Genomic DNA, 57,671 nt, shown 5'->3' with positions numbered 1-57,671 from the left:
ATCCATTTACATACATATCACATTCAGTACCATTGCTAAATAATATATTGAAGAAAGCTTTACTTTCATAAGGAACTATTTCAGCTTCTATACCAATTTTTTTCAACTCTTGTTGAGCTACTAAAGCATAGTTTTTATGTCCAAATCTGCCTGTGTTATAACCTATTTTTAATTTATCAATTTTAACACCACTCTTAGCTAATAGGTCTTTAGCTTTATTTGTATCTTGCTTATATTCTTCAACACCTTCTTCAGTGTAGAAGTCTGCTTCTGGAACTAATATAGATTTAGCAGGTACAGAACCCTCTTTTCCATATGCTGATTCTATCATTTCATTTCTATTCAAAGCATATGATAATGCTTGTCTTACTTCTTTATTAGCCATATTTGCTATATTTTGGTTAAATACAATATAATTTAATCTTTCTTCACTGTAAGTGTAAGTCTGTAAGTTTGAATTTGATTTTGCTTTTTCATATCCTTCAGCAGATGTCTTCATAAGTGAAATTTCACCATTATTTAAAGCTGCTTCTTGAGATGCTTCATTAGGTATTATTTTTAATGCTATAGAGTCTGCTTTAGGTTCTCCACCGAAATAATCTGCATTTTTTTCAAATACTATGCTTTCACCTTTTTTCCATTCTTTAAACTTGAATGCCCCAGAACCAACTGGATTATTGTTTTTTTCTGACTTAGCTATATTTGATTCTCCTTCAAAGATGTGTTTAGGTATTGGAGCTATTTTAGATATACCATACAAGAAAGATTCACTTGCAGTTGGTAAGGTAATCTTAACAGTTAAATCATCAACTTTCTCTACTTTAACTGGTTTTTCGCCTATCAATAAGTATTGTCTTGATGGTGAATTTTGTTTTTCATCTAAAACTGTATTAAATGTGAATAAGACATCTTCAGCAGTTATTGGTTTCCCATCATGCCATTTTAAATCAGATTTTAATTTTATAGTTAATTCTTTACTATCTTTAAAATCTACTTTTTCTGCTAGATAATTTACTAAATTTCCTTTTTCATAAGTATAAAGAGGAGCATAAACTATATTTGACGCAAGAGAATCTTCTTTAACATTTGCAAAAGCTCCATTGATTATGTCAGGGTCACTTGCCATAGGGATTACAACAGTTCCACCAGATTTACTTTCTCCTCCTCCACTAGACTTGTCTTTATCATTAGAACTACAAGCTGTGAATGTAAACATTAATGCCGAAACTAAGATTAATGATGCCAATTTTTTAAATTTCATATTCTTATAAAACCTCCATAAAATAATATTTGACGCATATTTTTCATTTTATAATAAGAATCATTATTAAATCAACACATATAGAAATTAACTATCATACTGTTTTAATTGATAGAAAAAAAGAATAAAATGTAATAAAATGTTGTAATTTAAAATTTTATAAAATACAATCAAAAAGTGTATGTTATTTTAAGCAATTTCACTGAGAGGAGAAAATAATGAATAAAACACTAATTGAGGTTAGAGACTTAAAGGTCTATTTTCATACAGATAAAGGCATTGTAAAGAGTGTAAATGGAGTAAGTTTTAATATAAATGAAGGTGAAACTATTGGAATAGTTGGAGAATCAGGATGTGGTAAATCTGTAACAGCTATGTCTTTGATGAAGCTACTTCCAACATCAAAAATAGAAGGTGGAGAAATAATATTTCAAGGTAAAGACATTTTAAAGATGAATGAAAATGAACTTATGGGAATAAGAGGCAATGAGATATCGATGATTTTTCAAGAGCCAATGACATCTTTAAATCCAGCATTTACTGTGGGGAATCAAATTATTGAAGGAATTATGTTGCATCAAGATTTATCAAAAGAAGAGGCTAAAAAAAAGGTAATAGATATGATAAAGCTAGTAGAAATACCAAGAGCTGAAGAAATATATAATTCATATCCACACGAGTTATCTGGTGGTATGAGACAGAGAATAATGATAGCTATGGCTTTATCCTGTAATCCAAAATTACTTATAGCTGATGAACCAACAACAGCTTTAGATGTTACTATTCAAGCTCAAGTTCTGGATATAATGAAAAATATAAAAGAAAAATTAAACACATCTATAATGATGATTACCCATGATTTGGGGGTAGTTGCAGAAATGTGTGATAAAGTAATAGTAATGTATGCGGGCAAAGTTATAGAAGTAGCAGATGTTGTTGAATTATTTAAAAATCCAAAACACCCTTACACTATTGGACTTTTAAAGTCAAAGCCTATTCTTGGAGAAAACAAAGAAAAAAGGTTGTATTCAATTCCAGGACAAGTACCAAACCCAATTGGAATATCAGATTCATGTTACTTTAGTGATAGATGTGAAAAAGTATGTGATAAATGTAGGACTCAGATACCTCCTTTAATAGAATTGAATAGTGGCCATAGTATTGCATGTTGGTTATATAAACAGGAGGAGATATAAATGAAAAAAGAAGAAAGTTTATTAAAAGTAGAAGGGCTTAAAAGGTATTTTGAAGTTAAATCTGGATTGTTTAATAAGGAAGTCAAATATGTAAAGGCAGTTGATGGAGTCTCTTTTGATTTGAAAAAGGGAGAAACTTTGGCTATAGTTGGAGAATCAGGATGTGGAAAATCAACTGCTGGAAGAACAATTCTTAGATTAATTGAAAAAACTGAAGGAAAAGTTGAATTTAATGGTATAGATATATATAAGTTAGAGAAGGAAGAACTTAGAAGATTAAGACCAAAAATGCAAATGATATTTCAAGACCCATATAGCTCATTAAACCCAAGATTAAATGTAGAGCAAATAATATCTGAGGCAGTTATAGAACATAATTTAGTACCAAAAAATGAAATAAAAGATAATATATTAAATGTTGTAGAGAATTGTGGCCTTTCTAAGTATCATTTAAACAGGAAACCAGGCGAGTTTTCTGGAGGTCAAAGACAGAGAATCGGTATAGCAAGGGCATTAGCATTAAATCCAGAATTTATAGTTTGTGATGAACCTGTTTCTGCATTAGATGTTTCTATTCAATCTCAAATTATAAATTTACTTATGGATTTACAAGATAAATATAAACTTTCATATTTGTTTATATCTCATGATTTAAGTGTAGTAAATCATATTGCACATAGAGTATGTGTCATGTATCTAGGTTCTATAATAGAGATTGCAACGAAAGAAGAACTTTACTTGCATTCTCAACATCCATACACAAAAGCACTTATGAGTGCAGTACCAATACAAGACCCTACAATTAAGAAAAATAGAATTATATTAAAAGGGGATATACCATCTCCAACAAACCCACCAAGTGGATGTAAGTTTCATACAAGATGCCCTTATTGTAAAGAAGTATGTAAAATAGAAGTTCCAGTTTTAAAAGAAATATCAAAGAATCATTTTGTCGCATGTCATCTAGTATAGATATTTTCAAAATTAAATCTGAGATATATAATAAGAATAATAGGATAAATTGAAAATTTTTTGATGCTAAAATTATATGCTATTAATATTAAGTTAGTTGATATATAAGTTTAATCTATAATGTAATTATTGAAAAGAGGGGTAGACGTGTCAATTTTAGTAACATTGTTAGGGTTATTGGTTTGCACAACAATTTCAACTGTACTTAGTAAAAAGTGGAACAGTATTCCTCTTGCAATATATCAAATTGTATTAGGAGTTATATTGTCTATTTTGCCATTTAAATTTTCATTTTCATTTAACCCAGAAATATTTGTAATATGTATAATAGCTCCATTATTATTTAGTGAAGGTCAAAATGTATCGAGAAAAGAGCTGTTAGAACTTAGAAAGCCTATTTTACTTCTTGCATTTGGTCTAGTTTTGACAACAGTATTTGCAGGTGGAATCTTTATACATTTTCTTATTCCTGAGATGCCTCTGTCAGTTTCATTTGCTCTAGCAGCAGTAATATCTCCAACTGATTTAGTTGCAGTAAAATCAATCACACAAGGATTAGATTTCCCTAAAAATATGATGAGTATACTTGAAGGTGAATCTCTATTAAATGATGCTGCTGGAGTAGTAGCATTTAAAGTTGCAGTGCTTGCAACAGTTACAGGAGCATTTTCAATAAAAGAAGCAGGGATTCAATTTATAATTACTGCTTTTGGAGGAATAATATTAGGATGCCTTTTAGGATATATAATTATAAAAATAAGACTTAGTTTACATAAGTGGAATCTGGAAGAAATTCCAATGGTAATAGTTATACAAATAATGACTCCACTTTTTGTGTATTTTGTGGCAGAAGAAGTAGGGGTATCTGGAATTCTAGCTGTTGTAATGGCAGGGATAGCCCATGGAATTGAAAAAGAGCATTTACAAAATACAACTACTAAACTAAGAATAATATCAGACAATACATGGTATGTTTTAGAGTATGTATTGAATGGATTTGTATTTACATTGCTTGGTTTTTTATTACCAAGCATATATATAGGTCTTAGCACTAAAAATGAAAATATGGCATTGAAATTGACTTTTATTGCTGTTTTAATTGTACTTATTTTATTTGTAATAAGATTTATATGTGTATATTTATGGCATGATTCTTTTATAAAAACTAAAAAGAATCCATTAAATAATTTCTTTATAGGATTTTTAGGTTTTAAGAATGAAGAAGTTGTAAAAGACAGTATTTCTAGATGTAAATACTCATTAATAGTTGCTACTTGTGGTGTTCATGGTACCTTTACACTAGCAACTGCATTATCCATACCATTTTATTTAGCTAATAAAGATATATTTCCGATGAGAGATACTGTTTTATTTATATCATCAGAAGTTATTCTTATAAGTTTAATATTGGCTACAATTTTATTGCCAAGATTATTAAAAAATAATATACAAGAATCAGAACATTTACTATCTGATAAAGAGGCATATCAATTAATTTTGAAAGAAGCTATTTTAAAACTTAGTAATGAAAAGGCACAAGAAGTACAACCAGTTATACATGATTTAAATGAACAGTTGGTAGACTCTGAAAAGGGAATATTAAATACTCCAGATAACAAACTTATAAGTATTATGATTGCACAAGCAGACCATCAAGGTTTGTTGGCTGTTCAAAAACTATTAGAAGTTGGAAAAATTTCTGATAGAGCTTTTAAATTGTATAGGTTTTATATTACAAAATCAAGAAAATCTATTCAGAAGTCTATATTTAAGATTGCAAGGCTAAAAATAAGTATGTGGATTATAGATAGAAAAGTAAAACTAGAAATAAAAGAAAAAATTACAAAAATAATATCCAAAAATAAAGAAATAATTAAAGAATTTCACCATGCATATGCACTTTCTACTAAAACTGCTATATCTTTTATAAATGGAAATACTGATGAAAACAACAGACATGAGTCCATAATAGTAATCAGATTTTATAATCGTTACTTGAATTGGCTGACTAGAAAGATTCAAAATGATGATAAGTTTGAAGCAAAAGTAGAATACTACAGGTTAATGGCAATCCAAAGTGAAAGAGATAGTGTTCAACAATTAGTTGAAACTAAACAAATATCAAGAGAAGTCGCTAAGGAGTTATTGGAGAATATTCTTTATGATGAGATGATGATGATAGAATCATAAAAACAATGCGATATAGTGTGTGTTCTTTGATATTAAAATTAATGTTAAAAAATAGGAAATAGTTTTCAATAATTTGCTTGACAGATATATTTATTTATAATAGAATAAAACCATAAATTGAATACAATATTTATTAGCATTAACAAATTGGATTGTTACTGGAAAGCAGGCAATACCTAAGTTAAGATATACAGGTGAATTGTATCTTAATTTAGGTGTTTTTTTATGAATAAGTGAATTTGTATTTTGGGAGATATATTGATTATGATTATTCAACAAATTTATAATAATAATGTTGTATTGGTTCTAGATGAAAATATAAAAAAAGAATTGATATTAACAGGATGTGGGATTGGATTTCAGAAAAAGAAAGGTCAAGAAGTAGACAAAAGTAAAATTGAAAGAACCTTTGTTATACAGGATGAAAGTTTTGTAGATAAAATTGGAAAACTGGCAAGCCAGGTTGATGAAAAATTTTTTGAGATTAGCACAGATATAATTGCTTATGCAGAGGGAATCTTGAATACTGAACTTTATGAATATATTTATGTAGCACTTACTGACCATATTGCATTTGCGATTAAAAGGTATAATGAAAATATAACTATAAAGAATGATTTACTACATGAAATAAAAAGAATACATAAAAAAGAATATGAGATTGGTAAATGGGCTGTAGATTATATAAATAAAGAATTTAATGTACAATTTCCACTTGATGAAGCTGGTTTTATAGCCATGCATATAGTAAATTCAAATTATAAAGGAAGTTCAAAGGAATCTCTATTAATTACTAAAATAGTAAAAGACATACTCAATATTATAAGATACTACTATAGAGTTGAATTTAGAGAAGATGATATAAATTATGATAGGCTTCTTACTCATCTGAAGTTCTTTGCAAATCGCTTGGTAAAAAGAGAAGAAATAAATGATGCAAATAATGAAATTATAGATATAATAAAAGTAAAGTATGAAAAAGATTATAACTGCGCATATAAAATAAAAACTCATGTAGAGAAGAATTACGATTACTATGTAAGTCAAGATGAATTACTGTATTTAACATTACATATCAAAAGAGTTATATCTGTATTAAACTCATAATAAAAGGGAACTCGATACAAAATATATAGGTTAAATATATTATTTAAAAGTTAATACAAAATAATAATTTTAAAACATTAAGATTGTTACTGATGATGCAGGCAAGACTTAGGTTTATAAAAAAATTATAATAGTTTATTTTTAATTCTGAAATTAGGTTAATATAGATTTATTTATATTAGCATAAGTTGGATTTTGGAATTAGGTGTACTAATGTAATTTTTTATAAACTTAAGTCTTTTTTATTTAAAAAATATAAAATAATAAGGAGAGAAGAGTATATGAAAAAAATATTTGGTATTTTACAGAAAGTAGGGAAATCTTTAATGCTACCAGTTGCATTACTTCCAGCAGCAGGTATATTACTTGGTATAAGCAATGCTTTAGCAGGAGATGCATTATTAGCTCATTTTCCAGCTTTAGCTAATCCTACATTTCAACTTATAATAAGTATAATGGAAAGTTCAGGTCAAATTATATTTAATAACTTACCACTTATATTTGCAGTTGGTGTGGCTGTAGGTTTGACTGAAGGAGAAGGTGTTGCAGCATTGGCAGCCATAGTAGGTTTTTTAATCCTCAATACATCTATGGGGGTTATGGCAGGTGTTACAGAAGGTATGATAGATAATTCTATGTATGCAAGTATTGTTGGAATACCAACGATTCAAACAGGTGTATTTGGTGGTATCATAATAGGGATAGTGGCTGCTTATCTTTATAAGAAGTTCTATAAAATTGAGTTACCTCAATATTTAGGTTTTTTTGCAGGTAAAAGATTTGTTCCAATTGTTACTTCATTGGCAGCCATAGCAATAGGAATCATATTGTCTTTTGTTTGGCCTCCAATACAAGAGGGATTGCTTAGTTTCTCAAAAAATGTCATAGAGACAAATCAAATACTAGCAGCGTTTATGGAAGGTTCTTTAGAAAGACTATTAATACCTTTTGGTTTACATCACGTTTTTCATAATCCATTTTGGTATCAATTTGGAGAATACATAAATAAAGCTGGTGAACTTGTAATGGGTGACCAAAAGATATTCTTTGCCCAACTTAAAGATGGAGTAACCTTCACATCAGGTACTTTTATGACAGGAGCATTTCCTTTTATGATGTTTGGTCTTCCAGCAGCAGCGCTTGCTATGGTACATGAAGCAAAGCCTGAAAAGAAAAAATTTGTAGCAGGTATAATGGCATCAGCAGCATTGACTTCTTTTTTAACAGGAATAACTGAACCAATAGAGTTTGCATTTTTATTTGTAGCACCAGCATTATTTGCAATACACTGTTTATTTTCAGGTTTATCATATGCAGTGATGCAATTATTGGGAGTTAAAATTGGTTTTACATTTTCAGGAGGACTAATAGATTTCTTGTTATTTGGTGTACTTCCTAATAGAACTCCATGGTATTTAGCTATTTTAGTAGGTCTTGGGTTTGCAGTATTATACTATAGTGTATTTAGATTTATGATAAGAAAGTTCAATTTAAAGACACCAGGAAGAGAAGATGAGTCAGAAACCAATGTAGGTACTGTTGAAATGTCTAAAGATGAATTAGCATCAGAGATTTTAGTTGCCCTAGGGAATAAAGAAAATCTAAAGAGTCTAGATGCTTGTATAACAAGACTTAGATTAGTTGTAAATGATATAGATAAAGTAGATAAAGAAAAGCTAAAATCACTTGGAGCAGCAGGTGTTATGGTTATTGGAAATAATGTTCAAGCTATATTTGGACCTAAATCAGATGCAATAAAGTCTGATATAAAGGATATAATAGAAGGAAAAATAAAAGTTGAAGACAAGAATATTAAAGATACATATAAAAATAAAGTGGGAAAAAACAATACAGAAATCGTCAACATGGGAGATTCTTTATTAGAAGAAGAGGTTTATGCCCTTACAAATGGAGAGTTACTAGACATAGAAGATGTGCCAGACTCTGTATTTTCAAGCAGATTGATGGGCGATGGATTTGCAATTAAATCTGATGATGGATTAATATATTCACCAGTTGATGGAACTATTGGAGTTGTATTTCCAACTAAGCATGCGATAATAATAAAATCTAAGAAAAGTGGAGTAGAAATACTTATACATTTAGGAATAGAAACTGTAAACTTAGAAGGTAATGGATTTGAAGTATTTGTGAATGTAGGAGATGAAGTCAAAGCAGGGGATAAGTTAGTGAAAATGGACTTAGAGTATATTGAGAAAAACGGTCTATCAGTAATAAGCCCTGTAGTATTTACTAATTTAGAGCAAAATCAGAAATTAAGCATTAAAAAAGGAAGAATCATAGCAAAAGAGAAGAATCGTGTAAGCATAGTAAGAGATAATGTTGAAAAGATTGGATAGATATATAATATTTTAATTTATTTTAAAATATTAGCAACCATGAGATATTAGTAAGATGAATAGACTAATATCTCATGTGTTTATTAAGACAACATTTATAACAAATAATTTACTCATCTAAAAGAGTAATATCTAAAGGACTTTTATTGTTTATATAATTTTTAGGAGATACCCCATAGTACTTTTTAAATGCTCTTACAAAACTAGAATAATCGTTGAATCCACATTTACTACAAACTTCGCTCATAAGATTACCATTAATTATTAATGATTTTGCCAAAATTAATCTTTTCTGGACTATATAGTTGTGTATGGATGTCCCAGTATAAGACTTAAACTTTCTCATAAGATAATATTTACTTATAAAAAATTCAGATGATATGCTATCTATGGAAAGCTTATTATCTATATTTGAATTTATATAGTTTAATATTTTTTTTATAGTTTCATCATAAAAAACATCTTCTGTTGATTCTGTATTTTCACTTTTTAAGAAAATTCTATTTAAGAATATCATAAGTTGTATAAACAATGTGTTTCTCAATAGTTCATTTCCAAATTCATTGTTAGATTCAGAAATATTTATTTGTTCAATAAAAGTCTTAATGGATTGAATATCATGTATATTTAAACGTAATCTATTACATTTATTTTCTGTGGCTATTTTAAAACATTTTTCTAAGTCACTAGTAATATTACTATTTTTTTTCATAAATTCTGGACTAATCCATATTGCAATTCTCTCATAAAATACATCTGAATCTATAACTGGTTTATGGATTTCATTATTACTGATAAAAAGTATATCCCAAGGTTTTAGTTTATAGGGAATTCCTTCAACAAAATAAGTGACATTTCCATCTATAAATATAATTATCTTATTAAAATCATGATTATGGTATTCAAATTTTATATCTTTTTTGTCTCTAATATTAAATATTTTAAAATTATCATTTAAGTACCCAATTTTTTTATCCATAGCTTTTATATGAGACCTTTCTTGAGTTATATTATAAAAAATTATAGAGCATTTTTTGCAATATTTCAAGCATTTTTAACCATTCACATAGTAAAAAATTCTTAATATAATATTATATGTAGTGTAATTTTAGCAGAAAGAGTTTAAAGGGAGGAAAGCATTTATGAAATTAAATGATATTATACAAGGTTTGGATATAGTCAATGTCAAAGGTGAATTAAATATAGATATTAATAATGTACAATATGATTCAAGAAAGGTTACAGAAGGTACATTATTTGTATGCATAAAAGGATTTGTGTCAGATGGTCATAAGTATATAAAAGATGCTATAGAAAAGGGAGCAAAAGCCTTTATTGTTGAAGAAGATGTAGAAATAAAAGGATATACATTTATAAAGGTAAAAGATACAAGAAAAGATATGGCAAAGATAGCTGACAATTTTTACAATCATCCATCTCAGAAATTTAATGTTATAGGAGTTACAGGTACTAATGGAAAAACTAGTATAACTACTATATTAAATGAAATATTAACTTTAAATAAAAATAAAGTTGGTCTTATAGGAACTATAAAAATTTTTGATGGTGAAAAAGACATTGTTTCTAGTTCAACGACTCCAGAAAGTATAGATTTACAATATCATTTTAATAATATGTTAGATAATGGATGTGATTACTGTGCGATGGAAGTTTCATCACACTCATTGGCATTAAATAGAGTTGATGAGACAGACTTCAAGGTGGGCATATTTACAAATTTAACACCAGACCATTTAGACTTTCATAAAGACTTAGAGGACTATAGAAAAGCCAAAGAAAAGTTGTTTTTTAAGACTACTATGGCAAATATAATAAATATAGATGATGAAGGTGGAAAAAAGATATATGAAAATATAAAAGATTTAAATGTACCTTGTTACACTTATGGTGTTGATACTAAAGCTGATTTTATGGCTAGAGATATAAAATCAGATTCGGATGGAGTATCTTATAGGTTGATAACACCTTCTTATGAAGAAGTTATATTTATACCTGTTCCAGGGATGTTTACAGTATATAATACATTGGCAGTTATAGCTGCTTGCTATGTACTTGGCATACCTAAGCCAGTGTATAAAGAAGGTCTTAGACTTTCTAATGGAGTATCAGGAAGGTTTGAAACAGTTCCAAATGATAAGGGAATCAGTGTAATTGTAGATTATGCTCATACCCCTGATGCACTTGAAAATGTATTGAAAACAACTCAACAATTTGCAGAAGGAAAAATAATTTCTGTGTTTGGATGTGGTGGAGATAGAGATACTGAAAAGAGACCTTTAATGGGAGCTATTGGACAAAAGTATTCTGATTTATGTATTATAACTTCTGATAATCCAAGAACTGAAGAACCAGAAGCAATAATAAAAGATATACTTGAAGGAATTGATAAGAAAAAAGAAAATTATCATGTTGTTTCGGATAGAAAACAAGCTATAGCAGAGGCTATAAGTATGGCAAAGAAAAATGATGTTGTTATCATAACAGGTAAGGGACATGAGACTTATCAAATTATAGGTAAAGTTAAGCATCATTTTGATGATAAAGAAGTTGCAAATGAATGTTTAAGTAAAATGTAATATGAGAATCTAATAAAACAAGACATCTAAAAATGTAATATCAAAATCTACTTTGATATTACATTTTTATTTTGTATATGGAAATTATTGTAAAATAAGTAATACAATAATAGGAGTTCTAATATCTACATTAATTAATTTATTATTGTAATAAAGTTTATAATTTTGTATAATTACAGTAAATATGGAAAAATAAGTATCATTATAAAATGCTTACAGTAATTGACATAAAATAATAATTATATATAGAGATTCTAGAAAGGCAGGAAGCATAATGTTAAGTGATGCAAAAAATAATAGGCATGGTTTGTCCATAATTGCCGTAATAAGTATCTTAGTAATTACAATTTCCTGTTTGATTTATGGTTCAAGGTTGAATAAGACATTAGGTGAAGAAACGAATCAATATCTTTCAGAAATAGCAAATCAAAGCGTCAATGTGTTGAGAAAACAAATTAATGGAGATATAAAGTTATTACAATCAATTTCAATATTTGTTGAAGGAGAGGGGTCTTTTGAAGTAGATAATATCCTTTCTATACTTAAAAGAGAAGCTGTCAATAGCTCATTCAAAAGAATGGGGGTTATTTTACCAAATGGCACAGCATATACTACAGATGGGCATATAGAAGATTTCTCGAAAAGGGATTATTTCTTGAAATCAATGCAGGGAGAAGTGGCTATAACAGGCAAATTAAAAGATGTAATAAAAGATAATGAAAATGTTAATAGCGACATTAATGTATATTCTGTACCAATTTATAAAGGTAATGAGGTTAAAGGGGTCATATTTGCCACACATAACACCAAGTTGTATGAAAAGATTCTTTCTGTGCAAACCTTTAATGGAAGAGGTTATTCTTATATAGCTAAGAGTAATGGAGATATTGTTTTAAATCCAAGTAGTAAAAATGCCAACACTAATAAGGAAAATTTATTTACTTATATTGGTAAAAGTGATGCTTCATCAAAGTCTACTCTTAATAACATGAAGTCAAACATAAAAAATTTTAAGTCTGGTTCATTGAGTTATAACATGTCTGGAAGGGGATATTATTTAAGTTATGCACCAATAAGAATCAATGATTGGTATCTTTTTTCTGAAGTACCTAAAACTGCTGTATCTGAGAAGTCATATGCTATTATAAAGCTTACATTATCAGCATGTGTAGTTTTGATTATAATATTTACTGCATTAACAATTTACATATTGTTTATACAAAAAAAGAGTAAGGAAAAATTAGAAGATTTTGCTTTTAAGGACAACGTTACAGGTATCGGAAATTCAAATAAATTTAATCTTGAGGGTGGCAAATTTTTATCATCTCATGAGAAGAAGAACCTAGTTTTAATTTATTTTGATGTGGATAAGTTTAAGCTAGTAAATGATAGGTTTGGATATGAAGAAGGAGATAGAGTATTAAAAGAAATAGCAGAGATAATTAAGAGTATGTTTAAAGAACAATCCGTATTTTCAAGAATTTCAAATGATAATTTTGCCATAATATTTGAAAAGAAAAATAATAGAGAATCAGTTATTGAAATATGTGAACTTATACGTAAAAAAATGTCAATGATAAAAACTAGCATAGGAGTAGAGCTAAATTTGATTCCATCGATAGGAGTATACTTTGTTGAAGAGGGAGAAACAAATATTTCTACCTGTCTTGATAAAGCTATGATTGCAAAAACGACAGTAAAAAGAAAATATTTAAAAGTTTATGAAATTTATGCTGAAAACTTAAAAGAGACTCTCATAGAAGAACGTGATATTGAACAAGAAATGCATGATGCTTTAAAAAATGAACAATTTAAAGTTTATTTACAACCTAAAATTGAATTATCAACTGCTAAAATTGTAGGTGCTGAAGCTCTTGTACGTTGGCAGCATCCTAAAAAAGGATTAATAAGTCCAGGTGTGTTTATTCCTATTTTTGAGAAGAATGGTTTCATAACAGAATTAGATATGTTTGTATTTACTCAAGTTTGTAAAAATTTTAAACGTTGGGAAAATGAAAGTTTTCCTACATTTCCTATATCAATAAATTTATCAAGGGTGCATCTTGAGAACCCAGATTTTATATTTGAGCTTGAAAATATAACAAAAGAATATGGGATTGAACCAGATTTAATTGAAATTGAGCTGACAGAAAGTGCAATTTTTGATAATACAAAAATATTGTTTAAAATAATGCAGGATTTAAAGTCTGTTGGATTCAAAATTTCTATGGATGATTTCGGTTCAGGTTATTCTTCCTTGAATATGCTTAAAGATATGCCAATTGATGTATTAAAATTAGATAGGGAATTTTTTATAACAGTAGGAGATATGAAAAAAAGTCAAATTGTAGTTTCAAGTATTGTTCAAATGGCAAAGCAGCTTGATATAAAAGTTGTTTCAGAAGGAGTCGAGACATTGGAGCAAGCTGAATTTTTAAGAGTTATAGGTTGTGATATGGCTCAAGGCTTTTTATTTGCTAAACCAATGCCAATCGAAAAATATGAAAAACTAATCTTAGATAGATATATTGTAAAAGGAAAAGAAACAAATTAAATAAATTATAAAACATAACATAAAAATTTATAAAAAGTGAACCTTGTTTAATCAATGCTCACTTTTTTTATATAAAAATACACTATTACAAGAATCTAACTTGTTATAGGAATTAGATGATATTTTAAAAGAAATATATGAAATATTCTGATATAAACAGTTTGATAGTATGGTTTATGCAGTTAAGTATATTAAACATTATTTGAAAAATTGGGAGGATAAATTTGGAGAATATAATAATTAGAGAAATGGAAGCTGATGAAAGAAGGTTTGTGTGGGAACTTGGTAAATCAAGTTTTGGATTGGTTGAAGGCTTGGCATTCAAGAAACCAAAAGATGCTTTTCTTGCTATAGTGGATGGACATATTGTTGGGATGGCTTCTTATAGAATTTTTCATGCAAAAAATAGTCAAAAGATTGGTTACTTAGAAACAGCCTATGTAAAAAAAGGTTATGAGGGTAAAGGAATAGGAAGTAAGCTTTATAAAAAGGTAACTATGTTTTTAAAAGAGCAGGGTTGCAAAACAGTAACTGCCACTGTAAAAGATGATAATGTTGCATCATGGAAGCTTTTTGAAAATAATGGATATAATATTATGAGTTTTACACAGATGTTACAAAATTATGGGCTAATTGGGACTGTACAATTATGGATACACAGCACGCTTTTTATTGCCTCTGGGTTTCATCTATGGAGTACTTCAGCACAAAAAAGCAATTCATCAATTCGACAATTAGGAACTTACATAATTTTGAACTTATTGATATTGTTTCCTATTTTATTGTTTGATAATAATTTAATTGATTGTAGCGTCATGGTAGGTGCATTTTTTTCTTTGTTGATTATTTCCTTAATTAGTGGAATGTTTGCAACCTTAATTTTACCCGAGAAATGGATATTTACTGTTACACGAGGTGGATTGTTTATATCATTATTGGTGACAGTATTAGGTGGTATATGGCCAATGATAGGTAGATTTTATCCAAAAGACTACAAATCAACTGCTAGGTTTAGACGCAACATGGCTATTGAAGGATTATTTGAATGGTTAGGATTATTGTGTTTTGTTTTATGGATAGCAGTTGTAGGAAAATCAGAATTTAGTGAATACATAGTTTCACTTGGAAAGACTTTGTTGATTTTACATAGTATACCTTTTTATCCATTTGAATGCTTTGGTGGAAGGCGTATTTGGGATTATAGTAAAATACTTTCAGTAGCAACAGTAGTAATTTCTATAGGTGTATTAAATCTATTTTAGAAATATAATTTTATAACCAAGATTTGAGGCTAAAGTCTTATTAAAAAACAAAAAGTAACTTATAAATTTAATTGTTATATGTAATAGATTAGATTTTATCATACAAAAAAGAGAGTTTTTCATTGTGATTATTAGAAATCATTTGGAATAACTCTCTTTTTTGCAAAGAATCTATATAATTATTATAAGATAATAAAAAATTTCATTATTATAACTATAATATCCTAATCATAGTACTTACAATAGCCAAAGTCTACAAAGTTAATAATTTTAAACATTAAATCTAAATAATATAACATCTCCATCTTTAACTATGTATTCCTTACCTTCTAATTTAACTAATCCTTTTTCCTTAGCAGCAGCCATAGTACCATGCTCAACTAAATCATTAAAAGCTATTGTTTCAGCTCTTATAAATCCTCTTTCTATATCAGAATGTATTTTTCCTCCTGCTTGAGGTGCCTTACTTCCAACCTTTATAGTCCATGCTCTAACTTCTTTTGGACCAGCAGTTAAGAATGAAATTAAACCAAGTAAAGCATAAGAAGATTTTATAAGTTTGTCAAGTCCTGATTGTTCAAGACCTAATGTCTCTAAAAATTCTTTCTTTTCTTCAGGAGAATCAAGTTCAGAAATTTCTGCTTCTATTTGTGCACATACAACAACAACTTCAGCATCTTCTGTTTCGGCAAATGCTTTAACTTGTTGAACATACTTATTATTTTCCCCATTATCAGCCAAATCATCTTCTGATACATTTGAAGCGTATATTACAGGTTTAGATGTAAGTAAATCTAATGAATTTACGAATACCTGTTCATCTTCTGTAAATTGCATAGTTCTTACACACTTACTTTCCTCTAAAGTAGACATGATTGATTTTAGTAAATCAAGTTCAGAGCCTAAAGTCTTATCAGCTTTAGCAGCCTTTTGAGTTTTATGGATTCTTCTTTCAAGAATTTCTATATCAGAGAAAATTAATTCTAAGTTTATAGTCTCTATATCACGAAGTGGGTCTACAGAACCATCTACATGTATAACATTTTCATCTTCAAAGCATCTAACAACATGGACTATTGCATCAACTTCTCTTATATGTGATAAAAATTTATTTCCTAAACCTTCTCCCTTAGAAGCACCTCTAACTAAACCAGCTATATCACAAAATTCTATAGCAGTAGGGACTATTTTTTCAGAATTATATAATTCTTGTAGTTTGTTCAATCTTTCATCTGGAACAGATACAACTCCAACATTTGGGTCTATCGTACAAAAAGGGTAATTTGCAGATTCTGCACCTGCTTGAGTTATTGCGTTAAATAGTGTGCTTTTACCTACATTCGGTAAACCAACTATACCTAATTTCATATTAATCGTCCTCTCTCTTATTCTTTTTTATATTCTTTATATAACTTTAAACAATCAATCTATAGGATTGCAAAATTGTTTTAATTATAGACATACATATTGATTATACATCATATATATTAAGCTTGTAAACTAGACTTTAAAGCAGATTGATTTAAATAATATTTGAATTTAATTTAAATAAAAATATTGCTTTTAGAAAATAATAAAAAGGATATAATTAAATAGAAGGTTGTTATATGTTAGTATATATAATTAGAAAATAAATAAATTTCAATTTAAAAATTGATGTTTAAATAAAAATAGGAGGTACATATGGTTAATACTAAGAAAATAATAAATTTAGGTAATAATATTAATCTTACTTTGATAAAAACAGAGAAGTTTAAATCAAATCTTATAAGTTTGTATGTTCAAAGAATCCTTGATGAAAAAGAAACTACAAAAAATGCTCTAATTCCAGCAATAATAGCAAGTGGAAGTGAAAAATATCCTAGTGCAAGAGCAATATCTAATAAGCTAGATGATTTATATGGTTCATCTATGGGAGCTGATGCTGTAAAGCGTGGAGAGAGACAAGTATTGAGTTTCAAAATAATTAATATAAGTGAAAAATATTTAGATGAGAGTATATTTGAAGAAGTGGTGGAATTTTTTAATGAAGTGATAAATAACACTCTTGTTGTAGGTGGTGGATTTAAAGAAGAATATTTAAATATTGAAAAAGAAAATTTAAGAGAAAAAATACAATCAGTAATAAATGATAAAAAAGAGTATGCACAAGATAAATGTATTGAAGCTATGTGTAAAGGTGAAAGATACAGTATAAGTGAATTTGGTTATGAAGATGAAATAGATAGTATAACTTCAAAAGATTTATATGAACATTATAAAAATATACTTAAAACATCACCAATAGATATAGTTGTAGAAGGTGATTTTGATGAAGATAAGGTTGTAGATATAATAAGTAAGAATCTAAAATTTGAAAGAGAAGATATTATAGATATACCAAGAGCTGATTTTATAAAAAATGTAGATGAAGTAAAAATTGTAGATGAACAAATGGAAATAACTCAAGGTAAACTTGTTATGGGTTACAGAGCAAATGTTGATTATGCAGATACAGATAAATATTATGCTCTTGTTGTTGGAAGCAATGTATTAGGTGGCGGACCTCATTCTAAATTATTTGTGAATGTAAGAGAAAAAGAAAGCTTATGTTATTATGTATTTTCTTCGATAGAAAAGTATAAAAGTATTATGTTCATATCTTCTGGTATAGAAACTAAAGATTATGATAAAGCTGTGAAGTTGATAAAAGAACAAGTAGAAAGTATAAAAGCAGGAGATATATCTGATGAAGAATTAGAAAATAGCAAACTTGCTTTAGTTAACTCTATGAAATCTATAACAGATAATATAGGTGGGATGTCTGATTTTGCTTTTTCTCAGTCTATGTCAAAGACAAATTCTGAAGTAGAAGACATAATATCTAGTATAGAAAAAGTTACTAAAAAGGATATAGTCGAAGCTATAAAAGGTATAGAGCTTGATACTGTATACTTTTTAAGAAATTAATGGAGGAAATGTCTATGGAAAAAATAGTTAATGATATATTGAGAGAAGAAGTTTATTATGAAAAATTGCAAAATGGACTAGATGTATACTTTATGCCTAAAAGAGGCTTTACTAAAAAATATGCTATTTTGGCTACTAATTATGGTTCAAATGATTTGGAATTTATACCAATTGGAGAAGATAAAAAGATTAGAGTAAATGAAGGTATAGCACACTTTTTAGAGCATAAGATGTTTGAACAACCTGATGGAGGAGATGCATTTGATAAATTTTCTAAATTAGGAGTAAGTGCAAATGCATTTACTAATTTCACAATGACAGCATACTTATTTTCTGCTACTGAAAATTTTTATGAGAGTTTAGAACATTTAATTGACTATGTCCAAACACCTTATTTTACAGATGAAAATGTTGAAAAAGAAAAAGGTATAATAGCCCAAGAAATAAAAATGTACAATGATGACCCTGATTGGAATGTATACTTTAATTGCTTGAAGGCAATGTATGTAAATTATCCTGCTAGAATTGATATAGCAGGTACAGTAGATAGTATATATAAGATAACTAAAGAAGAACTGTATAAATGTTACAATACTTTCTATAATCCAGGAAATATGGCTTTATTCGTTGTTGGTGATTTGGATGTAGAAAAAGTTGTAGATGTAACTAAAAAAGCAAATAACTATGATGTAGATAAACTTTCTAAGAGTATAGAGAGATTTTATCCAGAAGAATCTAAAAGTGTAAAAGAAAAAGAAGTCATAGAAAAATTCCCTATATCTATGCCTATGTTTAATATAGGTTTTAAGGATAGTAATGTTGGTTTAAAAGGAAAAGAACTTCTACGTAAAGAGATTGTAACTGACATACTTGTAGGTATGTTATTTAAAAAAGGAAGTAAACTTTATGAAGATTTGTATATGCAAGGATTAATAAATGAAAATTTTGGAGCAGGCTTTTCATCTCAAGTAGATTATGCTTTTAGTATAATAGCTGGAGATTCTAAGGAACCTAAAAAAGTAAAAGATATAATTATTGAGTATATAGAAAACTCAAAAAAAGAAGGTTTATCTAAAGAAGAATTTGAAAGAACTAAAAAGAAGAAGATTGGTTCATTTATTAAGTACTTTGATTCAATAAATTTTATAGCAAACAGTTTTATATCTTATGTATTTAAGGATATAAATATATTAGATTATTTAGATGTTGTTAAAGACATTACTTTTGATGAAGTAGAAGAAAGATTAAAAGAACACTTTAAAGAAGAGTACTGTGTTATTTCTATTGTAGAACCTAAATAAAGATTTACTTATAATAAGAATAACAAGATAAATATTAAATTGTTAGTTTGAATACTTATCTTGTTTAAATAAGAAATAAATTTATAAAATATATTTATGTAAATTAAGTTGAAAAATTTAAGAATAGTATATAAAAATGTATAAGAGGTTGGTGCATAAATGTGCCAATCTCTTTGATTTTAAAGAATTTTATAGTAATCATATTGGTATAATATATGTAATATATTATGAGTATTTGTAGAATTAGTTTTAATATTTTTTGTAGAATTAACATTAATATGTTATCATAATTTAGTATAATTACAATTAATTGTAAAGATAAGTATATTGCTTTGGAAATATTTTTAATTAATACGAAGAGGTGGAGTTATGGATAGAGTGGCATTTACACTATTTGGAATAGACATAATGTGGTATGGAATACTTATGGCATGTGGAATGATTCTAGGAACTTTAATTGCAATAAAAGAGTCAAAAAGAGTAGGAATTAAAGAAGATGATGTATTAAATATAGCTATAATAGCAATTCCAGCAGGACTAATCTGTGCAAGAATCTATTATGTAGTATTTAATTGGAGTTATTATGCTCAAAATATATCTCAAGTCTTTAATTTTAGAGGTGGTGGACTTGCTATACATGGAGGTTTAATTGGTGGAATATTAGCTGGGTATATATACACTAAAGTTAAAAACATTAACTTCTTAAAAATGGCTGATACAGTTATACTTGGAATGCCTTTAGCACAAGCTATAGGGAGATGGGGAAATTTTATTAATGGAGAAGCACATGGAGGGGTTACTAATTTACCTTGGGGAATAATGGTAGATGGAGTAAAGGTACATCCAACTTTTCTATATGAATCTATATGGGATTTTGGTATATTTATAGTTTTATTGCTGTTTAGAAAAAATAAAAAGTATGAAGGTCAAGTTATAGTTACTTATATAACTTTATATTCAATAGGAAGGTTTTTTATAGAGGGATTAAGAACTGATAGCTTAATGTTAGGACCACTTAGAATGGCACAAGTTATAAGCCTAGTTGGAGTGATTGGTGGTATAATTGCACATATTTATTTATCAAATAAAAATAAAAAAAATATTAGTGAATAATAGTTTAAATAGTGAATTTAAGGGAGGTAACTATGGAATTTCATCATGTATCAGTTCTTTTAAATGAGTGTATAGAAAATTTAAAGATAAAGCCAGATGGAGTGTATGTAGATTGTACTATGGGAGGAGCAGGTCATTCTAGAGAGATAGTAAAAAAACTATCAGATAAGGGATTATTTATAGGCTTTGACCAAGATAAAAATGCTATAAACACAGCAAGAGAGAGATTGAGCGAATATAAAGATAGAGTAAAGTTTGTTCATAGCAACTTTGAAAATATAAAAGAGGAATTAGAAAAAATAGGAGTTTACAAGATTGATGGCGTGTTGGCAGATTTAGGAGTATCATCTCATCAACTTGATGAAGCAGACAGAGGTTTTTCTTATATGCAAGATGCACCACTTGATATGAGGATGGATGTTAGATGTGAGTTTTCTGCATATGATGTTGTAAATACTTATACAGAAGATGAACTTGCTAAGATAATAAAAGATTATGGAGAAGACAACTGGGCTAAACGTATAGCTAAATTTATAGTTGAAGAAAGAGCAAATAAATCAATAGAAACTACAGGTGAATTGGTAGACGTAATTAAAAAAGCTATTCCTAAAAAAGCTAGAATAGATGGACCTCATCCAGCTAAAAGAACTTTTCAGGCTATACGAATAGAAGTAAATAATGAACTTGGAGTAATTACGAAGATGATAAATGATGCTTCTTCTATAATGAATGAAGGTGGAAGAATATGTATAATAACATTTCATTCATTAGAAGATAGAATAGTAAAGAATGCATTTAAATATCTAGCATCAGATTGTATATGTCCACAACATTTACCTATATGTCAGTGTGACAAAGAATCTGAGGTAAAAATAATAACTAGAAAACCAATATTACCTAGTGATGAAGAAATAGAAGTAAACCCACGTTCAAGAAGTGCTAAGTTAAGAGTAGCAGAAAAAATATAACTTATACAATTTAGGATTAAAAAGTAAGTTTATGTAAAGAAGAGCTATTATAAGCAATTAAAAAGTATGATAAATTGTGTAGTATTAGAAGGTAATTGTGAAACAATTGATATTATAAGGCATATTTCTGTTATTGATATAAGTGATTAAGATTGAGATATAAAAATATGGAGATATATAATATAATGAAGAGATTATTAATAAAAAATAGATAAACTAGTTACATATTGTACTTATGGAAAAGATTATCTGAATATAGTATAAGTAATAAAAATAAATAAAAATTAGTAAATAACCTATAGATTCAATATAAGAGTATAAGTGAATTTATAGGTTATTTTGTTGTGTATAGAAAAAAGTACAATTAGATTGTGTATTAGTGTATTAATTTAGCGATGGAATTTTAGAGGAAGAGATATGATTAATAACAAATATAGTATAGAGGAAAATTTAAAATCTATATTATCGGGGTGATAATTTGAAAAAAAATTATAAAATACATAATCTAAATGAATATAAAAATAAGAAAAAGAATAATTATAAAAAGAGAAATAATAAAAAAATAGGGGCTAAATGTATTTTATTGATTGCAACCTTTACAGTAATAATATTGAATCTATGTGGTTATTCAAAAATCTCAGAAATGAAGTATGACATTTATTATTTACAAAAAGATTTAAGAAAAAAAGAGATAGTACTAGAAGAACTAAAGGCAAAAGAAACTGAAAAAACATCGATAAAAGAAATTGAGCTAAAGGCAAAAGAATTGCTCAATATGGACTATCCAAAAGATGGACAAATAAAGTATATAGATGTGGATAACTAGGGGGAATAGATTTGAGAAAAGTAAAGAGGATAAGTAAAAAAAGACTGGTACTCGTTCTTATTCTAGCATGTGCATTGTTTTTTTGCCTTGTTATTAGGACTGGATACCTACAACTTATGAAAGGTAACTGGTTAAGTACAAAAGCATTAGAACAACAAACAAGAGATATACCAATAGAACCTAAAAGAGGAACTATATATGATAGAAATATGAAAGAGTTAGCAGTAAGTGTAACTAAGTATACTGTCTGGTGCAAACCTGTAGAAGTAGAGGATAAAAAGGAAGCAGCACAAAAGGTAGCTGACATTTTAGATGAAGATTATAAAGACATTTACGCTTTAATAAGCAAAAAAAATATGGCTCTTGTAAAAGTCAAAAGATGGATAGATGATGATAAGGCAAGCCAAATAAGAGATGCTAAACTGGGTGGAATATGGGTAGCAGAAGATAATCAAAGATATTATCCATATGGAAACTTTGCACCATATGTACTAGGACATACTTCTTCAGATGCAACAGGTATATCTGGTATAGAGATGCAATATGATAAAAAATTAAAAGGAAAGCCTGGGAAATTGATAGTGAGTACTGATGCTTCAGGAAGAGAAATACCACAAGGAATGGAAAAGTATTATGAACCTGTTCAAGGGAATGGACTTGTTTTATCTATAGACGAGGTAATTCAACACTATACTGAAAAAGCAGTACAAAAAGCTTATGAGATAAATAATGCAAAAAAGGTTACTGCAATAGCTATGAATCCTAAAACTGGTGACATACTTGCTTTAGCATCAAAACCAGACTACGACCCTAATGATTCGAGAACACCAATATATCCATATTATCAAGAAGAACTTGAAAAATATAATGATAAAGAGAAAATAAAAGGTTATTATCAAATGTGGAGAAATCCAGCAGTAAGTGATACATATGAGCCAGGTTCTACATTTAAACTTATCACATCTTCTAGTGCACTTGAAGAAGGAGTGATTAAAGATGGTGAAAAATTCACATGTACAGGTAGTGTAACTGTTGGAGGAAGAAAGATTAAATGTTGGAGACACTATAGACCTCATGGAACACAGGAGTTTAAACAAGCAGTACAAAACTCTTGTAACCCTGTATTTGTTGAGTTAGGAAGTAGATTGGGTGTTGGAAAAATGTATGATTATATAGAATCTTTTGGTCTTATGGATAAGACTGGTATCGATTTACCAGGAGAAGCTAAAGGAATACTGTATAATGAGAAAAATGTAGGTCCAGTTGAATTGGCTACAATATCGTTTGGTCAATCTATATCAGTGACACCAATACAACTTATAACAGCTATATCATCAATAGCAAATGGTGGAGATTTAATGCAACCAAGAGTTGTAAAATCTTATACTGATAATAAAGGTAATATAACTGAAACAGTAAAGCCAAAAAAAGTAAGAAGTGTTATATCTAAAGAGACATCTAAGAAAATGTTAGAAATTGCAGAGTCAGTTGTAAGTGAAGGTGGAGGAAAGATAGCGTATATACCAGGATACAGACTTGGTGGAAAAACTGGTACAGCTCAAAAAGTTATAGATGGTAAGTATGCACAGGGAAAATATATATGTTCATTTGTTGGAATAGCACCTTGTGATGACCCACAAATTGTAGTTCTTGCTATTGTTGATGAGCCAACAGGAGTGAGTGCATTTGGTAGTACTACAGCAGGGCCAATAGTAAAAGAAATAATGAACGATTCATTAAAATATTTAGGAGTTAAACCTGTATATAAAGAAGAAGAGAAAGCTGAATATGAAAAGAAACAGGTTCAAGTGCCAGATGTAAGAAATCTAAAAATTGGTGATGCTGTGAAGGCTTTAGAAGATGCTAAGTTAAAACCAGATTTAGATACAGATATAGAGCTTCCAGAGAATACAAAGGTAAAAGATATATTCCCAAAACCTGGAGTAAAAGTTAATGAGGATTCAAGTATAACACTATATTTTGAGAAGTAAAAAGTAACAGATAATTAACATATACCCATAAACATCTTCAAAAAAACAGAAATATAGTATATAATTATAAAGTTAAGAGTTATCGTAGGCAATGTATATATAACGGTATACATTGCCTTTTGTTGCTAAGACAATATAACTAAAGGTTTTAAAGGAGGAGTTTGATAATGGAGTGCTTAACAATAAAAGAGTTAGTACTTGCAACTAATGGGAAGTTAATATATGGAGATTATAATGACTGTGTAAGTGATATAGTTATAGATAGCAGGGAAGCAAATGCCCAAAATGCATTTGTAGCCATAGTTGGAGAAAATTTAGATGGGCATACATTTATGAAGTCTGCATATGATAGTGGATGCAAAACTTTTATAAAAAGTGAAAGTAATGGAATAAAATTAGAAAGTTCGGATATAAATTTAATAGAGGTAAAAGATACATCTTTAGCTCTAGGAGATATCTCAAGATATTATAAAGAAAAATTTAATATTCCATTTATAGGTGTTACAGGTAGTGTAGGAAAAACTACGACTAGAGATATGATATATTCTGCTATATCCGCAAAACTAAACATATTAAAAAATGAAAAGAACTTAAATAATCATTTTGGAGTTCCATTGACTTTATTTAATCTAAATAAAGAACATGAGTGTGCTGTAATAGAGATGGGAATGTCTGGATTTAATGAAATAAAATATTTAGTAGATATAGTAAATCCCAAAATTGCAGTAATATCAAACATAGGATTATCACATGTAGAAAAACTAGGTTCACAAGAAGGTATTTTAAAAGCAAAGATGGAAATCACTTCTAATTTTGATGAAACAAATACTTTAATTGTAAATGGAGATGATAAGTTTTTATCTACATTAAGAGAAAAAGAACATGTGTATAAACTAAAAACATTTGGATTCAACAAAAACAATGATATTTATTGTGAAAGTTATACTATGGAAGAAGATAATCTTACATTTATATGCGTTATAGATGGAAAAAAAGAGGAAATATTTATACCAACAATAGGAGAACATAATATATATAATGCTATGTCTGCAATATTGGTTGGAATGTGTCTAAATATTTCTTTAGATTATATAAAAAAAGGTTTAAAAAATTTTAAAGGGACAAAAATGAGACTAGACATAATAAAGAATGAAAAATTAACAATAATTAATGATTCATATAATGCTAGTCCAGATTCTATGGATGCTGCTTTAAAGATACTTGGAAGATATAAAGGTAGAAGGGTAGCAATACTTGGAGATATATTAGAAATGGGTGAAATTTCAGAGTATGGTCATAGATTAGTAGGAAAATCATCTATGAATAATACTGATGTTATAATAACTATAGGTGAAAATTCAGTGTTTATTGGAGAAGAGGCAAAACAATTAGGATTTAATACAGCCAATATATATCACTTTGAGAATAGAGAAGAAGTACTTAACAAGTTAGATGAATTAGTAAAAACAGGAGACACTATTTTAGTAAAAGGCTCAAGAGGCATGAGATTAGAAAAAATAGTCGAATATCTAAATAAATAAGCTTAAACTAATGAGTTGATTGACAAGGGAGAGGAGTTTTACGATGTTAGGAATAACAGAGCTTACGTACACCGCATTGATTGCGTTTTTAATAGTAATTATAATAGGACCAATATTTATACCAATGCTTAGAAAATTTAAATTTGGTCAGACGGTTAGAGATGATGGACCTCAAACACATCTAGCAAAAAATGGAACACCTACTATGGGTGGAATTATAATGATAGTGGCAATTCTAATAACTGGACTTACAAGAGTAAAAGTTAGTCATGATATGGCAGTAGGTCTTATATGTATTGCAGGTTTTGGTTTTATTGGTTTTTTAGATGACTTTATAAAAATAAAGTTAAAAAGATCACTTGGATTAAAAGCATATCAAAAAATAATCCTTCAAGTTGCATTATCTTTTTATGTTGCTTTTTATCAGTATACATCATCATCAAGTGCTTCACAACTTATGATACCATTTACAGATTTTGTAATAAATGTTGGAATATTATATATACCAATAATGATGTTTATAATCGTAGCAATAGTAAATGCTGTGAATTTAACTGATGGATTAGATGGATTGGCATCAGGAGTAACTTTAATAGTTTCTGTATTTTTTATGCTATTTGCAAGTTCTATTGCTGGAAACACAGAAGTTGCAGTTTTAGCAGCAGCAACTGTTGGAGCATGTTTAGGCTTTTTAGGATTTAATTCATATCCAGCGAGGGTATTTATGGGAGATACGGGTTCAATGGCATTAGGTGGTGCAGTTGTAGCATTTTCAGTTCTAACTAATTCAGTGCTTATAATACCTATAATTGGAGGAATTTACTTTGCAGAAGCTCTATCAGTTTTGATTCAAGTTGGATATTTTAAAGCGACAAGAAAGAGATTCTTTAAGATGGCTCCAATACACCATCATTTTGAACAATGTGGTTGGCCAGAGACAAGGGTTGTATTCGTTTTTTGGATTATCACAGTTGTTTTAGCTTGGATAAGTATAATAGCAGTATTTTAGAGGTCTAGGGGGAATTAAAAATGAACTTAAAAGGAAAAAAAGTTTTATTAGTAGGACTTGCGAAAACTGGCATATCTACAATTAAACATTTAGATAAATTAGGTGCAAGTATAATAGTGAATGATATTAAAGATGAAAATAAATTGAAAAACATACTTGATGAATTGAAATCTATAAATGACATAGAATACATATTAGGGCATCATCCAGAGGATGTAGATAACATAGATATGGTAGTAGTATCTCCAGGAGTACCACTAGACCTTCCATTTATCTTGAAATTAAAAAATTCAGGCAAGTATATAATTGGTGAAGTAGAATTAGCTTTTAAATTATCAAATAATCCAACTTTTATAGGGATTACAGGTACAAATGGTAAGACAACTACAACTAGCCTGGTAGGAGAAATTTTTTCGAGAGCAAAAAGAGATACATATGTAGTTGGTAATATAGGAAATCCTGTAATAGATACTATAGAAACTTCAAATGAAGAGTCTGTGCTTGTAACTGAACTAAGCAGTTTTCAACTTGAGAGCATAGATGAATTTAGACCTAAAGTAAGTGCTATATTAAATATTACAGAAGACCATTTAAACAGACATCACACTATGGAAAAATATATAGAAGCAAAAGCAAATATATTTATGAATCAAACTGCTGAGGATTTTTGCATATTAAATTATGATGATGAGATAGTAAAAGGTCTGGCTGACAAATGTAATGCTAAAGTAATTTACTTTTCGAGAACTCAAAAAGTAAATGGAGGAGTATATTTAGAAAATAATGACATAATAATAGATATAGATGATAAAATCAAGTTTCTAAATAAAGATGATGTAAGTTTACCTGGAGGTCATAACTTAGAAAACTGTATGGCAGCTATAGCAATAGCGTATGTCTGTAATGTTGACTTAGAAGTCATAAAGGATGTATTGATGACATTTAAAGGAGTTGAACACAGACAGGAATTTGTAAGAAACTTAAACAATGTAATATATGTAAATGATTCAAAAGGAACTAATCCAGACTCTACTATAAAAGCTGTTCAGTCTTACAATAGACCTATAATACTTATAGCAGGAGGAATGGATAAAGGCAGTAATTTTGATGAACTTTTTGAAACTGCAAAGTCATATGTTAAATCAGTAGTCTTGTTAGGAGAAACTGCATCAAAGATAGAAAATTGTGCCAAAAATAAAGGATTTAATGACATACATATAGTAAAAGATATGGAAGAAGCAGTTAAGACTTCTCATGAGATTTCAAAAAGTGGAGATATAGTGCTTCTTTCACCAGCTTGTGCAAGTTGGGATATGTATGAAAGTTTTGAAGTAAGAGGAAAAGACTTCAAAGATAATGTAAACAATTTAAAATAATCTCTTACCTCTAAACTTACTTAAATGGAAGAATGGAGGTATATTAGTTGGATGCCTAAAGAAAATTTGAAAAAACAAATTGACATAAGGATGAAGACTGAATTTGATGGAGTAGTATTTTATACTACTATGCTTTTAGTATTTGTAGGAATAGTTATGGTGTTTAGTGCAAGTTTTATACAATCTTCATTTAAACACAATGATGCGTACTATTTTCTAAAAAAGAATGTAATATATGCTATACTTGGGTTTATAGTTATGATTATTACATCAAGGATAGATTATAGTTTTTGGAAGAAAAATGCTACAGCAATTGGAGCTATAGCAGTAGTATTATTATTGTTAGTTCTAACCCCTTTAGGGATAGAAGCAAACGGAGCAAAAAGATGGCTAGGAATAGGTGCTTTAACATTTCAGCCTGCAGAAATAGCTAAGTTTGCTACAATAATATTAACTGCAAAATTAATTGAGAAAAATTATGATAAGATAAAATCTTTGACAAAAGGTGTTGTACCACTTCTCGTAGTTCCAGGGATATTTTTTGCGTTGATAATACTTCAGCCAAATCTATCAACAGCAGGTACTGTAATTCTAGTTACATTTGTAATGATATTTGTTGCTGGGATGGATATGAAAATTGTATTTGCTATGATTGGAAGTGGGGCTGCTTTATTTGCTGCATTAGTAATTGCTGAACCTTATAGACTTAGCCGTGTTACATCGTTTTTAGATCCTTTCCAAGACCCTCTTGGTAAGGGGTATCAGGTAATACAAGGTTTATATGCACTTGGTTCAGGTGGATTGTTTGGTCTAGGCTTAGGAAAGAGTAAACAAAAGTATTTTTATATACCAGAGCCACAAAATGACTTTATATTTGCTATAATAGGAGAAGAGTTAGGATTGATTGGTTGTATAATAGTTATTATGCTATTTGTAGCCTTAGTCTACAGATGTGTAAGAATAGCTTTGAAGACTTCTAATGTATTTGCTTGTATGGTTGTCATAGGTATAGGGGCACAAATTGGAATACAAGCAGCTTTAAATATAGCAGTTGCAACATCATCAATGCCAGCTACAGGTGTAGCACTACCATTTATAAGTTATGGGGGAACCTCGCTCACCATCTTTATGGGAGCTATAGGTATAGTGTTAAACATCTCAAAGCATGTCAAAATTAATTAACAGGAGATGATGATTTGATGAAAGTTTTATTATCAGGCGGTGGAACTGGAGGGCATGTGTATCCAGCTATAGCTATTGCTAACAAAATAAGAGATGAGCATCCAGACGCTGAGATAATTTTTGTTGGGACGGAAAAAGGAATAGAATCAGAAATAGTTCCTAAGTATGGATTTGAATTAAAGACTGTAACAGTACAAGGATTTAAGCGAAAAATAGACTTCGATAATGTAAAAAGAGTTTTTAAGCTTTTTAAAGGTTTAGAACAATCAAGAAAGATTGTTAAGAAATTTAAACCAGATGTAGTTATAGGAACTGGTGGATATGTTAGTGGACCTGTTTTATTTAATGCATCTATGGGGAAAATACCAGCCATAATACATGAGCAAAATTCTTTTCCTGGTGTAACTAATAAGATTCTATCTAAAACAGTTACAAAGGTACTTACAAGTTTTGAAGATTCACATAAAAGATTTCCAGAGACAGCAGAAGATAAATTAGTTTTTACAGGAAATCCAGTTAGAAAAGAAATTTTATTATCAAGAAAAAATATTGCAAGAAAGAATCTTGCAATAAGTGAAGAAAAAAGAATGGTTCTTTGCTATGGTGGTAGTGGAGGCTCAAGAAAAATAAATGATGCAATGAGACTTGTGATAAAGAACATGGTGAATGAAGATATAGCTTTTATATTTGCAACAGGGAAAAGCTATTATGATGAGTTTATGGAAAGTATCAGTGATGTAAATCTTAAGCCATACCAAAAGGTTGTACCTTACTTAGAAGATATGGCAAATGCACTTGCAGCAAGCGATTTAGTTATAGGTAGTGCAGGAGCAATTTCATTAGCTGAAATAACTGCTCTTGGAAAGCCATCTATAATAATACCTAAAGCATATACTGCTGAAAATCATCAAGAGTATAATGCTAAAAGTATAGAAAAGCAAGGTGCAGGAATTGCAATTTTAGAAAAAAATCTAACTCCAGAGAGCTTAAATACAGCAGTATTTAAACTTTTAGGAGATAGAGAACTTTTAGTTGATATGGCAAATGCAAGCAAAACTATAGGGAAACCAGAAGCCATAGACCTTATATACGATGAGATAATAAAAGTATATAATTCAACACAAAAGTCCTCATCTAAAAAAACAAAAAAAGAAAAAGTTGCTGAAGAAGTAAAAGAAATAAAAAAAGAAGCAACTCCAAGTATAGAAGGTCAGGCTAAAGTGATAGGAATAAAGAAAAGGTAAATCAATATTTACCCCTAATTTATAATATATTAGATTTTCTAAATTATTATAAATTAGGGGTTTATTTGTATGCACACAAATTTAAAGGTATGAAATGTATATAGTATTTTGTATTTATTTTGATGAAGTATTGATTTATTTATATTTATTTATATTTTATTTAGATGTTTTGTAATAAAATGAAAAAATTTGACTTTAAATATTATAATTTTCTTGTAGGAAAAATAAGCTCTAAAGGTGTATTTATTAACCAAAGGGGTTGATTATATTTGAAAAAGAAAAGGAAGCTAAATACGAATAATGTCATGATAGTTTTAGTCTTTATACTTATGCTATCTTTTGGGATATGTATGATTGTAAAAAGTGATTTATTTGATGTAAAGAAAATAGATGTAATAGGAAATAAGAGAGTGACTAAATCAAATATAATGAAAGAACTAAATATAAATACACATGAAAACATCTTTGCATATAATTTTAAAGATATGAAAAATGAACTTATGAAAAATCCATATATAGAAAATGTAGAAATAAAAAGAAAATTTCCAAATAAAATAATTATAAGTTTAAAAGAAAAAGAAATATTTGCAGTATTAAAGAATGTAGACAATTATTGTTATATAGATAAGAAAGGTAACTTGTTAGAGGAACTTAGGGGTTCTAATGAAAGTAAAAAAGATTTAATAGTAGATGTTGATTATAGTGTTGATGATAAAACAATAAAATTTAAAAATTATAAAACTAAAGAGAACGTATTTAAAACTTTAAATTCTTTAAAAGAAGAAGGACTTTATAGAAAAATAAATTATGTAAACTTAAGAAAAGAAAGCAATGTAGATATGCTTACAAGAAGTAATATAAAAATCTTACTTTCTAATGATGATAACTTAGATTATAATATATCTAGGGTAAGTAAAATTCTGATTGACCTGCAAAATAAAAATACAAAAGGAGGGACTATAAATCTCAATTATGGAAAATTAGCTGTGTATAGTCCTGAAGGATAGACAATTGTAAGGAAGTGATATATTGAAAAGAAGATTTATAAATAAAAGCATAGTTATAGGAAGTATTGTATTGGGTGTTCTTGTTAGTTTACAACTTAAAATTATTAATATAGAAAATAGAGGTATGACAACTTTTAAAAGAGGAGAACAACTTACAGAAGAACTCAAATCTCTAAAAAAAGAAAAAGAGGATTTACAGTCAGAAATTAATAGTGTGAAGAAAGATATAGAGACTTATAGAGGTAAAAATGACGAAGGAGAGCAAGATATACTTAAGTCAGAAATAGAAAAATATGAGACCTTGGCTGGATATACAGATGTTGAAGGAAAAGGTATAAAAGTTGAGATAAATTCTGCAAAAGACTTAGGAAGTTCTGATAAAAACGATAGTATATTATATAATTATGATTTATTACTATCAATGATAAATAAATTAAATTCAGCACAAGCAAGTGCTATATCTATAAACGGACAGAGAATAGTTTCTAATACATACATGTATTTAAAAGAGGATAAGCTTTACATGAATGACACTGTCATAAAAGAACCAATTATAATAAAGGCAATTGGTGATTCTGATACATTAGCTTCTGCACTTAATATAAAATATGGTATTGTCTGGGAAATAGAAACGTATTATAATGCTAAGGTAAAAGTAAGTAAGGAAGAAAATGTAGAAATAGATGGCCATGGTGATATAAACAAAGTGGAGAGGAAATAATAGTATGAAAAAGAAAATGATTATATTAGGAGCGTTCATATTAGGCATTTTCATATCAACTTATATAAAGTCACTAGACCCAAATAAAGTGTATATAACATTGAGTCAGACTGAAAATATTGAAAGTGAGATAGAAAATACGAAGAAAGAAATAAAACATTTAAAAGAAGTACTTAAAAGTAACAAAAAAACTTTAAATGAATATAAGGAAGCAAAAGAGAATGGAAATGAATCTATCCAAACACTTATGAAAAAAGAGCTTGAGGAAGTTAAAGAATTAAGTGGTTATTCAACTGTTACAGGGCCAGGTATAACTGTCACTATGAAAGATAGTGATAGAGAGTTAAAAGATGGGCAGAATCCAAATGACTTGATTATACATGATATTGATATTTTAAGAGTTTTAAATGATTTAAAAAAAGCTGGTGCGAAAGCAATTTCTATAAATGGAGAAAGAGTACTATCAACTAGTAAGATAAAATGTTCAGGAGCCACTATTACAGTAAATGATACTACATATGGACAACCATTTATAATAAAAGCTATAGGAGATATAGATTTATTGAGTGCTGCTATAAATTCTCCAGAATCATATGCTAAATCTCTTAAAGAGATATATGGAATCAACATAAAAACACTGGAAAATAATGGTAATAAAGTGGATTTATTCGCAAAATAAAGCGAAAAATATAAAAAAATAAAGAAAAAATAAGAAAATTTAATAAAAAGGATTGTAATATACTTGCGTTTCAAAGTAAAATAAAGAGGTGAGGATTTATGATATGGGTTTTAGGAGGATTAGCATTTGGTGTAGTAGTAGGTTACTACATTCCATTTACATATTCTATGGATTATTCCATATATATGTCAGTAGCTATTCTTGCAATAATGGATTCTATTTTTGGAGCGATAAAATCCAGTTTTGAAGATAACTATGACAATGTAATTTTTGTTACTGGTTTCATAGGGAATGCTATATTAGCTATATTATTGACTTATATAGGAGAAAAATTAGGTGTTTCTCTTTATTATGTTGCTGTATTGGTTTTTGGTATGAGATTATTTAATAATTTATCCATAATTAGACGTTATGTTGTTAGCGATATTATGAATAAAAAACGTAGAAATTAAAGAGCATTTGATATATATGTAAATTATTTTATACTCAAGAGTAATATTTGACAATATAAGTAAGAAAATTAAAAAGGAAAATTTACGTTTTTGTGGAATATGTTACTTAAAGGTTAACAAAATAAAAGAAGAAAATGATATAATTAATACATACGATAACTTTGAATCATGAGAGAAGGGGGTTTATGATGCTAAACTTTGACGTAGAATTAGAAGAATGTGCACAAATTAAAGTAATAGGTGTAGGTGGCGGTGGAAACAATGCTGTCAATAGAATGGTAGAAGCGCAATTAAAAGGCGTTGAATTTATATCAGTAAATACAGATAAACAAGCTTTATATACATCAAAAGCTGAATATAAAGTTCAAATAGGAGAAAAATTAACTAGAGGACTTGGTGCAGGAGCAAATCCAGAAGTAGGAAAAAGGGCTGCTGAGGAGAGTAAAGACGAAATAGTAAAATTGCTTCAAGGAGCCGACATGGTCTTTGTTACAGCTGGAATGGGCGGTGGTACTGGTACAGGAGCTGCTCCAGTAGTTGCAGGCTTAGCAAAAGAAATGGGTATACTTACAGTAGGTGTAGTTACAAAACCTTTTGCATTTGAAGGTAAGATAAGAATGAAGAATGCTGAAGGTGGAATAGCAGAACTTAAGTCAAAAGTTGATACTCTTATAACAATACCAAATGATAGACTTTTACAGATAGTACAAAAAAATACTTCAATGCTAGATGCTTTTGCAGTTGCAGATGATGTATTAAAACAAGGTATACAATCAATTTCTGACCTTATAGCAGTTGAAGGTTTAATAAACTTAGACTTCGCAGACGTTACTACTATAATGAAAGATAAAGGTCTTGCTCATATGGGTATAGGTAGTGCTAGTGGTGAGACTAGAGCAATAGATGCTGCTAGACAAGCTATTCAATCTCCACTTCTAGAAACATCAATACAAGGAGCTAAGGGAGTTCTTCTTAATGTTACTGGTGGACCTAACTTAGGATTATTTGAAGTTAATGAAGCATCTACTTTAGTTATGGAATCCTGTGACCCAGAGGCAAATGTTATATTTGGTGCTTCTATAAAAGAAGATTTAGGTGATGAAATAATGATTACAGTAATCGCAACAGGATTTGAAGGATTACAAAGTGGTGTATTAGACTTAGACACTAAACCTAAGTCAAGCATACGTTCTTCATTGAACACAACAGTAAAACAAGCTGTAAAAGAAATTGAAGAAGAAGTAATTGTTGAAGAAAAAATAGAAGCTCCTAAAAAAGCAAGTATAATTGAAGAAGACGATGATGAGAGCATGGAAATACCCACATTCCTAAGAAGAAGAAGATAATATGGAAATTTATAAAGAAGTCAGTAGACTTCTTTTTATTTTGCCTAATTTAATCTCCTAAAGCATAAAAATACATTTCAATATTTTGAAATGTAAAAGAAGTTTTTTAATAAATGAATAAAAACAACACATATAGAAAAAAATGATAGTTGTAAGAGTTAGTATAGTTTTTTATGATTAGACAAGGGTAGTCTTATTTGTTAATATTAAATCTGAATTAAATTGTAAATATTTGAGGAAAAAGACAAATTAAAGTCTGAAAGGGGATTAAGCATGATTAAGCTAAAAAAAATTCTTTCTTTAGTGATGGTAAGTGTTCTATCAGTATCAATTCTTGCTGGGTGTTCAAAAAAAGAAGATTCTAAGGGTAAAGATGGTAAAGAAAAATTAGTTGTGTGGTCTGCACCATTGACAGACCATGATGCAGATGCATGGAAACCAATATTAGAGAAATTTGAAAAGGAAAATAATTGTGAAATTGAATTCCAAATAGTTCCATGGGATAACTATGCAGAAAAATATGCAACTGCAATAAGTGCAGGTGAAGGACCAGACATAGGATACATGTATGCAGAGATGTTTCCTCAATTTATAGAAATGGGTGCAGTTGAAGATTTGACACCTTATCTAGAAAAATCAGGAACTTCAGATAATTACCTATACTTGGATAATGCAAAAATGATGGGTGGTATTTATGGATTACCTATAGAAGCTGCTAATCCAGGAGTACTATACTATAATAAAGATATACTAGAAAAATTAGGAGAGAAACCTCCAAAAACATGGGAAGATTTTAAAAGAATATGTGAAAAAGCAACAAAAGATACTAATGGAGATGGAAAAATCGACCAGTGGGGTCTTGCACAAGGCTGGGGTTCTAAAGTATTTGGAAGCTTAAACTGGAACTGGTATCCTTATTTATGGCAAGCTGGTGGAGATATATATAATGATGATTTAAAATCAGTTAAATTTAATAATGCAGAAGGTTTAAAAGCTGCAAACTTTATAAATGATATGAAAAAATATATACCAGACAATGCTTTATCAAAAGATAGTAATGAAATGGTTGAAAGTGTATTTGGACCAGGAAAAGCTGCATTTACTATAATGTTATCTTCTGCTGCTACAAGTACTTTTGATAAATCGTTTCCAGATTTAAACTGGGGATATGTAACTTCATTAGAAGACAAGACAGTTGGTAGTTTTGCTTCAGTGGATGATTTAACATTAATGTCAGCATGTAAAAATAAAGAACTTGGATTTAAACTTCTTGAGTATATGTTAAGCAAAGAATCAATGGAAGCATTCCATAAAGAAATACCAAGAGCTCCAGTTGCAAAAGGTGAAAAATATCAAGGAGACCCAAGATTTGAAGAAATGGTAACAAAAGATAAAGATATGTATAGACCATTGACTGTTGGACCTCATGGAGTAGAGATATATGAATACTTATGGAAACAACTTCAAATGATGATAGCTGGAGATATAACTCCAGAACAAGCACTAGATGATTCTGCAAAATATGCAAACGGATTATTAGCACAATAATATAAATTTGAATTTATAGACTATGTAATTTGATTTTATACAAGTAAAAAATTTACTTGATATATTATTAAATTACATAGTCTTTTTTTATAAAAATATACCCCAAAAAGAACTAATAACTTCTACCTAGATATATTAGATTCTACAAAAAAGCTTATTTGTTTGATACTAAAAAAATATCTTTTGGCGACATAAAGTATAAGACATATATCATTGTTACTTTTAAATAGAATTTGTTTTGGATTCGACCATCAAAAGTGACATAAAATTTTGTACATACTATCTTATAATATGTTTAAAGGTTTTAAGGGGGGATACATGGTGTATATTGAGTACTATGTTATAGAAAACCTAGTAATAAATTATATTATTATAAGTTGTACTTCTATTCTCACTAAAAAATACAATCCTAAAAAAAATAAGTTATTGGGGGCTAGTTTAGGAGGTGCCTATTCTGTTGCTTATTTGTATCCATCAATGAACATATTATTCACAGTACCATTCAAAATAATAATTATGAGTATAATAACTTTAATTTCATTTAGAAGTAAGAGTAAAAAAGATTATATTCATGTAGCATTAGTTTTTTATCTAGTAAACATTTTTATTTCTGGAAGCACTTATTTTATAATTTATTTTACAGGAATAAGTCATTTAAAAATATCTTTCTTAATTGCATGTACTTATGTAAGTTGTGAACTATTAAAGTATATTTATAAAGACTTGAAAATGCTTAAATACATCAAGGAACTTACAAAGACTATAAATATAAACTTGTTAGAAAAAAATTTTTGTTGTAAAGCCTTAGTGGATAGTGGGAATTTATTAAAAGACCCAATAAGTCAAAGTGATGTAATAATAGTTAAGTCAAGTGTGTTAGAAGGGTTTATTCCAGAAAATCTATTAAATATTGACTATGAAGATATAGATATGAAGAAAGCACAAGAGATTATAGGGAGTCTAGATGATAAAACTTCAGGCAGGGTTAGGATAATACCTTATAAGCATGCTGGAAGTAATAAGACAAGCATCATAATAGGTTTAAAAGCTGATTATGTAGAAGTAGATGAGCAGAAGATAGGAAATATAATACTTGGTATCTCAAATTTTAATGATAGAGAATATGGAGCAATAATGAATCCAAATATATTGCCTGGATTTTAGGTGAAAATTTAAGGGGGACAAGGAATGTTACGATTGAAAGAAAGAATTATAAGCTTTATTACTATGTTAGGTATTAAATTAAAAATAATAAAGCCAAAAGGAATATATTATATGGGAGGAGCGAATATACTTCCTCCTCCATTAAAACCAGAAGAAGAAATGGAAGTTTTACAAAAACTAGAAACAGATGAAAGTGTAAAATCAATTTTGATAGAAAGAAATCTAAGATTAGTGGTCTACATATCGAGAAAATTTGAAAATACAGGTATAGATGTGGAAGACTTGATTTCTATAGGAACTATAGGTTTGATAAAAGCAGTGAATACTTTTAAACTAAACAAAAATATAAAATTGGCAACTTATGCTTCAAGATGTATAGAAAATGAAATATTAATGTACTTAAGAAAAAATAATAAAAAGAAAACAGAGGTGTCATTTGACGAACCTTTAAATATAGATTTGGATGGAAATGAACTCTTGTTATCTGATGTTTTGGGTACAGAAAATGATGAAATATACAAAATAATCGAAGAAGAAATAGATAGAGATTTATTAGTTATGGCACTTGACAGATTAAGTGACAGAGAAAAGCAAATTATGGAATTAAGATTTGGTCTTATAGATAAAGGTATCGAAAAAACACAAAAAGAAGTTGCTGGAATGCTTGGAATATCTCAGTCTTACATATCTAGACTTGAAAAGAAAATAATTTCAAGGTTACAGAAAGAAATGAAAAAATTTGTATAATGCTAAATTAATTCTTCTTAAAAAGTATAAAAAAATTGGAAATGTAAATAATTTCAATAGATGAATACTTTTGAGAGAGGACTGAAAATGTATGCAAATTAATAAGGTTGAAATATGTGGTGTTAATACATCGGAACTTCCAGTTCTTAAAAATAAGCAAATGAAGGAACTTTTATTAAAAATAAAAAGTGGTGACGAAGAAGCTAGACAACAATTTGTAAGAGGGAATTTAAGATTAGTCTTGAGTGTAATAAAAAAGTTTAACAACAGAGGAGAAAACATAGACGATTTATTTCAAATAGGTTGTATCGGTCTTATAAAAGCTATAGATAACTTTGATTTAAGTCAAAATGTAAGGTTTTCAACTTATGCTGTTCCTATGATTATAGGAGAAATTAGAAGATATCTAAGAGACAATAACCCAATTAGAGTGAGTAGGTCATTAAAAGATATAGCATATAAGGCACTACAAGTTAGAGAAAGATTAATTAGAACAAATTCTAAAGAACCTACAGTATCAGAAATAGCAAAAGAATTAGAATTAGAAGTTGAGTCAGTTGTAATGGCACTAGATGCCATACAAGACCCTATATCTTTATTTGACCCAGTATATCAAGATAATGGAGATGCAATATTTGTTATGGACCAAGTTCAAGACAAAAAAGATACTGATGAAAATTGGTTGCAAGAAATATCACTTAAAGAAGCTATTAAAAAATTAAATAGTAGAGAGAAGTTGGTATTAGATTTAAGGTTTTATAAAGGAAGAACACAGATAGAAGTTGCTGATGAAATCGGTATATCTCAAGCACAAGTATCAAGAATTGAAAAAAATGCTTTAAAAAATATGAGAAAGTATGTATAAGTAATCCCTGGACTGTAAACATTATTTTAAATTTAAATGACCTATATAGGTCATTTTTTTTTACTCCAATACATATTTATTTTTAAAGAAAGGGTGAGTATAATATGATTAGAGTTTCTGATATAATGGAAAAAGAAATTATAAATGTAAAAAATGGAAAAAGGATGGGATTCATAATAGACATAGATATGGATATTCATGAGGGAAAGGTAGTCTCATTTACCATCTTTGGAGATGGAAGTAGAAATTTTTTTTCAAGAGGAGGGGATGAAGAAGTTATATTTTGGAATGATATACTTAAAATAGGTTGTGATACAATAATAGTAAATATAGGTTCAGAGTTAAGCTTAGATGAATTTGAGATATAGTAGTTAAAACAAAGGAGGAATATATATGCAATGTCCTTATTGTAATTATAAAGAATCAAAGGTAATAGATTCTAGACATACAGATTTAAAATCTATCAGAAGAAGACGTGAATGTGAATCGTGTAAAAAAAGATTCACTACTTATGAGAAAATAGAAACAACTCCTTTAATGGTTATTAAAAAGGATAATAGTAGAGAGTATTTTGATAGAGAAAAGATAAAGTACGGGTTATTAAAAGCATGTGAAAAAAGACCTGTATCGATAGAAGATATTGAGAGTGTAGTTGTACATATTGAAAATGAAATAAATAAATGTTTTATAGAAGAAATTGAAACCAAAAGAATTGGTGAGATGGTAATGGACAAATTGAAAGACTTAGATGAAGTAGCTTATGTAAGATTTGCTTCTGTTTATAGACAATTTAAAGATATAAATACTTTTGTAAATGAGCTTAAAAGTATACTAATAGAAAAAGGAGACAAATGATGAAAGATTATATAAATATAAAAAATGTACAAGATATTAAAGAGTATGTTGATTTAAATGGTAACTGTAAAGAACTTGACGAAAAGTTAAATTCTATAAATCTAGTTATAACATGTAAGAATATAGATGCAAAAAGTAAAGAAGATATGTTAAAAGTATGTAAAGAATGTGATTTAAAATTTGAAAACCTAACTAGTAATTCTCAAATACATTCAGATATAGTTAACATAGTAAATAAAGATACTATAGGAAAGAGAATAGATGGAGATGCACTTATAACAAACTTAGAGAGAGTACCTCTTTTATTATTTACAGCAGATTGTGTACCTATATCAATCATAGATGCTAAAAATAAAGCCATAGGACTGGCTCATGCAGGTTGGAGAGGTACTTTTAGTAATATAGGTCATAAAACAATTAAATTAATGTCTGAATGTTATAAAACCATTCCTGAAGATTTAGTTTGTATAATTGGTCCATCAATTGGACCTTGTTGTTATGAAGTATCTGAGGATTTGGTAGAAAAATTTAACACAATTCTTACAAATAATGATGAAAAGTTTTATATAATAAAAGAAGGAAGTTACTATTTAGATTTATGGAAAATTAATGAATATATGCTGAGATGTAGTGGAGTGAAAAAGGAGAATATAATAAATTTAAATTTATGCACTAGTTGTAGAGCAGATGAATTCCACTCTTATAGAAAACATAATAAGGCATCAGAACGAATAGGAACGGTACTACAGATAAAATAGAGAGGAGCTTTTTAATGAATACTAAAGTGCTTGTTATAGACGATGAAATGCATATAGTTGAGCTATTAAAATTCAATTTGGAGGTGTCAAATTACGAAGTTAGTTATTCATATGATGGGTTTGATGGATTTATAAAAGCTAAGGAAATTAAACCAGATTTAATACTTTTAGATTGGATGCTACCAAATATAAGTGGAATAGAAGTTTTGAGAAAAATAAGAAGTGATAAAGATTTAAAAAATATTCCTGTTATAATGCTTACTGCTAAAAATATGGAAAATGACAAGGTCGAAGGACTTGAAATAGGTGCTGATGACTATATAACTAAGCCATTTAGTATAAAGGAGTTGTTAGCTAGAATTAGTTCTGTGTTAAGAAGGTATAACTTGACTAGCTTAGGTGAAGAAAATAATATACTTACTACAGGTAATTTAAAATTAGATTTATCAAAGCATGAGGTCACTAAAGGTTCTGAAAAGATAGAGTTAACACTTAAAGAATTTGAATTGTTAAAATTATTAATTCAAAATAAAGGTAAAGTACTTTCAAGAAATTATCTTTTAGATAAAATATGGGGGTATGAATACTATGGAGAAACTAGAACAGTAGATGTCCATATAAGATATTTAAGAAAAAAAATAGAAGATGAAGATAAGTCAGAAAAATATATAGAGACTATAAGAGGTGTTGGATATAAAATAGATTAAAAAGGTTATATTTTAGGAGTGTTATCTTGTGGAAGAATTAAATAGCATATATTTTTTTATTGTTATGTTATCAATAGCTATTGTGATATTATCTGTAAGATATACAATAACATTAAGAAAATATTTAAAAGAATTTATATATGTCTCAAAAAAAGTAAGTAATAATGAATACCATGCTAGACTTAACATATCAGCTAAAGGAGAGCTTGGAGAATTAGCTAGAAATTTTAATCATATGATAAAAAATATGGATAAAACATTAGAAGAAGTACAGTATAAACATCTACAGTTAAGGTCTATATTAAAGAGTATATCGCATGGAATTTTAGCTATAGATGTAAATGGAAATATACTTCTTATAAATGATGAAGCAAAAGAAATGATAAAAAGCGAACCAAATCAATTGGTAGAAGGACACAATATTAATGTTGTAATAAAAGAAGAAGAAATATTAAAGCAAATACTTAGATTTATTGGTTCTAAAGATAATGAAACTGCAAATATTACGACTAAAGACGATATAGTATATAAAATAAAAGTAGACCCAGTGTATCTTCAAAACACTAATAATGTAATAATAGGTTCTATAGTAAACATAGAAGATATTACTAAAAAAGTTAAGCTTGAAAATATGAGAAGTGATTTTGTCGCAAATGTAAGTCATGAACTTAAAACACCTCTAACATCTATAAGTGGATTTGTTGAAACACTAAAGTCAAATGAAAACATAGATGTAAATACTAGAAATAGATTCTTGGAAATAATAGAAAGTGAATCAGATAGATTAAAAAGATTGATTGATGATATATTATTATTATCATTCGTAGAAAATAAAGATACCCTTCTTATGGAAAATGTTGTGGTATATGATGTGTTTAAAGAAGTATATGAAATAACACAACATTCAGCTAGAGAAAAAAATATAGAAGTCCTATATAAATGTGGTGACAAATCAATAAGCATATTATCTAATAGAGATTATATAAAACAAGTATTTTTAAACTTAGTCGATAATGCTATAAAATACACTCAGGATAATGGGATTGTACAAGTTGTAGTTTTAAAAGATGAAGAAAAAATAGTAATTAAGGTTATAGATAATGGTGTAGGTATACCAAAAGAAGATGTAGAACGTATCTTTGAGCGATTCTATAGAGTAGATAAAGCAAGAAGTAGGGACGTAGGAGGAACGGGTCTAGGATTGGCTATAACTAAGCATATAGTTAAATCGCTAAATGGATGTATAAAAGTAAAAAGTGAGCTTGGTATTGGTAGTGAATTTATTGTTACAATACTACAAAAAAATTTCCTTAAATAGAAGGAAATTTTTTTTGTTTTTTGCACAAACTATATAAGAGAAGGAGCTGAGAAAATGGAAGAAAGTTTATTGAATGCAAATTTATTTAGACACTCTTTTATAGTTGCATTAGTTGTAGGAGTATTATGTAGAGGATTAGTTTTAAGAGTTACAGACAAACAGTACCCATCAAGACCACAAGATTATTTAGAACAGATAATAATATCAGGGCTTTCAGCTTCATTAGGTGCGATAGCATTGCCTGCACTTATAGATAAAGAGTTTTCAGCATTGACTTTTTTTGCAGTAGCAATACAACAATTTCAAGGACTTGCAGAACAAGAAAGAATAACATTAAAGAATATTGATAATGAAGAATTAGTTCCAAAAGGAGATGCTTATGTTGAAGAAATAGCCTCTACCTATGAATCTAGAAGTTATATAAGTCTCTTTTCTGCATTAGTATCTTCTATAGTTTACATTGTTTTTGCAAGAAAGTATGACCTTAGCTTTTTTTATTGTACAGTATTAGCTATTGTATCAGGAGCTCTTGTTGGTTTAATTTTTAGAAGGTTTTTAAGAAGGAATAGCATAGCAGACATAGCAGATATAGTTCCTGCAAAAATAAGCTTTGAAGGGCCTATTTTAACAGTAAATGGAGTAATAATAACTAATATAGGTCTAGAAAGTACAAGAGAAAAATATAAAAATGAATGCCTAGCTATAGAGGTTATACCAAGAGACTTAGGTGCATTTGGAATAGTAAATGATGTAGGGCAAAGACAAGCTATAATACATAATCTATTTATTCATATGGGTATAGATAAAGATGTAGATGAGGTTGATATTGTGGCTATATCTAAGACTAATCTAGAAAAAAGTACTGTGGTTATACCATATATGCCAATACTCAAAGATATAGATGTCATGATAGATGTAGTAAAGAGTACACCTATTATAGAAACATCAAAAGGGAAACAGAGTGATTTTTCTAGGAAGACTTTGTAGATTTACATGTAAAATTTTAGAATAAATATTTTAGGAGTGATTTAATGGATAGAGTATTTTTTGTTGCTGTTATTATTGGTATGACATCCAGAATTATAATGTTAAATTTAGACCAAAAACAGTACCCAACACAACCAAACGTTTTGCTATCTCAGCTTATATTAGCATTTGTCGCTTCTTCATTAGGAGCGTTATTAGTTCCAGCTCTTATAAATCGTTCTTATACATCTATAACATTTTTATCTCTAGCAGCAGAACAATTTAGACAAGTAAGAGCTAATAGAAGGAATACATTACAAAACTTAGAGGAAGTTCAACTTGTAAAGAGAGGCGCTGCATTTATAGAAGAGATAGCTAGAACTTATGAAGTAAGAAATTATATGTGTATAGTTACATCCTTTTTAACAATAGGATTGTATTATGTAATACTTGCAGAAACAAAGATAAGTGAAGGCGTAAGTTTGATAATAAGTTCGGTTTGTGGATTAGTATTAGCCTTTATACTAAAAAAACTCCTTACTAGAAAAAGTATTGGAGATATAGCTGATGTAATGCCTGCTGAGATTAGTTTTGTGAATGAGTCGATATTGAAGGTAGGAGATTTAAAAGGGATAACAAATATAGGTCTAAAAAGTGATAGAGAAGTATATATTAATAGAGGTGTAGGAATACAAATAATTCCTAAAAATAAAGATTATGCTAATGCTGGAATATTATTTGATTCAGGTCAAAGACAAGCAATAGTATACAATATATATTCAAGGTTAGGTTTATATGGAGATTATGGAGAACCTTCATTTGTACCATTACCTAGAAGAAATAAGGATGATGAAAGTATAATGATTGCTTATTTACCAATAGATAAGAATGTAGAAAAAGTAATGGAAGCTGTAAAGTCATGTCCAATACTTTCAAGTTCTAAAGGTAAAAACTTATCCCTAAAAAATTATAAAATAGGAAAGAAAGGAAGTGCATAAGATGGGAATGGATATAGGTTTAAACGAATATACCCTAGCTATAGTTACTTTAGATAAGAATATGAAAAATGGTGGAGGTTGCCCAATATTTTATGCAAACGATGAGAAAGACTTACAAAATAAGGCAATGTTGATGTCTAAGTGTGTAGGTGGAATGGTTCATGATATGACAAATGGAACGTTAATCATAGTAAAACATTAAGGTTATAAAATATTTCTAACAACAAATAGTATTCAAATTTTTAAAATACTTAAATTTGAATATTATTTGTTTTAATCTTTTTTATAGCTAGTTACTTATATTGACTATTAGAATTAAAATGTGTTATTATGACATGAAATGCTTAAAAATGCTATTATAAAATATAATAAACTTACAAACCGTATATGAAAATATATTATAATAAGCTTTGATGAATACAAAAGAGTGGTGAAAAAATTGGAAGTAAATGTAAAAAAAATAAATAACATTATAAGTAAGGTTTACAAAGATAGTATTGCAGAAGAAATGGGTATAGAAATAGGAGATTTACTTATATCTGTGAATGAACAGCCAATACATGATATAATAGAGTATAGATTCTTACTAAGTGATGAATATCTAGAAGTAGAAATACAAAAAAAAGATGGCGAAGTCTACATATACGAGATAGAAAAAGACTATGACGAAGATTTGGGTGTTGAATTTACAAATCCAATAATTGACCAAGCTAAAAGTTGTAGAAATAAATGTATGTTTTGTTTTATAGACCAGTTGCCAGAAGGAATGAGAGAAACTCTTTATTTTAAAGATGATGATTCGAGACTATCTTTTTTGCAAGGGAATTTTGTTACACTTACAAATATGAGTGAAGAAGATATAAATAATATCATTAAATATAGAATAAGTCCTATAAATATATCTGTGCATACGACTAACCCAGAATTAAGACAAAAAATGATAAGTAATAAATTTGCAGGAAAATTATATGGTATAATGAAGAGATTGGCAGATGCTCATATAGAAATGAACTGTCAAATTGTTTTATGTCCAGGTATAAATGATGGAAAAGAATTAGAGAGAACAATAAGAGAATTAGCTCAACTTTATCCATACGTAAATAGTGTTGCTATAGTACCAGTTGGAATTACAAAACACAGAGAAAATTTAGCAAACCTAGACATATTTGATAGTGAAGGTGCAAGTAGGACGATAGAACAGATACACAATATGCAAAAAAAATATCTTAATGAAATAGGGACTCGATTTGCCTTTTTATCAGATGAATTTTATATATTATCTAATAGAGAGTTACCTACATATGAAGAATATGAAGGTTTTTTACAGTTTGAAGATGGTGTAGGAATGATACGTAAGTTAAAATCAGAAATCGAAGAATATTTAAATACATTACCAGAAAAAATTCTTAAAAAAGAGAAAAGAGTTTCAATAGCTACTGGTCATTCTGCATATGAATTCATACAGAGTATGGCAAATGCTATGATGGACAAGTTTAAAAATCTTCAGGTAGATGTGTATGAGATAAAAAATAAATTTTTTGGAGAGACAATAACTGTATCAGGTCTTTTAACAGCTAAAGATTTAAGAGAGCAACTTGAAAATAAAGAATTAGGAGAAGCTCTTTATATAACAAGAAGTATGCTAAAAGCAGATGAAGAAATTTTCTTAGATAATATTGAATTAAATCAATTAGAAGAACTTATGAAAATAAAAATTATCCCATGTTTGAATGAAGGAAAAGACTTTGTGGATAAAATTTTAAAATAGAAAACAAAAGATGGAAGGAGAAACAACATGAGTATAAGTAGGCCAGTTGTAGCTGTAGTTGGGAGACCAAACGTTGGTAAGTCTACAATATTTAATAAATTTGCAGGAAAAAGGATATCGATAGTTGAAAATACACCTGGAGTTACAAGGGATAGAATATTTGCTGAAGTAGAGTGGTTAGATAAGTATTTTACATTAGTAGATACAGGAGGAATTGAACCTGATAGCGAAGACATAATATTATCTCAAATGAGAAGTCAAGCTATGCTTGCAATGGACATGTCACATGTAATACTTTTTATAGTTGATGGTAAGGCTGGAATAACAGCAGCTGATAAGGAAATTGCACAGTTACTTAGAAAGACAAAAAAACCAGTAATATTAGTAGTTAATAAGATTGATAGTCAGAGTCAATTTGACAATATATACGATTTTTATGAATTAGGATTTGGAACTCCTTTTGCAGTTTCAGGAGCTAATAGTATGGGATTTGGAGATTTATTAGATGAGATAGTTGAAAATTTTCCAGCAGGATTAGATACAGAGTATGAAGAAGATATAATAAGAGTAGCTATAACAGGTAAACCAAATGCAGGTAAAAGTTCTATACTTAACAAAATACTTGGAGAAGAAAGAGTAATTGTAAGTCCGATTGCAGGTACTACTAGAGATGCAATTGATACTTATTTTGAGAAGAATGGACAGAAATTCCTTTTGATAGATACAGCAGGGCTTAGAAGAAAAAGTAAAATATATGAGACAATAGAAAAATACAGTGTAATAAGAGCCATGAGTGCTGTAGATAGAGCAGATGTAGTATTAATTGTAATAGATGCCTTAGAAGGTGTAACAGAACAAGATACAAAAGTTGCTGGTATAGCACATGATGAAGGTAAAGGATGTATATTTGTAATCAATAAATGGGATTTAATAGAAAAAGATAATAAGACTATGAGTAATTACACAAAAGATATAAAAGAAAAATTCCCATTTATGATGTATGCTCCAATTGTGTTTGTTTCTGCAAAGACTAATCAGAGAATGAATAAGATATTGGATACAGTTGAGTATGTATCAAATGAACATTCTAAGCGAATATCGACTTCAGCATTAAATGAGGTAATTGGAGAAGCAGTAATGTTAAATCAACCACCGTCTGATAAAGGTAGAAGGTTAAAAATTTACTATGGAACTCAAACAGACATTAGACCTCCTAAGATTACATTGTTTATAAATGATAAGGACTTAACTCATTTTTCATATCAAAGGTATCTTGAAAATAAGATAAGAGAAAACTTTGGATTTGAAGGAACTTCCATAAAATTTGAGTATAGACAAAAAAATAAGAAATAAATATTTAAAATATAACTAAAAGGGGGAATTTCAGTGGAGATATTTAGTTATATAATTATCGCTGTTGTTGCATATCTTTTAGGCAATATATCGACTTCATACATAGTTGCAAAGCGAATTGCTGGAGTTGATATAAGGACTCAAGGTTCAGGTAATGCAGGTTCAACAAATGTACTTAGAACACTTGGAAAAAGAGCAGGAGCAATGACATTTTTAGGAGATGTTCTTAAAGGTGTAATGGCTGTGTTAATATCAGAGCTTGCAGCAAGATTAGTTGGTATAGATACTCTTTTAGCTGGATATCTGGCAGTTATATGTGTTGTAGCAGGTCATAATTGGCCAGCAGTTTTAGGGTTTAGAGGAGGTAAAGGTGTTGCAACTTCGTTAGGGGCAATGCTTGCTGTAAATCCAGTAATAACACTAATGTGTCTAGCAGTATTTATATTGGTGGTAGTTATAACAAAGTATGTTTCATTAGGTTCTGTCGTAGGAATCGGATGTTCACCAATATTTATGATTATAGTAAAAAATAAAGCTGGTTTAATAGTAGCTTTGTTTTTAACTGCATCAGTAATATATAATCATAGAGCAAATATAAAGCGATTATTAAATGGGACAGAGAGAAAGATTGGTCAAAAGAAAGAATAGTAAATATATTATACTCAGGTGGTGTTAAACATGGAGAAAGTATGTGTATTAGGTACTGGAAGTTGGGGAAGTGCATTAGCTTTAGGTCTTGCAAAAAAAGGTAACGATGTGAGTATGTGGACTCGAAAAGAGGAACAAGCTAAAAAAATAAATAGGACTAAAGAAAATACAGACTATTTACCAGGAGTATTATTTCCAAATAATATAACTATAAGTACTGACATAGACAAAACTATAAAAGATTGTAAAGTGATAATTTTAGCAGTTCCATCACAGGCTGTAAGGAGTACTTGCCAAAAAATAAAACCATTTATAAAAGAGGGACAAGTTATTGTTAATGTGGCAAAAGGTCTTGAAAAAGGTACTGGACTTAGATTATCTCAAGTCTGTGAAGAAGAATTACCACAAAATCCATATGTAATACTATCTGGACCATCTCATGCTGAAGAAGTAGCAAGAGAAATCCCTACTACAGTAGTAGTAGCTTCTGAAGATTTAAAAATAGCACAGATGATACAAGATTTATTTATGAGCCCTAAGCTTAGAGTTTATACAAATCCAGATATAGTTGGAGTAGAACTTGGAGGAGCATTAAAAAATATTATAGCCTTTGGAGCCGGAATATGTGATGGATTAGGATATGGTGATAATGCAAAAGCTGCTCTTATGACAAGAGGTATTAGTGAAATGAGTAGACTTGGAATTGCTATGGGAGCTAATGTGTCTACATTTGCAGGTCTTTCAGGTATAGGAGATTTAATTGTTACTTGTACAAGTATGCATAGTAGAAATAGAAGAGCTGGTATACTTATAGGTCAAGGTATGAGCCTAGAAAATACTTTAAAAGAAGTAAAGATGGTTGTAGAAGGTATAACTGCCACTGAAGTAGCACACGATGTAGCTGAAAAATTGAATATAGACATGCCAATAACTAATGCTATATATTCTGTAATAAACAAAGGTTCAGATCCTAAGGAAGTTGGAATAGAACTAATGATGAGAAGTAAAAAGCATGAAATGGAAGAAGTCGTTTTAGGTGATGAGATATAAGTCATTGTAATACAAAATAAAAAAATAATAAATTTGTTTTAGCCCTCTTTAATATAAAGAGGGCTATTTTAATTTTATATAGCATAGTCTATGTATATACAGTATAATAAATTATTTTATATGCAATTTATAGTTATCATGATTGTCATTATATCTTTTTAATATAATGGATTTTAATAAATTTAATCCACCTTAAAGTTTACCAGTTTCTGTATGTAGGGGAAATTAATATTGCTAGTCTTTATTTTTCTATTTTAAGAATATTAACCCCTAACTCTAAATATAATTTAATAAGATTAGATGTATAGGAGGAATAATATGAATAATAACATATACGAAGATATATCCAAAAGGACTCAGGGGGATATATATATTGGAGTAGTGGGTCCTGTAAGAACAGGAAAATCAACTTTTATAAGAAAATTTATGGAAAAGTTGGTTATACCAAACATAGACAATGAGTTTAAGAAGGATAGAACAAGAGATGAGATACCTCAAAGTGGCTCAGGTAAAACTATAATGACAGTAGAACCAAAATTTGTACCAGCAGATGGCGTAGAAATTAAAATAAAAGACACAGTATCTCTGAAAGTAAGAATGGTAGATTGTGTTGGATACATAGTTGAAGGAGCTTTAGGGCATGAGGAAGGTGGAAAACAAAGATTGGTATCAACTCCTTGGTCACAAGAAGCTATGACATTTGAAAAGGCAGCAGAAATAGGAACTAAAAAAGTTATAAAAGACCATTCTACAATAGGAGTAGTTGTGTTGACAGATGGTTCAGTTACTGGTATTGACAGAAAAAGTTATGTAGAGCCAGAAGAAAGAGTTATACAAGAATTAAAAAGCCTTAAAAAACCATTTGCTGTTGTTTTAAATACACTAAGTCCAAAAAGTGAGGAAACAAGTATGCTTAGAAATGAATTGGAAGAAAAGTATGAAGTTCCAGTTCTTCCAATGAATGTAGTTGAAATGGAAGAAGATGATATAGAGGAAGTTATGGAAGCTGTATTGTATGATTTCCCACTTACAGAAATAAGAATTAATTTACCTAAATGGGTTGAAGGTCTAGAAAGAAATCACTGGATAAAAAGTAGCATAATAACAACATTAAAACAAAGTATCATAGATATAGGAAAAATAAGAGATATAGAAGGAATTATGCAAGGATTTTCTGAGTTAGAGTTTTTGGAGGATACAGGTGTTGATAATGTAGAGTTAGGAGAAGGCGTTATAAATATTGATTTACAGACAAAGCAAGATTTATTCTATAATGTCCTTGAAGAAAAGAGTGGATTTAAAATTGAGGGAGATTATCAATTGCTTAGTCTAATAACTAGATTATCTAAGGTTAAGAATGAGTATGATAAAATAGAAAGTGCTTTAGTAGATGCTAAGATAAAAGGATATGGAGTAGTAGCTCCTTCTCTAGAAGAACTTAGTTTAGAGGAACCAGAAATAATGAAACAAGGAAAACAATATGGTATCAAGCTAAGAGCTAATGCACCATCACTTCATATTATAAAGGCAGATATATCTACAGAAGTTTCTCCAATAGTTGGTAATCAGAATCAAGGTGAAGAGATGATAAAATATCTTATGGAGGTGTTTGAAGAGCAACCAGCAGATTTATGGGAATCAAATATGTTTGGTAAGTCACTTCATGATTTAGTGAAAGAACAATTACAGAGTAAATTGTATACTATGCCAGAAGAGATAAGAGTTAAGATGCAAAAGACTCTACAAAAAATTGTAAATGAAGGAAGCTCTAATATTATAACTATTTTATTATAAGAATATAAGCTACTTATTAAAGTTAAACGATTGTTTACTTTATTAAGTAGCTTTTTATTTATAAAAATTGACAACAAGTGCTAATTATGGAAAAATTATATATATAAGATACATTTTTCAACATTATTATATTAAAATATTAGGAGTAAAAGATGAAGAAGTCTGAAATATTTATTTTTGTAAGCATAATAATACTCTGTTTTGTAATTTCTCCAAACAAGGTGTCTGGACAAGAGGATAATTGTTTTGAAGATTTTGAAAGGTGGGTTCAAGAAAATAAAAATAACAAAGAAGAAATAGTTTATACTCTTCCTTGTGATATGGTAATAGACGAAGAGTTTAGATTTTATATTCCTCATGACAGTAATTTTACAATAGATACCAACAAATATAAAATACTGATAAAAAATCATGGAAGATTTATTATTGATGATAATGAACTAAATATAATAGGTGAAGGAGGAAAAGAAGGAGTAATACATATAGAAACTGGTGGAAGTATAAGTATCGGTATAAACAACATAATTGCTACTGATGGGACAGCCTTATACGTTGAAGAAGGAGGAGACTTATATATTAAATCATCCTATGAATCTGTTGAAAAAATAAAGGCAAATGGAAAAGATGCAATAGGAATTTATACTGAAAATGATATTAGAATATTAAATAAGGATATTGAAGTGAATGGAGAGAGTGCTATAGGTGTTTATTCTAAAGGTGATGTTGAGATAGAAGAATCTTCAATAAAAGCTTATAGTAGTAGCAAAGAAAATGGATTATTAAGAGCTAATAATAAGGCTGCACAATCAATTGTATCAGAAAGCAAGAAAGTTTATATAATTGATAACTCTAATGAGCTTATCCCAGCTATATCTGAAGATTCTGGCTATAATATTATAACATGTTGCCATAGGGGAATTGATGTATTTAGTGAAGAAATAAAAGTAAGTAAAGATGATAAAATAGAAGATATAAAATTTCCGAAAGATATGGTATTAGAAACATCTAGTGGTAATCAACTTGATATAGATGTAGAATGGGATTTTACTGGTTATTATGAAAAGTTAAAAAAAGAAGAAACTTTTAGTATAACAGGAAAGTTTAAAATAGAAACATTAAATAGAGAAAAAATTGTAATAAATGATGATGTTGTTCCTATTTTGGACATATCTGTTGCAGAGAAAAAAACAATAGATAATTTGGAATTAGATTATCAAAACACAAGAGATGGATATGTAGCTATTTTGTATTTTGATATGCCATACAATGCAAATAAAGTTTTTGTTGAATATTCAGCAGATGGAATCAATTGGACATCTGAGGAACAGGAAGATATTAGAGACCAAGCTATACTTTTTTTTGAAGATTTTAAGCTACGTTGTTTTAGAGTAAGAGTGGAAGGCGGATTAAAAGAAGGTTATTCAAATATGGTTTTTAAACCAGGATTTATAATGGGTGGTGGTGACAATCAAGAGACACCAGATGATGAAAAGGGAAATGATGATATTGATGGTGACCGTGGCGGTGGTGGTAGAGATGACCCAGATAGAGAAAATGATGAATTTGATTTAGATGATAATAAGAAAAATGATAATTCCACTGAAGAAATACCTGAAGATTCTAACAATATAACAAATTTCAATAATGAAGAAAAAGATAATATTCACCAAGAGGATGAAAAAAATGATAAGTCTAATGAAGATATTATAGAGAAAGATAAAGAAACTAATAAGACTAATATCAATAACAGAGATAATGATATTAAGAATGATGAATTAACTATTATAGATAAGTATGAGAATAGTTTAATTCAAATATTAAAAAGAGATTATGAAGAAAATCAGGAAGGTAAAAATACAACTGATAATAAAAAAATATCAAATGAAAAAGAGACTTTTAAATTAGATAAATTTAATAATAGCTCAAACTCTACTTCTAATTCACATAGTAAAACTCAGAAATTTCAAGGTAGGAGTGTTATTTGGGGTGGAATTATAGTATCAGTTATGTCATTTTCAATAGTAGTAGTAAATCCTGGTATCATAAAATATGTAGATAAATTTATAAAACATAAAAAATAGACAGAATCGTTTAAAGCATTTTAAGCTTATTAAAAAATTAATAGGAGAACAATATGAATAAAATAAATAAAATTTTTCTTCTTATAAATTTATTAACTATAATTTTTATAATTTTACCAAGTAAGAGTTTCTCACAAGAAAATGATTGTTTAGAAGATTTTAAAAATTGGGTTGTAAAAAATGAAGATAATAGGAAAGAAATAGTTTATACTCTTCCTTGCGATATGATAGTAGATAATTATTTTGAATTTAGTATTCCATATGGAACTAATATTACAATAGATACAAATAAATATAAGATACTTATAAAAGATAAAGGACATTTTAATATTAATGGAAACAAGCTAAATATAATTGGAGAGGGTGGAAGTGAAGGAGTAATACATGTAGAAAAGGGAGGCAAATTAAATATAGGAATAGATAATATAGTTGCATTAAATGGAACTGCGTTATATGTTGAAAAAGATGCAAATTTGAGTATAGATAAATATTATGAGGAGATTGGAAATATAAAAGCAAATGGAGAAAATGCAATAGGAATTTATTCGGAAAATGATATTAGAGTAGATTCTAAAACAATTGAAGCTGATGGAGAAAATGCAATAGGAATTTATTGTAAAGGAGAAGTCGAAATAGAAGATACCTCAATAATTATACATAGTGGTAATAAGAAGCAAAATGTATTATTGGAAAATAAAAAAGTTAAGTCGATTGTATCAGAAGCAAATAAGATTTATATTATTGGAGAACAGAATACAATTACTCCAGATATACCTCAGAATAAGAATTACGAGATAGTAAATTGTAACTATAGAGGGATTAGAGCTTTTGAAAAAGAAATGAACATATCAAAAGAGGATAAAGTAGAAGATATAATATTACCAGATAAAGTACGTTTAAGAACTTCTAGTATGAACTCTATAGATTTAGATGTTGAGTGGGATTTATCAAACTATTATAATGATTTAAATAATAATACAGAGTTTATTATAATAGGTAAATTTAAAGAAGAAGATTTAAATGAGAAGAACATAATTATAAACAATGATGTTATTCCTGTTTTACATGTCTATATTGTTAATAAAGAACCTATAGATGATTTAGAAGTATCTTTCTTAAATTCTAAAAATGGTTATCTAGCTATACTAGATTATAGTATGCCATATAGTGCTAAAAAAGTATTTGTGGAATATTCAGAGGATGGTGTAAATTGGGTAAGTGAAGAATTAGAGAATATTAGTAATCAGGTTATGCTTGATTTTGGAGATTTCAAGTTACGATGTTTTAGGATAAAGGTAGAAGGTGGATTGAAAGAAGGTTATTCAAATGTGTTTTTAAAGCCTGGATTTGTAATGGGAGGAGGAGGTAATCAAATTACACCAGATGATGAACAAGAAGTCGATGATGATAGTGGAGACCGTGGAGGGGGAGGTAGAGATGACCCAGATAGAGAAGACAATAAGGTTAATTCAGGTGTAAATAATAAAAATAACAATAATACTGATGAGCAAAGACCATTAGATTCAAGTAAGGTCACAGAAGATAATGGAGAAGAAAAAAATAACAATCGACAAGATGAAGAAAATGATAAGTCACATGAAAAACATACTGAAATAGATAAAGAAATACACAAAGAAAAGAGTGAAGAGAATATCAATAATAAAGTTAAAAATAATAATTTGATTGAAAAAAATAAAATTGAAAATAATTTAGAACAAGACCTAAAAGAAGGTTATAAGGAAAATAATGAACTTTCTAAAAATACATATAAAGATAAAGTAATTTTAAGTAAGACAGATGGTATTGAAGTAAATAATTCTAATGATAAACTAAAATCTATTTCAAAGCCATATGATAAGACTCAGAGTTCTAAAAGTGAGCTTATAATTGGAGTTGAAATCATAGTTTTAACCATGTTATTTTCAGTAGTAGTAATAAATAGGGATATTATAAAATATATAGATAAAATTATAAGATTAAGAATTAATAAATAAAATACATTAAAGAGACATAATTTTACTTGACAGAATAATCAAATAGGAGAAAAAAATGAATAAAAAAAATAAGATATTTCTTCTTATAACTTTATTAGTAAGTATTTTTATAATTTTACCAAAGAAGAGCTTTTCGCAAGAAAACAATTGTTTGGATGATTTTAAAAATTGGATTGTAAAAAATGAAGATAATAAGGGAGACATAGTTTATACTCTTACATGTGATATGGTAATAGATAATTATTTTGGATTTAGTGTTCCAAATGGAGCTAATGTCACAATAGATACAAACCAATATAAAATACTTATAAAAGATAAAGGTAATTTTAATATTAGTGGTAATAAGTTAAATATAATTGGAGAAGGAGGGAATGAAGGTGTAATACATGTAGAACGGGGAGGAAAATTAAATATAGGAATAGATAATATAGTTGCACTGAATGGAACTGCTTTATATATAGAGAAAGAAGCTGAACTAGTTCTAGCTACATATTATGGAAAAACTGGTAATATACGTGCAAGTGGAGATAATGCAATAGGAATTTATTCAGAAAATGATATTAAAGTAGAATCTAGAATAATTGAGGTTAATGGAAAAGATGCTGTAGGTATTTACTGTAATGGAGAGGTGGAAATAGAGGATACATCAGTAATTGTTAATAAGAATAACCAACAAAATACAATAGCAAATAATACAAAAGGCGAATCAATTGTATCAAAAACTAAGATTGTTTATATCATTGGTGATGGGAATGTAATAATGCCAGACATACCACAAGATGAAGATTATAATATTATAAGATGTAATCTTAGAGGCATTAGTGTATTTGAAGAGGAATTGATATTAACAAAAGATGATAAAATTGAGGATGTAGAACTCCCAAAAGAAGTAAGTCTAAAAACTTCAAGTGGAAAAATTCCAAATATAAATGTGGAGTGGGATTTATCAAATTACTATACTGATTTAAATAAAAATCTAGAGTTTATTATAAGAGGTAAATTTGATGAAAATATTCTAAATGAAAAAAATATAGTATTAAATCAAGATGTTTTTCCAGTTATAAATATCTCTATTAGAAATAAGGAGCCTATAAATAATTTAGTTGTGTATTTTAGAAACCGGGAATATGGTTATACAGCTGCTTTAGATTATGACATGCCATATAATGCAAAAAAGGTATTTGTGGAATATTCTGATGATGGTATAAATTGGATAAGCAGTGAACTAGAGTATATTACAAATCAAGCCACAATTGATTTTGAAGATTTTAAGTTGAGATGTTTTAGAGTAAAAGTGGAAGGTGGATTAAGAGATGGGTATTCAAATATATTTTTAAAACCTGGATTTGTATTAGGAGGGGGTAATAATCAGATTACACCAGATGATGAACAAGAAAATGAAAATGCTGGTGGTGACCGTGGAGGAGGAGGAAGAGATGACCCAGATAGAGAAGAAGATAATAATGGTAATCTAAATAATGACAATAAAGATAATAATAGTAGTAATGATGAAAAAACTCCTAATACTCCAAATGACAACAATATAGAATCTGATTCTAGCAGTACTACAAGTAAGAATCCTCCAAAAGATAACGATGATAATAATATAACTAATGATAAAGAAAAAGATGAGATTTTAAAAAATGAAGATGAGTTAAAAAATGAGGATAAATCTAACAAAAGTTTTATCTTAAAAAATGATAATAAAGGCTTAAAACAAAAAACTGTATTTAGCACTAATAATCAATCATATTTTTATAATGAAGATTTTTATAATGACAATTTAGATATGAATAATAATCAATCAAAAATAAATAATCAAGTAAATCACAATAATGAAAATAAAGATGAAA

At 28.6% G+C, this 57,671-nt stretch carries 47 protein-coding genes (2 of these 47 cut by a window edge); 44 read left to right on the top strand and 3 right to left on the bottom strand.

Annotation, left to right across the window (positions count from 1 at the left end; translation table 11 throughout):
* A protein-coding gene (locus KGF38_RS05890) for an ABC transporter substrate-binding protein (RefSeq protein ID WP_074178518.1) crosses the window boundary here: on the bottom strand, positions 1–1,261 show its 5' portion. The gene continues 308 nt to the left of window position 1, outside the view; 1,261 of the gene's 1,569 nt are visible here — the first part of the coding sequence; the start codon lies at positions 1,259–1,261; the stop codon falls past the left edge of the window.
* Positions 1,262–1,479: 218 nt separating this feature from the next.
* On the opposite strand from KGF38_RS05890, the gene KGF38_RS05885 reads away from it, so the two are divergent.
* The 5 genes from KGF38_RS05885 (at position 1,480) to ptsG (ending at position 9,086) form a co-directional block, all read left to right on the top strand.
* The gene (locus KGF38_RS05885) at positions 1,480–2,457 is read left to right on the top strand and encodes an ABC transporter ATP-binding protein (RefSeq protein WP_074178517.1); all 978 of its coding nucleotides are present in this window, start codon (positions 1,480–1,482) and stop codon (positions 2,455–2,457) included.
* A complete protein-coding gene (locus KGF38_RS05880; protein ID WP_074178516.1) occupies positions 2,458–3,429 on the top strand; it encodes an ABC transporter ATP-binding protein in 972 nt (323 codons plus the stop codon).
* 147 nt (positions 3,430–3,576) lie between these two features.
* The gene (locus KGF38_RS05875) at positions 3,577–5,619 is read left to right on the top strand and encodes a cation:proton antiporter (protein ID WP_074178515.1); all 2,043 of its coding nucleotides are present in this window, start codon (positions 3,577–3,579) and stop codon (positions 5,617–5,619) included.
* Between the two features lie 264 nt (positions 5,620–5,883).
* Positions 5,884–6,726 carry a BglG family transcription antiterminator LicT gene (gene licT / locus KGF38_RS05870; protein ID WP_054271235.1) on the top strand — a complete coding sequence of 281 codons (843 nt, stop codon included), beginning with the start codon at positions 5,884–5,886 and terminating at the stop codon, positions 6,724–6,726.
* Between the two features lie 281 nt (positions 6,727–7,007).
* Positions 7,008–9,086, top strand: coding sequence for a glucose-specific PTS transporter subunit IIBC (gene ptsG / locus KGF38_RS05865; RefSeq protein WP_074178514.1), 2,079 nt, complete (start codon positions 7,008–7,010; stop codon positions 9,084–9,086).
* 109 nt (positions 9,087–9,195) lie between these two features.
* Here the strand turns inward: ptsG and KGF38_RS05860 are convergent, their stop codons facing one another.
* Positions 9,196–10,065 (bottom strand): AraC family transcriptional regulator, encoded by an 870-nt coding sequence (locus tag KGF38_RS05860; RefSeq protein ID WP_054271292.1) that lies wholly within the window; start codon positions 10,063–10,065, stop codon positions 9,196–9,198.
* Positions 10,066–10,228: 163 nt separating this feature from the next.
* On the opposite strand from KGF38_RS05860, the gene KGF38_RS05855 reads away from it, so the two are divergent.
* From KGF38_RS05855 to KGF38_RS05845, 3 genes are all read left to right on the top strand, one after another.
* Complete coding sequence (locus KGF38_RS05855; protein WP_054271233.1) at positions 10,229–11,683, top strand: UDP-N-acetylmuramoyl-L-alanyl-D-glutamate--2,6-diaminopimelate ligase; 1,455 nt, start codon at positions 10,229–10,231, stop codon at positions 11,681–11,683.
* Between the two features lie 274 nt (positions 11,684–11,957).
* Complete coding sequence (locus tag KGF38_RS05850) at positions 11,958–14,237, top strand: EAL domain-containing protein (protein WP_074178513.1); 2,280 nt, start codon at positions 11,958–11,960, stop codon at positions 14,235–14,237.
* A gap of 224 nt (positions 14,238–14,461) precedes the next feature.
* On the top strand, positions 14,462–15,499 hold the full coding sequence (locus tag KGF38_RS05845) for a GNAT family N-acetyltransferase (protein ID WP_227832259.1): 1,038 nt from the start codon (positions 14,462–14,464) through the stop codon (positions 15,497–15,499).
* 270 nt (positions 15,500–15,769) lie between these two features.
* Here KGF38_RS05845 and ychF read toward each other — a convergent pair whose 3' ends face one another.
* Positions 15,770–16,867, bottom strand: a complete 1,098-nt coding sequence (gene ychF / locus KGF38_RS05840; RefSeq protein ID WP_054271231.1) for a redox-regulated ATPase YchF — start codon at positions 16,865–16,867, stop codon at positions 15,770–15,772.
* 315 nt (positions 16,868–17,182) lie between these two features.
* Here ychF and yfmF point away from each other — a divergent pair, with 315 nt between their 5' ends.
* The 36 genes from yfmF to KGF38_RS05660 all read left to right on the top strand — a co-directional run.
* On the top strand, positions 17,183–18,448 hold the full coding sequence (gene yfmF, locus KGF38_RS05835) for an EF-P 5-aminopentanol modification-associated protein YfmF (protein WP_074178512.1): 1,266 nt from the start codon (positions 17,183–17,185) through the stop codon (positions 18,446–18,448).
* A 14-nt stretch (positions 18,449–18,462) separates the two neighbouring features.
* Positions 18,463–19,749: an EF-P 5-aminopentanol modification-associated protein YfmH gene (gene yfmH, locus KGF38_RS05830; protein ID WP_074178511.1), complete on the top strand. Its 1,287-nt coding sequence runs from the start codon at positions 18,463–18,465 to the stop codon at positions 19,747–19,749.
* 369 nt (positions 19,750–20,118) lie between these two features.
* Positions 20,119–20,862 carry a prolipoprotein diacylglyceryl transferase gene (lgt, locus tag KGF38_RS05825; RefSeq protein WP_054271228.1) on the top strand — a complete coding sequence of 248 codons (744 nt, stop codon included), beginning with the start codon at positions 20,119–20,121 and terminating at the stop codon, positions 20,860–20,862.
* A 32-nt stretch (positions 20,863–20,894) separates the two neighbouring features.
* Positions 20,895–21,830 carry a 16S rRNA (cytosine(1402)-N(4))-methyltransferase RsmH gene (gene rsmH / locus KGF38_RS05820; RefSeq protein ID WP_054271227.1) on the top strand — a complete coding sequence of 312 codons (936 nt, stop codon included), beginning with the start codon at positions 20,895–20,897 and terminating at the stop codon, positions 21,828–21,830.
* Between the two features lie 478 nt (positions 21,831–22,308).
* Positions 22,309–22,656 carry a hypothetical protein gene (locus KGF38_RS05815; RefSeq protein WP_054271226.1) on the top strand — a complete coding sequence of 116 codons (348 nt, stop codon included), beginning with the start codon at positions 22,309–22,311 and terminating at the stop codon, positions 22,654–22,656.
* Between the two features lie 11 nt (positions 22,657–22,667).
* Positions 22,668–24,647, top strand: a complete 1,980-nt coding sequence (locus KGF38_RS05810; RefSeq protein ID WP_054277280.1) for a stage V sporulation protein D — start codon at positions 22,668–22,670, stop codon at positions 24,645–24,647.
* Positions 24,648–24,814: 167 nt separating this feature from the next.
* Positions 24,815–26,188, top strand: a complete 1,374-nt coding sequence (locus tag KGF38_RS05805; protein ID WP_074178510.1) for a UDP-N-acetylmuramoyl-tripeptide--D-alanyl-D-alanine ligase — start codon at positions 24,815–24,817, stop codon at positions 26,186–26,188.
* Positions 26,189–26,231: 43 nt separating this feature from the next.
* Complete coding sequence (gene mraY / locus KGF38_RS05800) at positions 26,232–27,197, top strand: phospho-N-acetylmuramoyl-pentapeptide-transferase (protein ID WP_021385460.1); 966 nt, start codon at positions 26,232–26,234, stop codon at positions 27,195–27,197.
* Between the two features lie 20 nt (positions 27,198–27,217).
* Positions 27,218–28,573: a UDP-N-acetylmuramoyl-L-alanine--D-glutamate ligase gene (gene murD, locus KGF38_RS05795; protein ID WP_074178509.1), complete on the top strand. Its 1,356-nt coding sequence runs from the start codon at positions 27,218–27,220 to the stop codon at positions 28,571–28,573.
* Positions 28,574–28,624: 51 nt separating this feature from the next.
* Complete coding sequence (spoVE, locus tag KGF38_RS05790) at positions 28,625–29,755, top strand: stage V sporulation protein E (protein ID WP_021385452.1); 1,131 nt, start codon at positions 28,625–28,627, stop codon at positions 29,753–29,755.
* A gap of 17 nt (positions 29,756–29,772) precedes the next feature.
* Positions 29,773–30,999 carry an undecaprenyldiphospho-muramoylpentapeptide beta-N-acetylglucosaminyltransferase gene (murG, locus tag KGF38_RS05785; protein ID WP_054271222.1) on the top strand — a complete coding sequence of 409 codons (1,227 nt, stop codon included), beginning with the start codon at positions 29,773–29,775 and terminating at the stop codon, positions 30,997–30,999.
* A gap of 269 nt (positions 31,000–31,268) precedes the next feature.
* Positions 31,269–32,006: an FtsQ-type POTRA domain-containing protein gene (locus KGF38_RS05780; protein ID WP_074178507.1), complete on the top strand. Its 738-nt coding sequence runs from the start codon at positions 31,269–31,271 to the stop codon at positions 32,004–32,006.
* 22 nt (positions 32,007–32,028) lie between these two features.
* Positions 32,029–32,727 carry a DUF881 domain-containing protein gene (locus tag KGF38_RS05775; protein WP_054271220.1) on the top strand — a complete coding sequence of 233 codons (699 nt, stop codon included), beginning with the start codon at positions 32,029–32,031 and terminating at the stop codon, positions 32,725–32,727.
* Between the two features lie 4 nt (positions 32,728–32,731).
* Positions 32,732–33,406 carry a DUF881 domain-containing protein gene (locus tag KGF38_RS05770; RefSeq protein ID WP_074178506.1) on the top strand — a complete coding sequence of 225 codons (675 nt, stop codon included), beginning with the start codon at positions 32,732–32,734 and terminating at the stop codon, positions 33,404–33,406.
* 98 nt (positions 33,407–33,504) lie between these two features.
* Positions 33,505–33,858 carry a small basic family protein gene (locus KGF38_RS05765; protein ID WP_054271218.1) on the top strand — a complete coding sequence of 118 codons (354 nt, stop codon included), beginning with the start codon at positions 33,505–33,507 and terminating at the stop codon, positions 33,856–33,858.
* A gap of 188 nt (positions 33,859–34,046) precedes the next feature.
* Positions 34,047–35,204 carry a cell division protein FtsZ gene (ftsZ, locus tag KGF38_RS05760; RefSeq protein ID WP_054271217.1) on the top strand — a complete coding sequence of 386 codons (1,158 nt, stop codon included), beginning with the start codon at positions 34,047–34,049 and terminating at the stop codon, positions 35,202–35,204.
* 273 nt (positions 35,205–35,477) lie between these two features.
* Positions 35,478–36,752, top strand: a complete 1,275-nt coding sequence (locus KGF38_RS05755) for an ABC transporter substrate-binding protein (protein ID WP_074178504.1) — start codon at positions 35,478–35,480, stop codon at positions 36,750–36,752.
* 318 nt (positions 36,753–37,070) lie between these two features.
* Complete coding sequence (locus tag KGF38_RS05750; protein ID WP_074178503.1) at positions 37,071–37,916, top strand: sigma-E processing peptidase SpoIIGA; 846 nt, start codon at positions 37,071–37,073, stop codon at positions 37,914–37,916.
* 24 nt (positions 37,917–37,940) lie between these two features.
* The gene (gene sigE, locus KGF38_RS05745; RefSeq protein ID WP_054271215.1) at positions 37,941–38,663 is read left to right on the top strand and encodes an RNA polymerase sporulation sigma factor SigE; all 723 of its coding nucleotides are present in this window, start codon (positions 37,941–37,943) and stop codon (positions 38,661–38,663) included.
* Positions 38,664–38,754: 91 nt separating this feature from the next.
* Positions 38,755–39,528 (top strand): RNA polymerase sporulation sigma factor SigG, encoded by a 774-nt coding sequence (sigG, locus tag KGF38_RS05740; RefSeq protein WP_054271214.1) that lies wholly within the window; start codon positions 38,755–38,757, stop codon positions 39,526–39,528.
* 104 nt (positions 39,529–39,632) lie between these two features.
* Positions 39,633–39,896, top strand: coding sequence for a YlmC/YmxH family sporulation protein (locus KGF38_RS05735; RefSeq protein WP_054271213.1), 264 nt, complete (start codon positions 39,633–39,635; stop codon positions 39,894–39,896).
* Positions 39,897–39,921: 25 nt separating this feature from the next.
* Complete coding sequence (gene nrdR / locus KGF38_RS05730; protein ID WP_054271212.1) at positions 39,922–40,383, top strand: transcriptional regulator NrdR; 462 nt, start codon at positions 39,922–39,924, stop codon at positions 40,381–40,383.
* Positions 40,380–41,141: a peptidoglycan editing factor PgeF gene (gene pgeF / locus KGF38_RS05725; protein WP_219673179.1), complete on the top strand. Its 762-nt coding sequence runs from the start codon at positions 40,380–40,382 to the stop codon at positions 41,139–41,141. The genes nrdR and pgeF overlap by 4 nt, the downstream gene beginning before the upstream one ends.
* 14 nt (positions 41,142–41,155) lie before the next feature.
* Entirely contained in the window at positions 41,156–41,848 is a 693-nt protein-coding gene (locus KGF38_RS05720; protein WP_003416112.1) for a winged helix-turn-helix domain-containing protein, read from the top strand.
* Positions 41,849–41,876: 28 nt separating this feature from the next.
* Positions 41,877–43,166, top strand: a complete 1,290-nt coding sequence (locus KGF38_RS05715) for a HAMP domain-containing sensor histidine kinase (protein ID WP_074178501.1) — start codon at positions 41,877–41,879, stop codon at positions 43,164–43,166.
* A gap of 54 nt (positions 43,167–43,220) precedes the next feature.
* A complete protein-coding gene (locus KGF38_RS05710; RefSeq protein WP_054271209.1) occupies positions 43,221–44,153 on the top strand; it encodes a YIEGIA family protein in 933 nt (310 codons plus the stop codon).
* A 44-nt stretch (positions 44,154–44,197) separates the two neighbouring features.
* Positions 44,198–45,130 (top strand): YIEGIA family protein, encoded by a 933-nt coding sequence (locus tag KGF38_RS05705; RefSeq protein ID WP_054271208.1) that lies wholly within the window; start codon positions 44,198–44,200, stop codon positions 45,128–45,130.
* 1 nt (position 45,131) lies between these two features.
* Positions 45,132–45,332: a capping complex subunit for YIEGIA gene (locus tag KGF38_RS05700; protein WP_021385530.1), complete on the top strand. Its 201-nt coding sequence runs from the start codon at positions 45,132–45,134 to the stop codon at positions 45,330–45,332.
* A gap of 237 nt (positions 45,333–45,569) precedes the next feature.
* Positions 45,570–46,898 (top strand): DUF512 domain-containing protein, encoded by a 1,329-nt coding sequence (locus KGF38_RS05695; protein ID WP_054271207.1) that lies wholly within the window; start codon positions 45,570–45,572, stop codon positions 46,896–46,898.
* Between the two features lie 27 nt (positions 46,899–46,925).
* Positions 46,926–48,251: a ribosome biogenesis GTPase Der gene (gene der / locus KGF38_RS05690; protein ID WP_054271206.1), complete on the top strand. Its 1,326-nt coding sequence runs from the start codon at positions 46,926–46,928 to the stop codon at positions 48,249–48,251.
* Positions 48,252–48,284: 33 nt separating this feature from the next.
* Positions 48,285–48,899, top strand: a complete 615-nt coding sequence (gene plsY, locus KGF38_RS05685) for a glycerol-3-phosphate 1-O-acyltransferase PlsY (protein WP_021385546.1) — start codon at positions 48,285–48,287, stop codon at positions 48,897–48,899.
* Between the two features lie 30 nt (positions 48,900–48,929).
* A complete protein-coding gene (locus KGF38_RS05680) occupies positions 48,930–49,949 on the top strand; it encodes an NAD(P)H-dependent glycerol-3-phosphate dehydrogenase (protein WP_054271205.1) in 1,020 nt (339 codons plus the stop codon).
* Between the two features lie 318 nt (positions 49,950–50,267).
* A complete protein-coding gene (gene spoIVA / locus KGF38_RS05675; RefSeq protein WP_054271204.1) occupies positions 50,268–51,743 on the top strand; it encodes a stage IV sporulation protein A in 1,476 nt (491 codons plus the stop codon).
* A gap of 152 nt (positions 51,744–51,895) precedes the next feature.
* Complete coding sequence (locus KGF38_RS05670; RefSeq protein WP_074178498.1) at positions 51,896–53,824, top strand: hypothetical protein; 1,929 nt, start codon at positions 51,896–51,898, stop codon at positions 53,822–53,824.
* A gap of 53 nt (positions 53,825–53,877) precedes the next feature.
* Positions 53,878–55,818, top strand: a complete 1,941-nt coding sequence (locus KGF38_RS05665; RefSeq protein WP_074178497.1) for a hypothetical protein — start codon at positions 53,878–53,880, stop codon at positions 55,816–55,818.
* Positions 55,819–55,873: 55 nt separating this feature from the next.
* A protein-coding gene (locus tag KGF38_RS05660) for a hypothetical protein (protein WP_074178496.1) crosses the window boundary here: on the top strand, positions 55,874–57,671 show its 5' portion. It continues 152 nt past the right edge of the window; 1,798 of the gene's 1,950 nt are visible here — the first part of the coding sequence; it begins with the start codon at positions 55,874–55,876; its stop codon lies off the right edge, out of view.

The organism is Clostridioides sp. ZZV14-6387 (assembly GCF_020657835.1).
Lineage (GTDB): Bacteria > Bacillota > Clostridia > Peptostreptococcales > Peptostreptococcaceae > Clostridioides > Clostridioides difficile_A.
This window is presented reverse-complemented; position numbering and strand designations above follow the sequence as displayed.

Excerpts from the sequence above, each read along its gene's own strand:
- KGF38_RS05805 (WP_074178510.1), top strand. The coding sequence starts at position 24,815 with ATGGAGTGCTTAACAATAAAAGAGTTAGTACTTGCAACTAATGGGAAG.
- licT (WP_054271235.1), top strand. The coding sequence starts at position 5,884 with ATGATTATTCAACAAATTTATAATAATAATGTTGTATTGGTTCTAGAT.
- ychF (WP_054271231.1), bottom strand. The coding sequence starts at position 16,867 with ATGAAATTAGGTATAGTTGGTTTACCGAATGTAGGTAAAAGCACACTA.
- mraY (WP_021385460.1), top strand. The coding sequence starts at position 26,232 with ATGTTAGGAATAACAGAGCTTACGTACACCGCATTGATTGCGTTTTTA.
- KGF38_RS05850 (WP_074178513.1), top strand. The coding sequence starts at position 11,958 with ATGTTAAGTGATGCAAAAAATAATAGGCATGGTTTGTCCATAATTGCC.
- sigE (WP_054271215.1), top strand. The coding sequence starts at position 37,941 with ATGTTACGATTGAAAGAAAGAATTATAAGCTTTATTACTATGTTAGGT.
- der (WP_054271206.1), top strand. The coding sequence starts at position 46,926 with ATGAGTATAAGTAGGCCAGTTGTAGCTGTAGTTGGGAGACCAAACGTT.
- KGF38_RS05860 (WP_054271292.1), bottom strand. The coding sequence starts at position 10,065 with ATGGATAAAAAAATTGGGTACTTAAATGATAATTTTAAAATATTTAAT.
- rsmH (WP_054271227.1), top strand. The coding sequence starts at position 20,895 with ATGGAATTTCATCATGTATCAGTTCTTTTAAATGAGTGTATAGAAAAT.
- KGF38_RS05770 (WP_074178506.1), top strand. The coding sequence starts at position 32,732 with ATGAAAAAGAAAATGATTATATTAGGAGCGTTCATATTAGGCATTTTC.
- pgeF (WP_219673179.1), top strand. The coding sequence starts at position 40,380 with ATGATGAAAGATTATATAAATATAAAAAATGTACAAGATATTAAAGAG.
- ptsG (WP_074178514.1), top strand. The coding sequence starts at position 7,008 with ATGAAAAAAATATTTGGTATTTTACAGAAAGTAGGGAAATCTTTAATG.
- sigG (WP_054271214.1), top strand. The coding sequence starts at position 38,755 with ATGCAAATTAATAAGGTTGAAATATGTGGTGTTAATACATCGGAACTT.
- ftsZ (WP_054271217.1), top strand. The coding sequence starts at position 34,047 with ATGCTAAACTTTGACGTAGAATTAGAAGAATGTGCACAAATTAAAGTA.
- KGF38_RS05750 (WP_074178503.1), top strand. The coding sequence starts at position 37,071 with ATGGTGTATATTGAGTACTATGTTATAGAAAACCTAGTAATAAATTAT.
- KGF38_RS05720 (WP_003416112.1), top strand. The coding sequence starts at position 41,156 with ATGAATACTAAAGTGCTTGTTATAGACGATGAAATGCATATAGTTGAG.
- yfmF (WP_074178512.1), top strand. The coding sequence starts at position 17,183 with ATGGTTAATACTAAGAAAATAATAAATTTAGGTAATAATATTAATCTT.
- KGF38_RS05670 (WP_074178498.1), top strand. The coding sequence starts at position 51,896 with ATGAAGAAGTCTGAAATATTTATTTTTGTAAGCATAATAATACTCTGT.
- KGF38_RS05710 (WP_054271209.1), top strand. The coding sequence starts at position 43,221 with ATGGAAGAAAGTTTATTGAATGCAAATTTATTTAGACACTCTTTTATA.
- lgt (WP_054271228.1), top strand. The coding sequence starts at position 20,119 with ATGGATAGAGTGGCATTTACACTATTTGGAATAGACATAATGTGGTAT.
- KGF38_RS05880 (WP_074178516.1), top strand. The coding sequence starts at position 2,458 with ATGAAAAAAGAAGAAAGTTTATTAAAAGTAGAAGGGCTTAAAAGGTAT.
- KGF38_RS05665 (WP_074178497.1), top strand. The coding sequence starts at position 53,878 with ATGAATAAAATAAATAAAATTTTTCTTCTTATAAATTTATTAACTATA.
- KGF38_RS05705 (WP_054271208.1), top strand. The coding sequence starts at position 44,198 with ATGGATAGAGTATTTTTTGTTGCTGTTATTATTGGTATGACATCCAGA.
- KGF38_RS05885 (WP_074178517.1), top strand. The coding sequence starts at position 1,480 with ATGAATAAAACACTAATTGAGGTTAGAGACTTAAAGGTCTATTTTCAT.
- KGF38_RS05765 (WP_054271218.1), top strand. The coding sequence starts at position 33,505 with ATGATATGGGTTTTAGGAGGATTAGCATTTGGTGTAGTAGTAGGTTAC.
- yfmH (WP_074178511.1), top strand. The coding sequence starts at position 18,463 with ATGGAAAAAATAGTTAATGATATATTGAGAGAAGAAGTTTATTATGAA.
- spoVE (WP_021385452.1), top strand. The coding sequence starts at position 28,625 with ATGCCTAAAGAAAATTTGAAAAAACAAATTGACATAAGGATGAAGACT.
- murD (WP_074178509.1), top strand. The coding sequence starts at position 27,218 with ATGAACTTAAAAGGAAAAAAAGTTTTATTAGTAGGACTTGCGAAAACT.
- nrdR (WP_054271212.1), top strand. The coding sequence starts at position 39,922 with ATGCAATGTCCTTATTGTAATTATAAAGAATCAAAGGTAATAGATTCT.
- murG (WP_054271222.1), top strand. The coding sequence starts at position 29,773 with ATGAAAGTTTTATTATCAGGCGGTGGAACTGGAGGGCATGTGTATCCA.
- KGF38_RS05735 (WP_054271213.1), top strand. The coding sequence starts at position 39,633 with ATGATTAGAGTTTCTGATATAATGGAAAAAGAAATTATAAATGTAAAA.
- KGF38_RS05755 (WP_074178504.1), top strand. The coding sequence starts at position 35,478 with ATGATTAAGCTAAAAAAAATTCTTTCTTTAGTGATGGTAAGTGTTCTA.
- spoIVA (WP_054271204.1), top strand. The coding sequence starts at position 50,268 with ATGAATAATAACATATACGAAGATATATCCAAAAGGACTCAGGGGGAT.
- KGF38_RS05700 (WP_021385530.1), top strand. The coding sequence starts at position 45,132 with ATGGGAATGGATATAGGTTTAAACGAATATACCCTAGCTATAGTTACT.
- KGF38_RS05855 (WP_054271233.1), top strand. The coding sequence starts at position 10,229 with ATGAAATTAAATGATATTATACAAGGTTTGGATATAGTCAATGTCAAA.
- KGF38_RS05680 (WP_054271205.1), top strand. The coding sequence starts at position 48,930 with ATGGAGAAAGTATGTGTATTAGGTACTGGAAGTTGGGGAAGTGCATTA.